This window comes from Rhodococcus sp. NPDC057297, assembly GCF_042667435.1.
In the GTDB taxonomy this organism is placed as follows: Bacteria; Actinomycetota; Actinomycetes; order Mycobacteriales; family Mycobacteriaceae; genus Rhodococcoides.
Genome location: NZ_JBHUZE010000011.1, coordinates 1 through 56,683, shown reverse-complemented (window position 1 = coordinate 56,683; position 56,683 = coordinate 1). Strand labels below are relative to the sequence as shown.

Sequence of the window (56,683 nt, the reverse complement as noted above, 5' to 3'; positions counted from 1 at the left end):
CGTCGAGACCCGCGTGTAGTTCGACGAACGCGACCCCGAGCTTCGAGAGTTCACGTGCCCGCTCGACGCGGTCCACGACACCGATCAGGTCGGCGGCAACCTTCTTGCCGTGCTTGGTGCCGGCTTCGACTGCGCCCTTAACTGTTGCGTCACCTGCAGATCCGAGCACTGTGACGATGTCTGCTCCTGCTGCGAATGCGATGTCTGCTTCCAAAAAGCCCGCATCGGCGGTCTTGAGGTCGGCAAAAACTTCCTTGTCCGGGTGTGCAGCCTTGATGGCGCTGATGACGCGCAGACCTTCACTCTTGATGAGCGGGGTGCCGAGTTCGATGATATCGACGTACGGTGCCACTTTGTTGGTCAGCGAGAGTGCGTCAGCGGTGGTGAGTAGATCCAACGCAACCTGAAGCTTTGTCATGATGATTCCTTCTGAGAGAGTTGATATTCGGGTTTCGAGCACTTCATCCGATGGTCGCGTGGCGAGCCCACAATGTTTCCGCGGTTTGCCCGCTCTCGACCCACATGGAATGGAAGAGTGCATCGAATGCGAGGAGCACGGATTGTTCGAACAGGCTGCCCGCGTACTGAGTCGTGACAGTGCCACTTCGGTCCAGTTTGTCGGCGGCTTCGATGGTCAGTACGAGGGTGGATGTGTCTGCCAGGAGGGAATCGGCTGCCGTGGTCACAGCGATCACAGATGCACCGACGTCGAGTGCGGTGCGAGCCGCGGCGACAACCGTCGTCGTCGTACCCGAGCCGGATACCGCAATGACCACGTCACCCTGCGCGACGGCAGGTGCAGTGGACTCTCCGGCAACATGGACAGTCAGCCCGAGGTGCATGAGTCTCATGGCGGCCATCTCCGAGGCCAACCTGCTTCGTCCGTTTCCGATGACGAAAACTGCTGTGGCATCACCGATGATTCGAGCAGCACTGCGCCAGGCGGCGTCATCGAGTTGGGCCAGTACTCGGGCGTTCTCGTCGAGTACACGTGTACGCGCCGCCAAGAACGTCTGTGCGAATTCGCTTGTCGTCGATCCCATCGAGAACCTTTCCGTGTGTGTACGACTCCAGGTTGCCCCTACGCACCGTCGGAAGAACTCCGCATTATGGCCAGACCTCACTGGTCGAATGGCCAGTACTCGGCCAGTGGCCTAGTACTAAGCTCGTGTCATGGCAACACCCTCGACGCCGATCGACTCCGCTGCGACGGAGTTGTTCAGAACCGTTCGCGACGTCGTGTCCGGACCCCTGGTCGAGATCGCCTCACGGTTTTCCGCATGGGTGGGCACCGACTACCCTCATTCGGCCCTGATCATCTTCACCAGGGAATGCACCGGGCGACCCCGGAAAGTCAGTGGCGATCCGACCATCGTCGACAGCACCACGATTGCCGAACTCGATGCGATCAAAGAGTCGCTTTCACCGGAGCAGCCTTCGATGGACAACAGCGCTGCACTGGGAGGCGAGCTGCGCCGGATCGCCGCGCTGCTCGACGACGCGACCGGAACATTGCTGGTACTGGTTCCGAGACCGTCTGCACAGAGATTCGACATCCATTCGCGAACCGGCGCCGCGTTCGGCTTGGTGGCTACAGCGATCCAACAGCAAGTGATCCAAGCGTCGCCCGCCTATCTTGCTGAATCACTGGCGGCGTCCAGCGAACGTGCACGAGCGATTTCCGAAATGGTCGATGTGCAGGCGGGGACATTGACATCACTGCTGGCAACCCTGCGATCTAACGATCTCGACGATCGACGGGCCAGGGAGACAGCAAGTCTCACAGCGTCGGCTGCTCTGATCGGACTCCGGTCGACGGAGGAGTCCAATCGAGAACTCGCCCAGGAAGCTGTGACCACGGCGTTCGCGCGGCTGCGTGGCGAGCTAGGTCCACTGCTCGATCAGCAGTCCATAGCCGTCGAGTACGTCGATCCTCCCGCCGACGGTCGGCCGGTGCCTGGGGAGGTCGCGCGCGCCGCACGCGCCGCGGTGAGAACTGTCGCGCTGGCCTACGCCGCACAGCCGGACATACGCCGAATCCGCATTGCCTGGGACTGCGACGGCACAAATCTCCTTCTCGAATTACGCGACGACGGAGGCGGTTCGGTCGATCTCGACGCCCTGTCGTTACAGCTCACGGGCAGGGTACAGACGCTGCGCGGAGAGATCTCGTTCGAATCGACCCCCGGGTGGGGTTCGCGCGTGAAAATCACCTTGCCCCTGGACCCGCCGGCGTCGTTACCGGACGAACAGCTGTTGGCGAATCTGAACGCGCGCGAACTCCAGGTGCTCGGCCATCTGGCAATCGGTAGGCGCAACAAGGCCATCGCGGCTGAGTTGGCACTGAGCGAAAGCACCGTGAAGTTCTACGTCGCAAGCATTTTGAAGAAGCTCGACGTGAGTACCCGCGGTGAGGCCGGTGCCCTGGGGTTGGAGGCTGGTGTCAAAGCTGATCTTCGATGACCGGTGTGCTCGCTAGGTAGCGAAATCCAATGAACCGAGGGTATCGACGCGAAGCGAATACGTGTGACCGGTGCGTAGGGTGACAGCGTCGGTCATCGCACCGGCGAGCACCAACGATCCTGCCGCAAGCACATTGCCGCACGCTGCCACGTGCTCTGCGAGTAGCACCAAGGACCGCAGCGGATCGCCCAGAACGGCTGACCCCGCAGCCTCGTGCACGACCGCTCCGTCCACTTCCACGGCACAGCTGAGCGACGCAAGTGCACCGATGCGGTCGAGTCGGTGCGGTGGGCCGAGGAGCACTCCAGCAGCACTCGTGTTGTCGGCAATCACGTCACCGAGACCGAACCGATAATCGGTGAAGCGGGAGTCGAGAATCTCGGCCCCGACAGTCACTGAGTCCACGAGCATCGCGGCCTCGTCCAGGGTGATCGGCGCCGAGATGTCCTGGGCGGTCACGAATACGATCTCCGGCTCGATGCGCGGCTGCACCCAACGGTGCAGTTCGCGTGTCACTCGAGCTGCCTCGAACAGCATCGCGTCTGTCAGGAACCCGACGATCGGCGTGTCCACGCCCATTCTTCGTTGCTTCGCTCGGCTGGTCAATCCGAGCTTCGCGCCGATCGTTCGCTCGCCGTCTGCCACTCGGCTCCGGTGATCCTCGTCTTGTACTGCGTAGCCCCAATCCTCGGTCAGGCCGGACTCTGTATCGCTGAACGGTTCTACGGTGTGGCCGGACAACCGTGCAGCCGCGAGAATTCGAGCGGCGTTCGCTGCCGCAATCACGCGTCGGCCCCGGCTGCATTGAATGCGAGTCCACTGGATGCAGCACCGTTCGTTGCAAAGACGTAGCTGGCCTCGACGATCTGACCGATCAGCTGAACCTCGTCCTCGTCACGGGGTCCGTAGACCATCACGAAACCGACAGCGAGACGTGTCCCGGCCCACGGATGCATCCGTCCACGTCCGTGAGCGACCAGATCCGCGGCCTGGTCGGCAGGAAGTACGAGATGCAACGAGCCGTCGTACGACGGATGCAGATGCGCGAACTCGCGCGCGGAGGGCACCAGAAAGTTCTCACTGACTGCTGCCCCATCTGCAATCGTCAGCGCGCGGGCTCCCGGTACCGAGATGTGCGAGGGACCCACTGCCACACCAGGGAGCACCGCGATGTCGTGCAACAGTCTCTCCTGTAGCGCTGCCGGTGGTGTTTCGGAGAGCTGCTGCTGCGGAATCGACCACGACACGCGTGGATGGCCGCCGCGACGCGCAGACAGTCGTCCACCCGTCACCGTCGGCCAGTCGACATCACTTCGCGGTCCCGGTGTCGGCACCGGTCGACTCGCGATGAAGTGCACTCTGGATGCGATCCATTCCCCCAACGCCGACACGATCGGGGCGCTCAGTCCATGACCACCCGGGTCGCGATGAGCATCGGCGGGGGCACCCGATTCACTGGTCACGTACTCCCACGTTCGCGAGAGCAACTCAGCCGGAATGACACGATCGCCGTCGCCCTGTGCGATGAAGATCGGGAGGTGTGCCAGGCGACCCGCGTCGACCGGGACACCCGCGTCGAACGGGAGCGTGCCGTAGAGGATTGCCGCGCCGGCGTAGCGGGCAGGGTCATCCAGAGCAAGTCCACCCGCGAACGCCGCACCGCCGCTGAAGCCGACAAGTATCACCGGTCGGCCGGCGGACGAAACGGAGTCCAACCAGCTCCGAAACCAAGCCATCGTCGATTCGAGGGAACTGGCGATCGGTCGCCCGATTCCGCGGTTGGCGAACCACGCGAACCCACCCCCTTCGGCGATCGGTGCTCGAACTGCCACATATCGTGGGCCTATCGGCAAGTGCGGGGCGATCGAGATGATGTCTTCATCGTTGGATCCGCGGCCGTGCAGCAGAACTACGAGTGGAGCGTTGTCGTCGGTCGAACCGTAGGTCGAGGTGACGGGATCGGTGTGCTCGTTCATGGGGGTGTCGCTCTCGTCAGTAGGTTTCGGTCACGCAGTGAGGCCGAAGCCGCCTGTCCACGAGATTTTCTCGCGTGCAGCCAGTGTCATCTGCAGAAACCCGACGCTCTCGAGCTCACGCGCACGAGCGAGTGAACCGGCGTCGACGGCCACGAGGCCTGCAGATTCGACGACCTGCGCCAGCGCCGACTTGGCGTCCTCGTTGTCGCCTGCAATCAACACAGACGTCGGCGCTTGCCCCAGAGTTCCGTCGACGAGGGTGCTTGCGAAGTTCGTGTTGAAAGCCTTGACCACATGGGCGTTCGGGAGCGCTCCAGCGATCTTCGCCGTCGCGGAACTATCAGCCGGAACGGTCAAGGAGTCGAAAGTCTCGAAGTTCACCGGGTTCGTGATGTCGACGACGACTCGGCCCGCGAGCGAGTCGCCACGCTCGGCGATGACGTCATCGAGCGCCGAAAACGGCAGTGCTAATACGACGATGTCTCCGGACACCGGCGTTGCCGCGTCTGTGCGCGTCAGCTCCTGAACCGAGTGACCGCCCTTGGCCGCCAGCTCTCCGATTGCCTTGCCCATGTTGCCGGTTCCGATGATGGACACAGTTGCCATGACGAACTCCTGAGAAACGATTCGGTTGGTTGATGCTTCAACCTTGCGCCTTTTTTGTTGTAGCGTCAAGTAAAAGAGGTACGGTGTGACCATGGACACCAACTGGCTGAACGAGATGGAGCGTGCAGCGTGGTTGCGACTCCTCGCTGTCGTGGAGTTGCTACCCGGGGTTCTGGAACAGCAGTTGCGTCGAGACGCGGGGCTGTCCCACTTCGAGTACTTCGTCCTCACGCGGTTGTCCGAGGCAGACGACCGTACGTTGCGCATGAATGTTCTCGCCCGGCGGACGAATTCGACCTTGGCGCGCCTGTCGCACGTGGTACGACGGCTGGAGACGCACGATCTGATACAACGACGCCCGTGCCCTACCGACGGGCGCGCCACGAACGCCACTCTGACCGAGAAAGGTTGGCACGCAGTCGAGTCGGCCGCACCGGACCACCTCGCTGCAGTCCGCCGCAACGTCGTCGACGCCCTCACCGCAGAACAGCTCCTGCAGCTCCGAGACATCTGCGATGTCCTGCTACCGCATCTGGACCGATCCGGCAGCTTGACCGACCTGTACGACGACCCGCACTAAGCCGACAATTCTCTGCGGCGCATACGCCACCGCGTCCATTTCATCGACAGCACCATCAACCGAGGAACGACGAAGTACGCCGACGTGGGAACCACGATGGCCGTCAAGAGAAGGGCTCTGAACCAGGTGGGCCACGCCCCTGTGATCGGACCGAGAAATGCCATGCCGGACATACCAAGGGTGACGAGGGGGAAGATCGAAATCCAGGTCAGCAGAACCCTGACATGAATCGACGGGGCTCCGGTCGACGCGATCGTCGCCTGTCGGGCGTCACCGACCGGACGCCGTTGTGCTCTCGGCTGAGCGAGATGTTCCAAAACTGCGGAGGCAACCGCGAGCGACTCCATGCAACCGACCTTCCATCTCCAACTGAACAGTTGGAGATGAGCGTATGCCCGGTCGCGTCGAATCTCCAACCGAACAGTTGGAGATGGACTAGAGTGAGCCCGTGGCGTGGGACATCGAAGGTACGAAGCGTTCGTTGCTCGAGGCCGGCACCGGAGAGTTTGCAACACACGGCCTTGCCGGTGCTCGCGTGGATCGCATCGCCTCCGCGGCCGGAATCAGCAAGGAACGCATCTACCAATACTTCGGTAACAAGCAAGCACTCTTCAGCGCCGTACTGAACAAGGAGCTGTCGACGTCGCTCACCGCGGTTGCAATCACCGGACACGGCCCCTCAGCCCTGGCCGATTACGCACGCAGGCGATTCGATTACCAGCGCGCAAATCCATCTTTGACGAGACTGCTGTTCTGGGAAGGTTTGGAACGAGAGCCCTTCCACGCGGACGAATCTCGCCGTGAACACGCCCGAAACCTCGTCGGTGAGGCTCGCGCGGCAGTCCCCGAACTGTCGGAAGCCGACGCCCAAGAGATCCTGATCACCATCATCACCCTGGTCGACGGCTGGGTAGCTCTGCAGGCCACGGACCGGCAGATCGCCGGCCTCCCTTCGGACGAGAACGCACGAGCAGAACGCCGACGCGAGTTCATCGTGGAGGCCGTTCGATCGGTCACATCGACACTTGTGGGCCGGAAACCGCGGTAGTGCACAGACGCGCGCCGGGCACGTTGCGTCCCTGTGTTCGTCTCAGCCGCGTCGAGCCAGAATTCGCTGCGCGACGGTGCAATCCGCCGATCGAGACGTTCGGGGCACATGGCTGCGCGCTCCGAGCAAGCCCTGAGCGATGTCTTCGCGGACTATACTCGGGCAGTGCGAAAGGTCATCGGTGTCTCGAACCTGGATCTCAACCTGCTGGTCTCGCTCGACGCGCTCCTCCAGCACAAGAGTGTGACCAAGGCGGCTGGGCAGCTCGGCTCGAGTCAACCCACGCTGTCGGCGGCACTGGCACGCCTGCGTAGGCATTTCAACGACGAGCTGTTGTACCGCGTCGGAAACGAGTACCACCTCACGCCACTGGCGGCCGAGCTACGCCAACGTGCCAGGCTGGCTCTCGACGGTGTCGAACGTGTGTTTTCAGCTCAGCCGGAATTCGATCCGGCCGAGTCGCTACGCGAGTTCGATGTCCTGGTAAGCGATTACGGCATAACGGTTCTCGGAGACACTCTTGCGAGACTGTTCACCGAGGCTGCACCGCACGCCCGCCTACGCTTTCGACCCACCAGTCCGGATTCGGTCGCGCGCGCCGATCAAACGCTCGTCGGAACCGACCTCATGCTCGTACCGCACGGATTCGTCACCGATCTACCCCACCAGGATCTGTATCGGGACCGCTGGGTCATGGTGGTCTCGTCGGACAACGACACCATCGGGGCCGAGGCCACCGTGGAGGACTTGAAGACATCACCCTGGGTCGTGGTTTTTCATGGAAACTCCGCCGCCACCCCGGCCGACCGCCAGCTACGGATGCTAGGAATCGAACCGCAGGTACAGATCGTCACCGAGAGCTTCCTCACCGTCCCCAACCTCGTTGCAGGCAGCAATCGCATAGCGTTACTTCAGGAGCAATTGGTCAAACTGCTCCCCCTCAATTCAGGTCTACGGACGATGCAGTGCCCGGTCGAGGTCGGAGAGCTGGTCGAAGCCATGTGGTGGCACCCCGTCTACAACCGCGACCCGGAGCACATCTTTCTCCGTGAGATCGTTCTTCGGGCCGCGGAACTGGCCACTCGTGAACTGAAATGACGGTACGAAAGCCTACTTCACCGCGATCGGATTGACCGGTGCTCCGACGGCGCCGGTCACCGGGATGGGAGCAGCGGTGAGGAAGAACTCGAACACACCGTCGGTAGCGCAATCGGCACTCAACTCGTCGAGATCCCACATCTCACCGAGAAACAAGCCGATGTTGGGAATCGCAACCTGATGCAACGGCTGAAACGCCACATCGAACTCGTTGGGTCGAACCTCGAAGCCCCACGTGTCGGTCGCCACAGCCGCGATCTCACTGTCGTGCAGCCAGTCGGCTGTGGTGAAGGACAGGCCGGGAGCTGCCCCGCCCGCATACTCTCCCCAGCCCTCGCGGCGTACACGACTGAGTTGTCCGGTACGCACCAACACGAGGTCGCCGCGCCTTACTTCAGCGGTGACACCCTGCGCCGAGATGGTGGACTTCAGATGTTCCGTCGTGATGGCGAAGCCATCCGGCAACTCACCGTCCTCACCGAATTGCCTACCCACATCGAGAAGAACACCACGTCCGACTATTCCGTTCGCCACGGTCTCTATGCCGGTAACTCCATCTCCCAGGCTGGTTACGACTGAATCCGCGGGTCGTCCGTTCCACGCAATTCCGTGGTCGAAAATGTGTCCGAGCCCGTCCCATTGCGTCGAACACTGAAGCGGCATGGACACTACATCGTCCGCGCCACCGAGACCGTGTGGAAACCCCTGGATACCCGCGACTGCATCGGTGCCGGTGTCGAGCATCGTATGAACTGGATTCGTTCGCCGTCGCCAACCCTTCTGCGGACCGTCCATATCGAAACTCTGCGACAGCGAGAACGAGACACCCCGCTTGATCAGAGAGCCTGCTGCAGCGCGTAGTTCGTCGGTGATGTAGTTCATGGTGCCGCGAACGTCATCTTCACCCCACTTCCCCCAATTTCGATTGCGCTCAGCAGCTTTCGCAATCTCACCCTCGGGGTCACTACGATCCAGAACGAAAACGCGGTCGGTGCTGGTCATTCGGTGATCCTCTCGGAACGAACTCGTGCGTGGTCGACGATCCGGGCGGGAGGCACAACTGGAACTCGTCGGCTCTCACCGACAGTGTTGGTCAACGTTCCGATACCTTCGACGGTCATCGTCACGATGTCTCCGTGGTGCAGGGGCGGAGGAGATTTCTCTCCACGTCGACCCCACAGCTCGGCAAGACAACCCCCGTTGCCCATGGTTCCGCTGCCCAGTACATCGCCGGGGTGGACCCAGGAGTCGCGCGACGCGTAAGCAACGAGCGAGTCGAAACTCCAACCCATGTTGGCCAACGAATCGTGTCCCGCGCGCTCACCGTTCACGTCTACCGAGCACGAAAGCTCGAGAAACCCGTCTCGATCTCGTCGGTCGGTGAACTCGTCCGCAGTCACGATCCAAGGGCCGAGCGTACTGGCGAAGTCCTTGCCCTTCGCCGGTCCGAGGCCTACTTGCATCTCTCGTCTCTGCACGTCCCTCGCAGACCAATCGTTGAAGATGGTGTAGCCGAATATATGGTTGCCTGCCTCCTCGACCGACACGCTCGACCCGGATCTACCTATCACGGCAGCCACCTCCAACTCGAAGTCCAGTTCTCGACATGCGGCTGGAGGGCTGATCGTCGAGCCCGAACCGGTCACCGTGTATGGGTTGGTGAAATAGAACCGAGGTGCCTCGTACCACGCCTCGCCGACACCACCCCCGCCGACACCGCCCTCGCCGGACATGCTGCGTCGTACGCCCTCGACGTGCTCTTCGAATGCGACGAAGTCGCGGATCGTCCTCGGCTGCAACGGCGCTCGAAGACTGACCTCGCTCAGGTCCGTCGACGGGCCACCGAGTGCGCGCGAACCGATCTCGAGCGCACGATCCAGACCTCCGTCCAGAAGCGACTGGACGGATTCGTCGATCTGATGCACGCGGTCTGCGTGCACCACGCCGGTCGCTATCCGGCCTCCGAGTTCGTACGTTGCGAACCTCATACCGGCGGCGCCACGAACAGACCCTTGTCCGGGTCGTTGAAGGATCTCTGTGCCACGAACTCGTTCATGGCGTTGGCGGTACCCCACTGATCGGACACCTCGGGAGCCGAGAAATCGAGAAGATGAGGATGCCAGGTGTCTTCGTCGAGGACTTCCAGTTCGGTGGTGTATTCCATCGTGTTGCCATTGGGGTCCAGGAAATACGAGAAGGTGTTGTTTCCGGCTTTGTGGCGCCCCGGACCCCAGATCTTCTCGACGCCGGCCCGCAGCATTCGACCGGTCCCACGCATGTACTCGTCGATACCCCTCAGCTCGAACGACGCATGATGCAACGAGACGTGCGGTCCGCGCGCGATCGCCATGCTGTGGTGCTGCGCGTTGGTGCGCAGGAACCACATCATTTCGCCCATTCGCGGGTGCATGAGGGTATCCGACAATTTGAACCCGAACCACTTGTCGTAGAACGCAACCGTCGCCTCGGGGTTCGGAGAATTGAGCACGACATGCGAAAGCTTGACGGGGATCGACTCACCCTCCTCGACCTTCCGGTGCTGTCGCACAGCCACATCGGCAGATACCTCCACCGTGCGACCGTCGATGTCGAAAAATCTGAATCCGTATCCACCGCCCATCGTGTGCAGTGTTCCCGGTTCGTCGACCAGCTGAACACCACCGACCGCCAACTTTTCGGCCAGACTGTCCACCGCAACGGCGTCGGCGACACCGTAGGACACCAGATCCAGTCGCTTCTCGGCACTGTTTCGGATGCGAACTACGTACTGCTCCGGCGATCCCTCTGCTGCGAGATAGGTGATGTCTCCGTCGGTTCCGACATTCGTCAATCCCCACTGGTTGGTGTAGAACTCCAGCTGCTGCTGGTAATCGGGCACCGCGAGATCCACATGCCGTAGGTGCGTGAACGCGTAGTCGTTCATGAGTCAGCTCCTCTCGAGATCGGTGACAGCCCGAGGCGAGCGGCATTGTCACCGAGAACGGATAGTGTTGTGCGCTCCGACAAGGCTGCCGCGCGTACTTCGGCGACTGGATCCACGGTGCCCATGTCGAACGGATAGTCGGAACCGAGCACGACCGAGTCTGGTCCGACCGCGTCGATCAGAGTTCGAAGTGCGGCGGGGCCGTGCACCAACGAATCGAATGTGATTCGCGGCAGATAGCTGCTGGGTCGGTCGACGCAACGGCGCGCTTCCGGACGCACTGCCCACGCGTGGTCCGAACGACCGACGTACGTGGGTAGATACCCGCCACCGTGCGCAGCGATCAACTTCAACGTTGGATGACGATCGAGTACACCGGCGAAGATGATGTGTGACAACGCTACGGCGTTCTCTACTGGTTGCCCCACCGTGTTGGACAGATAGAAACGATCGAGCCTCTCGTCGAGCGAGCACCCGAAGGGATGAAGAAACACCACCGCGCCCAGCTCGGCTGCTCGCGCCCAGAACGGTTCGAGTCGGACATCCGACAGCTCTACCCCGGGCGCGAAGGACGAGATCTCCACGCCGGCCAATCCGCACGTGACGACGGCGTCGTTCAAAGCCCTCACCATGTCCTCCGGATGCTGCAGGGCGACCAAGCCGAGCCCGACAAGCCGACTGGGCTCCTCGGCGACCAATGCTGCGATTCCCCGGTTGGCGCTCGCCGTCACGATTTCGGCCAGCGTGCGCTCAGCCCAGTAGTGGTATTGCGAGGGTGACGGGGACACGACCTGAACGTCGATACCGGCTCGGTCCATGTCGGTCAGCCGTCGATCGAGATCGGTCAGTTGAGCGGCACGACGCGCGACCATGTCTCGGGACACGGCCAGTGACTCCGCCCCGTTTCGTACTCGGTCGAGTGCTCGGTGCGCGTCGAGCCCTGGTTGTCCTGCGACCGCGGCCTCCACCTCGGGCACGATTGCATGGGCGTGAACGTCGATTGTTTCGATACTCACGGTGCCTCGCTTACGAGGGCAGCGACACGCCCCATCAGGCCGGGAATATCGGCATCGGCATCGTGCTCCAACATCCAGGTGCCGATCTGGACCGAGGCTTCGACCACGGCACGAGCCCTCGGCAGCCTCCGAGCGGTGAACGCCTCGAGCACCGTTTCACTTATTTCGTCCGTCGCGAGCACCATCTCGGCGAGAACGAGTGAATCCTCCAGCGCCTGCGCTCCCCCCTGCGCCACTGTGGGCGGACAACAATGTGCTGCGTCACCGATCAGTACGACGCGACCGCGATGCCACGGGCCGTCCAGCACGTGAGTTTCGAACCAGGTGTAATTGACAGTCGCTGGATCATCGATGTGGTTCTTGATGTCGTCCCACGGGCCGTGGTAATTCTGGGCAAGGCCTCGCAACACTTCCAGGCGTTGTTCGGGGCTGGAGCCGGTTCGATCCCGAGCGTCCTCGACGATGTACGCGTACATCGAATTCGGGCCTGTGGGGCAATATCCCGCAATATATCCCGCGCCGCCGTAGATGATGTCGGTACGCGTGACACTGTTCGGGCGTGGTCCGACGAGCCGCCAAATACCCATCCCCGTTGGCTTCGGCATCAGATCGATTCCCACAGCTTTGCGCGTCCACGACCGAACGCCGTCGGCTCCGATCACCAAGTCGTATCGACCCAGTGTTCCATCGGAGAACGTCACATCCACCGCAGATCCGTCCTGAGCCAGGGAATGAGCTGCGGTGCCGAACCGCATGCGCGCGCCGGCCCGTTCGGCTCCGGCATGCAGGATCGACGCCAGCACCGGCCGCTCCATCCCCATACTCGCGGGCAAATCGGATCCACCGGTACGTGCGTCCTTCATTTCGAACAGCAGCGTCCCCGTCGGGTCGGGTGCCCTGAAGCCGAGGGTGTCGAATCCATACCCGTGTTCACGCACCTCGTCCCATACTCCCAGCTCTCTCAGGACGCGGAGTGCATTGCCTTGCAGCGTTATTCCAGATCCGAGCGCGAGATCGCGCGGGCTCGACTCGACGACGTCGACCGACGCGCCTCCCCGCGCGAATGCGATCGCGGCCGCGGATCCGGCAAGTCCAGCCCCAACGACGAGTACGGATGTCATGACGCGTCCACCACCGGCGTCTGCTGGAATCCGAGCCCGGTGATCGTCGACGTCATGACGTCTCCGTCCTGCAACAGGCGCCCCCAGTGCATACCGTTTCCTGCCGGACTTCCGGTCAGCACGAGGTCGCCGGGAAGCAGTCGAACCGTGCGGGATACAGCCGACACCAGTGCCGCGACGTCGAACAGCATGTCGTTGGTCGATTCGTCCTGCATCACCTGTCCGCCGACCTCGAGCGTCAGGCGCATCGCCGACACCTCGCCCGCGTCACTGCGGGGCACGATCCACGGTCCGAGCGGAAGAAATCCTGGCGCGTTCTTGGCGCGTAACCAGTCCGTCCCGATCTCCGGCATGTCTCGGCGGAACACCAGCTCTCGGGTGGTCAGATCGTTCGCGATCGTGAAACCTGCGACTGCTTCCAACGCTTCGTCAGGAGACAGCTGGTACGAGGAGCGTCCGATCACCGCGGCCAACTCGAGTTCCCAATCGTTCTTCTCGGTGCCGGGCGGCAAAGTGACAGCGTCGTAGGGTCCGGTGACAGCAGACGGTAGGCCCACGAAGAAATAGGGTTCACCCTCGGCTTTCCGCTTGTCCATCATCGCTGCGGTCTCCGCTCGAACCTGCTCTTCGGTTCGTCCGTTCGCGATGTCCGCGTGCTTGACAGCAAGATCGATGACGTGCGTACGGTAATTGGCGCCGGCCTGGAGAATCTGACGCGGTTCGATCGGCGCCAGCACTGTCGCATCGTTCAGATCGGTCCAAGCACCCGAGCTCGATCTCGCCGCCTCTCGCAGCAGCGGCAATACCCGGTCCCACTCTTCCAGGACCAGCCGCGTGTGGACGGGAGCGTCGAGTCCGAGCCTCTCTGCGACGGAATCGAGGTCCAGAAGTTTGCCGGACGACAGCGCTACCGCGTGCGGCCCGTCCGCGAGCAAGGCCGTACCGAGCGCGAACGACGGGAGAGGTAAAGAAGCAGTATCCACGAAAGATGCCTTCGGTCGAAACAGATGGGGTTGCCCACAACTCTCGTATGCGGTGGCGGCATCGGTCAAAGAGATAATCCAGATACCCGCTATCAGCGAAACCGATAAGCGACGGCAGACGGAGCCTCGAATACTTGACTCTCCCCCGCAGGGAGGATCGACGGTAGAACGATGAACGAGAAAACTTCTCCGGACTCTCGAATCGACTACCCGACCAGCCTGTCGCTGATCGGCCGAAGAGCAGTTGTCGTCGGCGGGACCCGAGGCCTCGGGGCAGCTGTCGTCGATCGCCTCGCAGATGCCGGGGCACTTGTGCTGTCGGTTGGCCGTACAGCTGCACCCGAAACCAGAGCGGCAGGCACGATCCAGGTCGACGTCACAGATCCGACATCGGCGGCCGAGATTGCTCGAGCAGCGAAGCAAGCGGGCGGAGTCGACATCGTGGTGCACGTTGCCGGCGGGTCCTCCTCGCCGGGCGGTGGTCACGCGACGATGACCGATGCTCACTGGGACGACGAACTCGCGCTCAACCTGCTGGCAGCAGTCCGCATCGACAGAGCGTTGGTGCCGCTTCTGTTCGCGAACGGAGCGGGTGCGATCGTGCACGTCGGATCGATACAAGGCAGGATGCCGTTGTACGACGGGACGCTGGGTTATGCCGCTGCCAAAGCAGCGTTGCGCACGTACAGCAAAGGGCTCGCGAACGAGCTCGCTCCTCGTGGAATCCGCGTCAACACGGTCTCACCCGGCGGGATTCAGAGCGACGGCGCACTCGATCTGGCCCGGCGGATAGCCGCGGCTCGCGGTGTGAACGAGCAAGAGGGCATGACTGTTCTCATGGACTCGCTCGGTGGGATTCCGGCCGGTCGATTGGCGCCGGCCTCCGAGATAGCCGACGTTATCGGATTCGTCGTGTCCGACGCGGCTGCATCGATGACGGGACACGACGTGATCGTGGATGGGGGCACCGTGAAGACGACGTGACCGCCGCACCCACGACGAGTCGACAGGTGCTCAGCGCGAGTGCGCAGTGACCTGTGCCGACCGCGGTCGGCTCAGGCTGCGTGGCCCGGCAGCAGCGGTACGGATGTTCGGGTACGACGGCTTCGGCGTGGAGGGCGCGGTCGTCGGCTCGGTGCGTCGTTCGCCCACACGAACCGACTCTGGACCGGCGCTCGGGTAAAGGACGCCGTCGATCCGCAATGAGACCTCGTAGTCGCCTTCCACCAGCGCGAAGGTCGACATCGTGACGCCCGTGTGACCCTCGGGAACCACCACGCGGTGACTCAGTGCGAACACACCCGCGTGCAACACCTCGCAGACCTGACCTGCGCGAACGTTGTCGGCTCGGACTGCGATCACGTTGGCTGCATCGCTTCGTGTGACCGACGCGGACACCTCGGGTGCATCTTCGACGAGCCTGAGATGGTTCCTGTCGCCCCGCATGAACTCACTCCTCCAGTCAGCAGGCCCCGACGTCGACGTCGAATGCCTCTCGATGGGTATTCGGATTCCGTGGCTGCAGGTATTGGTTTGTCGGCAGATCGGGCTTCAGCGGTGACGCACTCGACCGAGGCCCGCAGTCGATGATTCTGCGGTGCGCGTCAAACACAACGCTGTCAACAACGCGATTCCCCACAGCGCGAACAGCGGATCCCACACGATCGCGTGTCCGATCATCGTCGTCTCGTTGAATCCACCGCTCGGTGTGAACAGTCCAGCCAGCACCGCGCCCGCCGCGATGGTCGACATGCCGCCCCACCCGACCAGAACGAATCCGCCCGCCCAACCGACCGCCCGCAACGGGCGGTGGAAGCGCCCCTGATGACGCTCGTCGACCCACGGCACGACCGCCGCAACCAGCTTGACGACAGCGATCGTCCCCAGCGCCAGCCCGGTCTGCAGCGGGTGTTCAGCCGAAAGCTGGACGGCCCACTCCCCGACCGATTCGAGCTGCCATCGCCCGCCGAGCGCCCAGTACATGCTTGCCAACCCGTGAACCACCCCGGCCCCGGCGGCAACCGCGAACGCTGCAGTCGAAGCCTTCGTTCGCTCGGTGCTGCCTCGTGTTCGCATGGAACAACGGTACGAATTGCCCAAGGGCAGCACATCCAGGATTACCCGGAGTGCTGCCCTGACCGCACCCGGATACCGGCACCCAGTTTCCGGTGCCGCACAACGGGAGCGAATCGCTTGCACGGTGACTGTTGTCGTGGGGTTCGAGCATCATGCTGGGGCTACCAGTGCGCGATGGGAACTGCATCTCGATCCACTCCATGCGCCAGCATGAAGTACGGAGGTTGGCATCCTCACTCCGAATCGACTGTGCTCGTGGTCGATTCCGGCGCGGACGGCACCCAAGGCTTCAGCGGTTGCACCACATCACGGTAGAACGCATCTATCCCATCGGTGACACTGCCGATGAAGCTCGCAGCAGTTCCCGACCGCTTGCTGCCCATCTTCGAGGGTGACGTGAGGGTGAACCGTCGCAGTTCACTGACCCGCCCGGAAGTCAGTGATTTCGTGTCAGCGCGGACGGTCGCCAGGTTTTCGCACGATACCTCGCTGACATCGGCGAACACCACCTCGACGAGCACGTCCGCCGGCGCATCCTTCAATTGTTGCGCTACCCGCCCCAACGCTTCAATTCGTCGGGCGCGAAGTACATCTGTTGAGTAGCACCGAAACGAACCAGGATCTGGTTCTTCTCCTCGTAGAACCAGACCACAGTGCCATAGACACCGCTCATGGGCCCACCCGTCGCTGTTACCCCGTCACCAACCTCGAAAGCCGCCATTCCCACAGATTACCTACCGCCCAGATGCGAGGACGTGTGCAGAAGTAGTGAATCGACGCATTGTCACTCGCCCACTGCACCTTTGGGACTGCACGAGCTCACAGTTGTCCGACGATGGTCGAAACGAATCCGAGCAAACGAGCGCTGACCGTCAAGGAAGGCTGTATCCGGCGGCTCGGAAGAGTCGGTACCACTCTTCCCGGCTCAGACTGATACCGCTGCCGGCCACGGCTTCAGCTACTCGACTCGGCGTGGTCGTCCCCAGGACAACTTGGATCTTTGCCGGATGACGCGTGAGCCATGCCGTCGCAATGGAAGTGGGAGTCACACCGTGATCGCGGGCGAGATCGTCGAGAGCGTCGTTCAGTTCTGGGTAGTTTTCGCGATCACCGATGAAAACCTTTCCTGTGTAGCCGCTCTGGAAGGGCGACCAAGCTTGCAAGGCTATGTCGTTGATGCGCGCGTAATCCAGAAGGCCGTTGCTCAGGTCGATCGATTGGTCGAGACCACCGATGTTCGACGCCAAACCCGCAGCGATCAACGGCGCATGGGTGAGGCTCAATTGCACCTGATCGATGATCAGCGGCTGCGTCACCTCGGTGGCAAGCAACTGAATTTGACCGGGTGTGTGGTTGGAGACGCCGAAACTGCGCACCTTTCCGGCCGAGTGCAGAGCATCGAATGCAGCGGCGACCTCGCTGGGCTCGACCAGACTGTCCGGCCTGTGCAACAGCAGCACGTCGAGATGATCCATGCGCAGCGCGGAGAGCGATTTCTCGACGGTGTCGAGGATGTGCGCCTTGGAGAAGTCGTAGAACCCGTCCCGGATCCCTACCTTGCTTTGAATGACGACCTGCTCGCGTTCGGAGGGCAGGAATGTCACTGCGTCTCCGAATCGACGCTCGCATCCGTGTCGACTTGTGCCGTAGATATCAGCGTGGTCGAACACCGAAACACCCGCATCGCGAGCGGTCCCGACGAGCTTGGCGATACTCGCATCGTCGAGCGCTTCGATGCGCATCAGGCCGAGAACGATGCTCGACGCGTGCGGGCCGCCAGCGAACATCTCGTAATACTTCACGCACACCCTCGATCACCGTTCGTGCCTGCACCGTCCAGAGGCCGCCACCCTACCCTCCTCCAGCGCGCCAGTTTCTACATTTCGACGGTGTCGTTCGTGCCGACGTCCGGCTTGTCACCCGTGATCCTGGACTTGGCGTACGCGAGCAGGGTCGATACCTTGGACCCCGGCGCTGACCAGTATTCCGCGCCCTCCGCTTCGACAGAGATCAAAACGACCTCGGGAGACTCAGGGCCGTCGTCGAACCATGCCGCCGCCGCCTGATTCCATAGTTCCTTCTTCTTCGCCTCGTCGAGAACGATCTCTGCTCGTCCGGACACGGAAACCCAGGCTGTCCCCGACTGGAACGACACATTCACCGAACTGTCAGCGCGAACGTCGCCGACCTTGCGGGAATCGTTGCGCGCGAAGAACCACAACGAACCGTCGAAGTCGTGCTCCTGCAGTGCCATTGGACGGGACAGCAGGTGTCCGTCACGGCCGTGCGTGGTGAACATGCACAGCTTCGAATCCCTCAGGAGCTCGGTCACCTTGGAGATACCGGCCGTACGGTCGTCGTCGATTGTCATTTCAGGGTTGTACCCACAGTGAGCCCCCGCAAACGACAAGGGACTTGGACCCGACCGTTATCGCACCCGTCCGGATGGAACCCTCAACTGGGTTCGGTGGTGACCGCGGTGCCGTAGGCGCACACCTCGACTCCTCCGGTGTCGCCGTAATCGTTGGTTTCGAATCGAAACGCGACCACGGCATTGCCACCCTTCGCCGTGGCTTCCGCCGACAATCGGGACAGCGCTTCGGTGCGAGTTTCCTGCAAGAGCGTGGTGATGCCCTTCAGTTCCCCGCCCGCGAGCGCTTTGAACGAGGCACCGATATTCGATCCGATGTGGCGCGAGCGCACGGTCAAACCGAACACCTCACCGTGTACCGCTGTGATGCGATGGCCAGGAATCTCGTTCGTAGTCACGATGATCATGCACAGCACGATAGGCGGTGATCCACGACTGCGACAACGTATTCGACTGGATTCACTTGCCCGCCCGCAGTCGCCGGAGCACCGACGACTACTCCGGAGTAGGTTCCGAGCCGTACTCGAATGTCGAATCGAGGGCGCATTTCAGGGAGCCTCCCCGTTTTTCCAAACGCGCAACCCGATGCTCGTTCTGCGAACAGCGCCGCAGAGTCTCGAACTCACGCCGGGGGTGAGGAACACCTGAACCACGCCAACCCATTCTCACGCAGCCTTCGGAGTTCAGCCCCAGGGTGCAACGACGTCGATGATCCAGGTGACCCCGAAACGGTCGGTGAGCCGAACGGAACGTCAATCGTGATGCGCTCGGACTCGACCCGAATTCAACTGACCTAGGTCATGAGTCTTCGACAGGGCTGGCAGTGATCATGTGCGCAGAGGCGTCGCAGCCGCTGCACCCAAGGACGCCAAGGTTCGGTCGGCCACCCGCTCGAGCTGCGCACGCGTGGCGCCGTCGCGGGCTCGTTGCGACATGCCCTGGATGATCACGCCGATGTATTCGGAGATCTCGACAGGATCCCAGGATGTCGGGAGGACGCCGTCGGCAATGCCGACGGTGATGCGCTCCGACAGAAGCGCCACGTTGGCATTGCGCATGTCGCGCAATCGATCTGCGACACCCTGGTTGGCATCGGTGACGCTGACGGCAGAGCTGATGATGAGACACCCACCCGGACACGACTCGTCGGTGTAGTGCGACGCGGCGTCATACAACAGCCGGGAGATCAGCTTGACCGCATGGGGTTCCTCCGAGAAGGCGCGGTCCATGAAGTCACCGCGTGTGGCGAGGTAATGCTCCACGGCAGCGAAGAAAACGCCTTCTTTACCACCGAATGCGCTGTAGAGGCTCGGCGGGTTGATGTGCATCGCGGAGGTCAGCTTGGAGACGGATGTGCCCTCGTAGCCATGCTCCCAGAAGGCAAACATCGCCTGTTCCAGCGCGGTGCCCACGTCGAACTTCCGCCCCTGCCCCGGTACGCCTGCCATAGGACCTCCTGGTCTCGCTCCGAATTGTGATCCAGTCTACTCCTGTAGCGATCACTACGCGAATCCCTTACCCTCGGGTACGAACTTTGGTTCGCCGAAGCACCGCAAAGGAACCGTCACAGCCCGAGCTTGCAGTTCATCGTCCAGGGGGATCGAAATGCGTAGTGCCGCTTCATTCAAACTGAGACTCAGCCACACGACGGACGCCGACTCCGCATGGAAGGTCGAGGCCGTCAAGCAAGTCGAATACCATGTCATCGCCGCGCGAGACCTGTTCGCGCTGAAAAGTACGCAGCTACTCGACAGTTGCAGCGCGGCACCCTTGACCCGCGGCGACCGTCGTCTGATCATCATCGATGCCAATGTCGACCGCATCCACGGCGACCGTATCCGCAGGTACTTCGAACACCACGGCGTCGACGCACACTTCGTGCCCATGCGAGCCGACGAGACAGTCAAGGAGTGGAGCTCGGTAATCCGGGTGGTCGACGCCATGAACGGCTTCGGCATCGACCGGCGCCGCGAGCCGGTCATCGCCATCGGTGGTGGCGTACTGCTCGACGTCGTCGGATTCGCCGCCAGCGTGTACCGCCGTGGAACCCCCTACATCCGCATCCCGACCACGCTCATCGGCCTGGTCGACGCCGGTGTCGGCGTCAAGACCGGCGTCAACTACGCCATGGGCAAGAACCGTCTCGGAACGTACGCGCCGGCGATCGCCACCTACGTCGACCGCGCGTTTCTCCGCACCCTCGACGACCGGCACCTGTCCAACGGTCTCGCGGAGATTCTGAAGATGGCGCTGATCAAGTCGGTCGACCTGTTCGAGTTGCTCGAAACGTACGGTCCGCGTCTGATCGCCGACAACTTACAGGGGACGTCAGGCGAACTCGACACTGCCGCAACGCAGGTCATCGCGGAGTCCATCCATCTGATGCTGGAGGAACTGCAACCGAATCTGTGGGAGTCCTGCCTCGAACGGTGCGTCGACTACGGGCACACGTTCTCCCCCACTCTGGAGATGGAAGCGCTGCCCGCGTTGCTACACGGTGAAGCCGTCGGCATCGACATGGCCCTGACGTCGGCACTGGGTTTCCTGCGCGGCAGCCTCGGCAGCGCCGACCTCGACCGGATACTGACGGTCATGAAGCAGCTCGGGCTGCCGGTCTGGAACGACGTGTTGGACAAGACAGGACTGCTCGACGCCGCACTCGCCGACACCGTCCGTCACCGTGACGGTCGGCAGCGATTGCCGCTCCCCGTCGGCATCGGCGGTCACCACTTCGCGAACGACGTCACGCCCGGCGAAATCGCCTCCGCGCTGAAATTGCTGAGCCGAAAGAACGCCGAACTCGGAGAACCGACGGTCTCGAGGGTCGCGTCATGAAGTGGGACAGCCTCTACATCGAGGGCTTCGGTTCGTATCTGCCGGATGCGCGAGTGCAGGCTGCCGACATGGTCGCCGCAGGCCGCTTCGAGGAGGTCGAGCATCAGAAGACCGGGCAGACGTCGGCGGCAGTGTCCAACCCCGACCTCGGCGAGTCCGCTCCGGACATGGCCGTTCTCGCGGGCCGAGCTGCGTTGGAAGACAGCGGAATCAGCACCGAGGACGTCGACCTCCTCGTCCACGCCGTTGTCCTGCACAACGGGCTCGAGGCGTGGAACTGCGGCGCATACATCCAGAACGAACTCGGTATCGAGGAATGTTTGCCGATCGAGATCCGGACCGCCTGCGCCGGCGCGATCGTCGGGATGGAGATGATCGGACGCTGGTTCGACAGTCGCGGCAAGGGCCTGGTCACCGCATCCGACGCGTGGCGTGAGCCCCTGTTCGATCGGTGGAACTCCGACAGCGGACTGGTCTACGGCGACGGCGCGGGGGCCGCCGTCATCGGTCCGGATCCCGGCCCGTTCCGCCTGCTGTCCACCTCCGTGGTGAGCGACGCGCACCTCGAGCAGATGCACCGCGGCCACGACAGTCTCGCCATGCAGGTCTATAGCACCGACGGTCCGCTCGACCTGCGGAAGCGGGTAGCCGGATTCACCGAAACGCATTCCATCGACGAATTCTGGTCCCGCAACTCGGCAGCCCTGTCGCGTTGCGCCGAAACAGCATTGGGTGATGCCGCCACGCACCACGGTGAGATCACCCGGTGGATCGTCCCGAACTTCGGCAATGTGCTGCTCCGCAAGCAATGCTTCGAGCCGCTGAAGATCCGCCCCGATCAGACACTTGTCGAACTCGGCCGCGAGATCGGCCACACCGGTGCCGCCGATCCTCTGCTCGGTCTCGATCTGCTCCGCCGTACCGAGGCGCTGGAGCCGGGTGACCGAATCATGCTCACCGGCATCGGCGTCGGATTCACCTGGGGATGTGCAGTCGTCGAATACACCGGCCACGACAACTCAACGAAGGGATAGACCATGGTCACCGAGACACGTCTGAGCGAGCCCGCAGCCACGCGTCATACCAACGCGAACGTCGCCATCCTCTGGATGCTCCTCGCCGTATTCGGCGTCGGCACCGTCGAATATCTCGTCGCGGGTGTCCTCCCGGACATCTCGTCCGACGTCGCCGTGAGCAATTCGACGGCCGGCCTGCTCGTCACGATCTACGCCGTCACCGTCGTGATCGGCGGCCCGCTGCTCACCATCGTCACCACCCGGGTCCCGCGAACACCGCTCATCGCAGCGCTGATGGCCCTGTTCATCGTCGGCAACATCGGCACCGCATTGGCGCCGAACTTCGCCACCCTGGTCGTCTTCCGGGTCATCACCGCGCTTCCGCACGCGACGTTCTTCGCGCTGTGCCTCGTGCTGGCCACCTCCCTGGTGGCCCCCGAGTTCCAGGGCCGCGTCATCGCCCGCGTCACGCTCGGCCTCAACCTCGCTACGGTTCTCGGTGTTCCGCTGGGCACGTTGATCGGCACCCAACTCGGCTGGCGCTGGTCGTTCGCCATCATCGCGATCTTCCAGCTCGTCGTCACCGCAGCCCTCATCGTCTCGACCCGACGCGCAGCGCCGTCTCATCAGACCGGCAGCGTCACCTCGGAACTGGGCGTGTTCACCCGCCGCCCGGTGCTCTGGGCCATCGGCCTCACCGCGTTGAGCCAGGCCGCGCTGTTCGTCGTGTTCACCTACATCGCGCCGTACCTCACCGACCACGCCGGGATCTCGGCGTCCACCGTCACCATCGTGCTGTTCGTGTTCGGGGTCGGCTCGGTGGTCGGCAACCAACTCGGCGGCCACTTCGCCGACAAGGCCCTGGACAAGACGCTCTACGTCGCGCTCACCGCACTCGCCGCGGCACTGCTGGTGCTGTTCCTGTTCGGCGGCACCCCGTGGTTCGCGTTCGCGTGGATGTTCGTCCTGGGCGCCGCAGGCTTCTCCATCATTCCGCCGTTGGCCTCCAAACTGATCGGCGCGGCCAGTGAAGCGCCGCACCTCGCCGCGACGGTCAACATCGCCGGTTTCCAGCTCGCGAACGCCGCGGGCGCGTGGATCGGGTCCATTGCGTTGTCCGGCGGCAACAGCGTCGGGATTCTGCCCGCCATCGGGGCTGTTCTCGCCGTCGCCGCCGTCGGATTGCTGTTCCTCAGTCGCCGTACCGCCCGGGTGGCCGCGTGAGAGCGGCCGTGATCGACGCACCTCACTCGGTGTCGGTCGTCGAACTCGACGCGCCTGAATGCGGTCCTGACGACGTCGTCGTCGCGGTGAAGTACGTCGGCCTGTGCGGTACGGATCTCGAACTACTGCACGGCACGTCGTCGTATCTGGTGGACGGGAAGACGTCGTATCCGCATCACTTCGGACACGAGTGGGTGGGCATCGTGCAGGAATCCGGCGCTCACGTCCATGACCTCGCCGCCGGCGATGCCGTCACCGGCAGCACGATGCTCTTCTGCCAGTCGTGCACGGCCTGCGGATCGGGTCGACGCAATCAATGTTCCGACCTCCGTGAGGTCGGCCTCTACGAGCACGGCGGCGCCGCAGCCGAATTCCTCGTCATGCCGCGTCGCGCCCTGGTGTCCCTGGGCCGCGCTCCGGCCGAACCGGAACATGTTCTCATCGAACCCCTGGTCACCGTGCTCGAAGCCGTCGACTTGGCGTCGGTCTCCCCAGGCGATCGCGTCCTCGTCATCGGAGCGGGGACCATCGGCAGCCTCGCTATCGCCATGCTGTCGCAGTACCCCGTCACCGTCGACGTGCTCGAACCACGACCCATCGCCCACCTCGGTCCCGGCTCCGCCGCACACAGCTTCACCAGTACCGAGGCCCTGGCAGGACCCTACGACATCGTCGTGGAAGCCTCGGGTGGCGACGGCGCGCTGGGAACGGGAATCGGCGTACTCCGACCGGGCGGAAAGTGCATACTCGTCGGGGTCGCCGCGCAGTCGGAGTCCATCGACCCCGGAGCGGTTGCGCTGGCCGGAATCTCGATCATCGGGGTGCGCCATGGCGTCGATCACTATCGGCGTGCAGCGGGCCTGTTCCCCCTCATCCGGCCCGCCCTGGCGTCGCTCATCGACAGCGTCGTGCCCCTCTCGGACGCGAAATCCGCCTTCGATCGACTCGAAAGCCACCGAACCCGGCCGAAGGTGGTGATCTCCATTGACTAGACCCGGCTACACGGTCGTCACCGGCGCGAGCAGCGGCATCGGCCGCGCCATCGCGCTTGCGCTCGCCACGGAAGGGCACAACCTCATCCTCGGCTACGGCAACGGAATCGAGCGAATCGACGTCCTGGTCAACGATATTCGTGCGAGTCATCCCGTCGATGTCGTCCCGCTTCGGCTGTATCTGCGCGACGCCCATGCCGCCGTCGAGACCGTTCTCGACGCAGCAGATCGCCTGGGCGAGATCCGATGCCTGGTCAACAACGCCGGTGTCAACGACCGTTCTCCGGCCGATGCGCTCGACGTCGGCCGCATCGAGGATGTGCTGGCGATCAACACGGTCACGCCGTTGGCGTTGGCGTCGGCGGTGGGTCGCCGCATGATCGCCGACGATATCGCCGGATCCATCGTCAACGTCACCTCGGTTCACGACTCGGTGCCCATCACCGGGGGATCGATCTACTGCGCGAGCAAGGCGGCGCTGGCGGCGTCGAGCAAGGTGCTCGCCCTCGAATTCGCGCAGCACGGTATCCGTGTCAATTGCGTCGCACCGGGCGAAACGGCGACCGCGATGAACGGCGTCGACGACGAGTCCTCCTACGCCGCCATCGACCGGCCCGCGATCCCGCTCGGTCGTCCGGCGGGTGTGCACGAAGTAGCCACTGCCGCGGTGTTTCTCGCGAGCTCCGCGTCGAGCTATGTCACCGGAACCACCATCACGGTCGACGGCGGACTCGTACTCACCGCCGCCGAGGAGAACGCACGCTATGCCGGCGAACTGCACACGGCCGATACATCGAAGGCCGCCACATCGAAGGGAGCTGCATGAGAGCCATCATCGTTCACGGCAAGGGGGAACCCGACGTCCTCACCGTCGGCGAGATCGAGGAGCCCACCGCCGGGCCCGGCGATATCACCCTGTCGGTGGCCGCCGCGGCCGTCAACCCGGTAGACCTCAAGACCCGGTCCGGCTTCCTGCCCATCGAACTGACGTATCCCGCGGTGCTGGGATGGGACGTGTCGGGCACGGTCGAAGCAGTCGGCTCGTCCGTCACTCGATTCACCCCCGGCGACACCGTCATCGGGATGATCGCGCAGCCGGCGCACCGTTTCGGTACGTACGCCGAGCGCGTCGTCGCCGACGAATCGCTGTTCGCCCACGCCCCCACCGGCGTCGGCCTCGAGCATGCGGCCGCGATCCCGTTGGCGGCGCTCACCGCCGTGCAACAGCTCGACAAGATCACGCTTCCGGCAGGCGCCACCGTCGTGGTGACCGGTGCTGCGGGCGCGGTGGGGCGCATAGCGTCGGCGATCCTGTTGTCGCGCGGCCACCGGGTCGACGCGCTGGCGCGGGAGACGGACACCGACGACCTTCTCACGCTCGGCGTGGGGACGGTGTTGGCCAAGCCCGTCGATCTCGAGCCACGGAAGTACGACGCGGTGGTCGACACCGCCGGAGTGGTCGAGGCCATCGACGGTGTGCGTGACGGCGGATCGTTCGTCTCCATCGAAGACGGCGACCAACCCGAACCACAGCGGGGCATCACCCCGGGTAAGAGCTACGTGAACGAGGACGGGCCCGGCCTGGCGGAGTTCGCCTCACTCGTCTCCTCGGGGGAGATCACCGTGCCGATCGCTCGCACATTCGGATTCGACGAAGCCCCGCAGGCTCACGCCCTGCTCGCTGCCGGTGGAACACGAGGAAAGGTGCTGTTGATCCCATGACCGTCACCACGAATGACCGAACATCGCTCAGCACGATCGGAATCACTGTTCCCGACGCGCACGAGGCAGCCGATTTCGTCGCGTCTCTGCTCGGCGTCGAGAGTGGAAACGGCGCGACGGTTCCGGTCGGCTCCACATCGATCGAATTCACGTCCTCGCACAGCCCGAATCAGGCCCCGCCGCGCCTGGTCGACATCGGCACCAATCACCTCTGCTTCACCGTCGGCGACATCGATCGCGCTGCCGATCACCTTGCCGGGCTGGACGGTGTGTCCGTTCTCGGCGAGGTGATCACCGTGCCGGAAGGCCCGATTGCCGGCAACAGATGGGTCTACTTCCGTTCACCGTGGGGGACATTGTTCGAACTGCAGAACTGGCCCGAGGTGCCGGGCTATTACGGCGACACAGGCGCCCGGCTGCATCACCGACGCGAGGACCTACCGTCGGCCACTCTGCCCACGTGCCGCGGACTGGACCACTCGGGGTACAGCGTCGCCGATCTGGACGCGGCCATCGACCGCCTCGTGAATCACCATGCAGCGACGGAAGTTCTGCGGACCGACATCGAGGCCGACCGCGGCTTCATGACCGCGCAGTTCGACCTCGACGTGGAAGGTACGTCGCGGATGGCAATGGTGTCGGTGGGAGAGCTGAACATCGAGCTGTTCGAACACCACATCGGCCGTCGATACGCCGCACGCCCACTCACCGCGAACGGCAGCAACTTCCTGACGCTTCCTGCTGAGGGTCGGCGCGACGGCGTTCGACTGTTTCCGGGTGCGCTGTGAGGTACGGACTCAACCTCCCGAACTTCGGGCCGCAGATCGATCCCGACGGAATCCTCGCGTGGGCCACCACCGCCGAAGCCGCCGGCTTCGACAACGTGCTGCTGTCGGATCACGTGGTGCTGACCGACGACGCCCATCGCCGCTCGCCTGCGCCGTTCTACGAGTGCCTGGCGACGCTGTCGTGGTTGGCGGGTCAGACCCACACCATTCGTCTGGGTAGCGGCGTGCTCATCGGCAGCCACCGCCATCCGGCGCACCTCGCGCACGCGACGGCCACCATCGACACACTCAGCGGTGGGCGGTTGATCGTCGGCGTGGGTGTCGGGTGGACGTCTCAGGCGTTCGACGTGCTGGGTGTCCCCTATCACCAACGCGGGCGGCTGACCGATGACACCCTCGATACGCTGGTGGCGGCATGGTCGTCGGAGACCTACGGGGCCCTCGGCGCCAGTGGCACCCCGCGCCGCGTGCACGGTGGGCCGCTGCCCGCCCAGACGCCGCACCCGCCGCTGTGGATCGGCGGCAACGGCCCCGCTGCGATCGCGCGGACGAACCGCGTGGGCACTGGGTGGCATCCGCTGCACCCGTCGAGGCAGCTGTGCGCGGCCGGCGCCGACGCCCTCGACGACGGCAAGGACTTCGTCCCACGTATCTACTTCCTGCCCACCGAGACTCCGGTCCAGTCGCCGAACCGTCCCCTCGGGTACGGCAGCGTCGAGCAGATCCACTCGGACATCGATTTTCTCGAGGGGCTCGGCGCCGGCACCGTGGTTCTGGATACCGATCCGGGCGATCAACGGTTGCGGCGATCCACCGAGCACGATCTCGAACTCGTCCGCTTCGCCGGAGAAAACCTGGGGATGGGGGTCACGGTATGAGTCTGCAGTCCAGTCCGATTCGGCAGTCCATCACTGCGGGCGCGTTCCTGTTCGACATGGACGGCACCCTCGTCGACTCGCACGCATCCATCGAGGCGGTCTGGTTCGAGTTCGCCCAGCGACACGACGTCGACAGATCGATTGTTGCCGAGGCACTTCCGGGCCGACTCGCCGCCGATATCGTTCTGCGCGTCCTCGGACCCGCAGCCGACGTACGATCCGAGCTGCAGTGGATACGGGAGCGCGAGCGCCGGAGCGTGGTGCCGGTTCAGCCGATTGCCGGCGCCGCGAGATTCCTTGCGTCGGTGCCGCCCGAGCGGTGGGCGGTGGTCACGTCGGCGACGCGATCGATGATGGTCCGACGCCTCACCGCCGCCGGGCTCCCGACGCCGCGGATCGCCGTCGCCGCGGAGGACGTGACCGTCGGCAAGCCGGCCCCGGAAGGGTTCCTCTCTGCGGCAGCGCAACTGGGCGCATCCATCGAGTCGTGCATCGTGTTCGAGGACTCGTCGGCCGGAATGGCTGCCGCGGCGAATGCCGGTGTGCGGTGCATCACCATCGGCGACGAGCCCGGCCAGAACATCGCGCGCGTCGACAACTTCGACTCCCTGCGGGTCGAGATGCGCGACCGGTCGCTGGTCATCGACCTGCACCCGGCGAAAGACGTGCATCCGGTGATCGACGCGGTTCCCGTGCGATGACCGATACTGTCTCCGCCGATCTGGGTGGTACGTGGCTGCGCATTCGTGTAGGGAGCGCGATCGAACGGTTCCCGGCGCCCAGTGTGCTGCAACAGCCTGGCCTGTCCGTGGACAGGTTGCTGCAACAGTTGGTGGATACGCTCGACGTCCACGTGCCGCACGGTGCGAGGGTGAACATGTCCTGCGGCGCGGCGCTCGACGAGCAGAAGGGCGTGGCACTCGGTTCCGGGCCACTGTGGGGCGACGCGCCCTCGGGCGAGATTCCGCTACTGCACATGCTGTCGTCTCGACGCCCCGATGTGCGCTGGACCCTGGTCAACGACGTGACGGCAGGATTGGCGTCGTACGCTCGAGGGTTCGCGCGCCCCACCGATCGGCACCTGGCGTATATCACGATCAGCAGCGGCATCGCGGTGCGCACGGCCTACCTGGCCGAGAAGGTTGTTCCGGTCGATCACCGCGGATTGCAAGGCGAGGTCGGGCACGTGCGCGCCGTCAGTTCCGCGCCTCCGGCCGTGCTGCGGTTGCCGTGCGCGTGCGGTGGCGTCGGGCACATTTCGTCGATGTCGTCCGGTCCCGGAGTGGCGGCGGTCGCGCAAGTCCTCGGAATCGACTACGAGGAGCGGATTTTCGCTTCTTCGCTGGCGGAGGGTACCGATGACCTCGCTCGATTGCTGACCGTTGTAGTCGAACCCATTGCCGAGTTGATCCGCACCATGATCACGCTCGATCCGCGACTCGACCGCATCGGGATCGGCGGCGGGGTAGCGGAGGGACTGGTCGAGTTCTACGAGCGCGAACTCATTGCGCAGCTTGCCGGCTCGCGTTCGTATGCCGACTCGCTCACGTCGGATCGGGTTCGCGAGATCATCCACGTGTGCGCGCCCGGCGACATCGACACACTCTCCGGAGCGGACGCAATCGCCGACGGTTACCTTCGTGTGACAAAGATTTGAAAGAGGAACGATGACAATCGAACTCACCCACCGCGCCATCGTCCGGCACGGTAGCCACTCGTCCGTCGAGATTCGCCCGACGCCCTCCCCTGGGCCCGGCGAGCTGCTGCTCGCGCCGGAAGCGGTGTCGCTGTGTGGAACCGACATTCAGATCGTGCGGGGAGACCGGAACGATCCGTCCCCGATCGTCGGGCACGAGGGTGCTGCGCGAGTCGTCGAGCTGGGCGAAGGAGTGTCGGAATTCGCAGTGGGTGACCGCGTGGTGGTCAACCCGACCCATCCCCACGATTCGACCTTCCTACTCGGCCACAATGTGGAAGGTCTGTTTCAGGAACGCGTCGTGATCGGAGCGTCCGCAGTCAGCAGCGGTCTGGTGTCGTTGCTGCCGGACGACTTGTCGAGTGTCCGAGCGACCCTTGTGGAACCGTATGCCGTGGTTCGCTATGCACTGTCGTGTCTCGCGCGCGAGACCCCGCAAACGCTTCTCATCTTCGGGGACGGTCTGATCGGCAACCTCGCGGCCACGCTTGCACCCTCGGTGATGTTCCCGACCGTCGAGGTGGCGATGGTGCACCGTACGGAGCTGGGTGCGAAGTGGACCGCCAACTACCTGCCCTCGGTGCAGAACTTCTCCTCCGGCGACGACTGGGAACGTCACATCACCGGGTCCGTTGCGGTGCTCGGCGCGACCCACCGCGCGGGAACTGTCGCCTCGATCGACGAGGCGATACGGCGTCTCGGGGATCGGGTAGTGGCCGTGCACCCTATCGGCGGGGTGCCGGCCAAGGCGACGTCGGGCCTGCTACCAGGTGTGGACATCGCCGGGGTGAGGCAAGCCAACACCGGTGGCCCGACGCCTCCCGCGGTCACCACGTTCAGCCGCGGTGCGCAGCGAGTGGCATTCACTGGTAATCGAGGCGTCACCAACGACCAACTCACCGCGGCGGCTACGGCACTGACCGCAGCCGACGACGCGATCGACGGACTACTGACCCACCGGCGCGACATCGTGGAGGGCACGGCGTTGATGAACACCATCTGCGAACAACGGACCCGGGTGGTGGACGGTGAACTCGTGATGCGGTTGGTGGTGGGGTTGGGGGCGTGAGGTGGGCCCGCCGCGCGCACTTCGATAAGTGCCTCGAGGTCACGCACCAACCGAACTTAGTTCCAGCATCGATACTTCCGGCTCGGCACCTACGCGCACGGGCGGTCCCCACGTACCGGCGCCGCGCGTATGCCCGCGACGGTGACGAGCCCTTCGATCGAGGGTCGTTGCAAGGGAACGAGATACCGCAGAGGCCATAACTGACCTGCGTGAGTGTGTCCGGAGAGCTGGAGATCGATTCCGGCACCGACCTTGCGCAAGTCGTTTCGAGCGAAGAACCACAAGGTGCCGTCGAAATCATGCTCTTGCAATGCCATTGGACGAGAGAACAGGTGTCCGTCGCGGCCGTGCGAGGTGAACATGCACAGCTGTGACCCCTCAGCAGCTTGGTTACCTTGGCGATTCCGGCCGAGCGGTCGTCGTTGGATGTTGTCCCTGTGCTGTACCCAGTGCGCCCGCGGGCAAACGACAGCGGGTCCTTCAACGCCTTTCTCGGCCTACTGTGCCTCTTTTCGTTGGACCGACGCGACGAGGAAGGGATAACGGCCAGGCAACAGTCGTACGAGGAGATCGATCATCCGGGTGTCGCGGCCGACGAGGATCCGACCCTTGCCTTTCACGACGCCGTCGACGATTGTCTTCGCTGCTTCCGCGGGGAGCATCTTCAAGTATTTGGCCTCGTATGCCTTCGCGCGGCGATCCTTCTCTGGCGTCCAGTTGCCCGCTTCCTTCGACGCCTCGACCGCGTCGGCGCTGATGTTCGTTCGTACGCCACCCGGGTGAACGACGGTAACGCGGACGGGGCGTTTCTCGGTGAGCATCTCCACGCGGAGCGCCTCGGTGAAACCGCGTACGGCGTATTTCGACGTGCAGTAAGCCGTCAATCCGGAATATCCCAGCAGACCGTTGAGGCTGGAGATGTTCACGACGTGACCGTCGCCCGACGCGACCAGGTGAGGGAGGAAGGCACGGGTCCCCCTCACCACACCCCACATAATGATGTCGATGATTCGCTCGAACGATCCGTCGTCTTCGCGAGAAAACGGATGATTTCCCGCGATCCCGGCGTTGTTGTACAACTGATGCACCACTCCGAAATGCTCGAACACGTTGTTCGCGAACTGCTTCCATGCGTCGTTGTCTCGGACGTCGAGAGCTTCGGTGTATACATTCACACCGAGCGCTGTCAATTCGTCGGACACGTCGGCCAATCGCTGTTCGTGTACGTCTGCGATCGCGATCGACGCACCGCGATTCGCGAGATCGAGGGCCAGGGCGCGTCCGATACCGGATCCGGCGCCGGTGACGACGGCAACCTTGCCCCGCACGGACTTGGCTGTGCTCATCAGGAAAACTCCTTCGATAGTTCGATTGGGACCGCACCCTTTTCGGTCGGATTCACGACGACACACCCACCGTGCTTCGGATGTCCGATACCGATGCGGGCGGCTTCGCAACCGGTCGCAGCGAAGCGGACAACCTGGTTCTGCGCAGGCTCAGTGCATCGAGCACGTAGTTCTGACGCATACGCCACGGGTGGCGCTTGCCCTGTCCCGGAAATGCGTCGATCGAGCGCTGAACGTATCCCGACGCGAGGTCGAGCAACGGCTGTCGAGCCACGTCGTCGCCGGTGTGCGGCGCAACAGCACGCACGCCGGTTCGATCCATGTAGCGCAGTACTTTGCAGACCATCTTCGACGTCAACTCGGCTCGCAAAGTCCACGACGCGTTGGTGTAACCGATGCAGATGGCGAAGTTGGGAACCCCGGTCATCATCGTTCCCTGCCACACGACTTGGTGCGACAGCGCTACGGGTTCCCCGTCGACGATCAACGACATCCCACCGAACGCGCGCAGTTGCAAACCGGTTGCCGTGACCACGATGTCGGCGTCGATCGTCGTACCTGATTCGAGTGAAACACCGCCCGGTACGAATGTGTCGATTCGATCGGTGATCACCGACGCATCACCCTTTTCGATGGACTTGAACAGGTCTGCGTTCGGCACGGCGCACAACCGTTGATCCCATGGGTTGTACGACGGCGTGAAGTGCTCGGCGACAATCTTCTCGTCACCCAGGATCCGGGTGCTCAGATCGGTCAACAGCTTCCGCGCGGCGGCGGGTCGTCTTCGGCAGAACTGGTAGAACCCGATCCCGAACAGGATGTTCTTGGTTCGAATCAGACGGTGGGCCGGCCCGGCCGGGAGGACCGCGCGAACACGATCGGCGAACTTGTCGCGAGAGGGAACCGGACTTATCCAGGTGGGCGACCGTTGCAGCATCGTCACTCGAGCTGCGTCCTTCGCCAAGGAGGGAACCAAGGTCACTGCGGTCGCACCCGAGCCCACGATAACGATCTTCTTGTTCGTGTAATTGAGATCCTGCGGCCAGAACTGGGGGTGTACGACAGTCCCCTCGAAGTTTTCCAGGCCTGGCAACTCGGCGTTGTACGGGTTGTCGTAGTCGTAGTATCCAGCGCACGAGTAAAGGAAATTGCATCGGAGTGTCTCGGAGCGAGTGCCGGTATCGTCGCTCTTCTCGATGATCAAGGTCCACATCTGTTCGACACTGGACCACCGAGCTTCCACCACCTTGGTGCGGAAACGGATGTTCTGGTCGATTCCGTGGATTCGAGCGGTATCTGTGATGTAGTGCAGTATCGACGCACCATCAGCGATCGATTTTCCCTCGGTCCACGGTTGAAATTCGTACCCGAGTGTGAACATGTCCGAATCCGATCGGACCCCTGGATAGCGGAACAGATCCCATGTTCCGCCGATGGACTCACGAGCCTCGAGGATCGCATAGGTCTTGTCCGGACATTCGGTCTGCACTCGATAGCCTGCGCCGATACCCGACAAACCTGCACCCACGATCACCACGTCGACGTACGACTCGACCGTCCTCGCATCGCTCTTTCCCATCACTCCAGTCTGGCGCGTACCAGGTCGGTTGACTTGACACCACACGACAACTATTTGACTCTGTACGACATGGCGTTGATCAGATCGGCCGGTTTGCGTGGCTTTCGGTCCACGGTCGCCGAGCTAGGCGGTGACGCAGATCGCTACGCCGCGGCACTCGATGTTCCGGCTGCAGCACTCGACACCGACGACCTTCTGGTGTCGGACTGGTCGGTAGCAGCGCTGCTGGAACGAGCTGCCACCGACCTGCATTGCTCCGACCTCGGCCTTCGAATAGCGCGCCGTCAGGACCTGGGAATGCTCGGCCCTCTTGCGCTGGTCATTCAGAACTCCCCCACCATCGCTGACGCACTCGAGTGCACCTCTCGCTACTTGTTCGTACACGGCGAATCGCTGAGTGTGAGCCTCGAGGAAGATCCGCTCGGAGTAAGGGGCGTCAGTGCACTCCGCTATGGGTCTACCGAAGGTCTGCCCGCTCCGGTGCAGGGAACGGACCTCGGCCTCGGTTTCATCCACCGCGCGATCGTGTCGTTGACGGGCGGACCCTATGGTCTCCGTAGTGTCGAATTGCCGTACGTACCTGCGGCGTCGCTTGAAGTGTACGAGGCCTATTTCGGGGCACCCGTGAACACAGGTGGTGCCGCTGCGCGTCTTCGGCTACCGACGAGTCTGCTCCGAACGTCGCTGGACGGCGCGGACCCTCATCTACGGCAGCTGGTGTTGGCCTTCATGCTTCAGCAGGCAACGAATTCGGAGTCGGACGACGTAGCACCTCGAGTACGCTCCACCGTCACCTGTTCACTGGGGACGACAGTCCCCGACGTCAGTTCCGTCGCTCACGTGTTGGCGTTGCATCCGCGGACACTTCAACGCCGGTTGGCCGCGGAGGGAACGTCGTTCGGGTCGATACTCGACGAGTGCCGCCGCAGTGCAGCCCGCCGCTACCTGGCCGGTACCGACCTCCCTTTCGGGCAAGTTGCCTCGCTGCTCGGCCTTTCCGAGCAGTCTGCTCTCACGCGCTGCTGCCGACGCTGGTGGGGACTCACTCCAACAGCTGTTCGCCGGGGACGCGCCACGAAGGAAGCCGCGTTCTAGCCGACTGCGAAGACACTGTGCAGCAGGCCTGCAGGATCAAAGGAATTACATTCGTTCGGACAACTGATCCGATAGACGGGGGTTGCCCCCCCTGTCGAACCGAACCCCTCACAGTGGACGGCTGCGATGCGCTGTCCGGCAGCCTCTTTCGTAGTCGCCATAATAACGCGGTACACGATAGTCGGTAATTCGATTCTGCAACAACGCATTCGACAGGATGCGATCACTCTGCGCACACACGGTCACCCAAGCGCCGGTGACACCTCCGAAACTCTTCGAACAACGGTTTTCCGATCGCAGGCGTTGCCACCCCAGCGTGACGACCATATTCTGGCGACGTTGTAGCTGACGATGTTGTGGCTGACGATGTCGTGAGGACCGACCCCACGCCGTCTGTGCACGCGAAGGGATTTGCTCATGATGTCGGTAACTCACAGCCGGGATCGGTGCCCACACCCGAGGGCGCCGCGGCGATACGACGAGATCATCGCGTGCCGATTGCGACCCATCCCATACACGCCACACCTGATTGGTGACTTGACGGAAACCTGGTCTGGACCTCGTTCCTTCATGTAAGGATCCCTTACATGAAACGGTCCCGATACCAATCCGACACGATTCGACTCGTGGTGTCCACCGCCGCGACGATGACCCTGATCGCGTCGCTGAGCATCGTCACAGGGTCCACCGCTGCCGCTGACCCCGCACGGACCGAGACCCCGTGGACGTCGAGCTCCCCGGTCGACGGTGTCGTCAGCACCGAGATCACGTTGCGCGTTCCGCTGCCCGCCGAGGTGGCCCCGCACCCAGATCGCTGTGACACCCTGTCCTACCTTCGGTGGCGCTCGTCCTCGGGACCGGAGGACTCCGCAGCAGCAGATCGCATTCTCGTCGCACAGCCGGGTGTCTTCGAAGGTGCGGGCGCATTCGACAGCGTCGCGCGCAACACCGTGGCAGCCGCGGCAGCCGAAGGCAACTCGGTCGAGTTCTGGGCGCTGGACCGTCGATCGAATTGTTTGGAAGATCACCACGGAGTTCAAGCCGCTCTCGAGACCGGTGATTTCGACACGGCCGCGAACTACTACTTCAGCGGTCAGGAAGTCGACGGCAGAACGTTCGCCGGATACGCCGATGGAGCGGACACGCAATGGCTCGAAAGCCAGGGGCTCGAACAAACATTGAGGGACCAGTTCGACATCCTCAGGCTCGAGTTACCGGATCCCACGACGCGGAAAGACAAGGTGCTCTGCGGCGGGCACTCGCTCGGCGGATTCCTCACCGGATACTTTGCGGAGTGGGACTTCGACGGTAATGCCGCCACCACCGACGATGCCGGGTACAACCAGTGCGGCGGATATTTCGCCCTCGACACCGTCATCAAGGCCGGAATGCCCGCGGTGGGCGGACCGGATCTCGGTGAAATACCCCCCTTCTTGGCGGGGCCGCTCGAGCAGGCGTCACTTGCACTCGACTCGGCCTACCCGGTGCTCCGCCTCCCGGCCGTCATCAATCCGGAAACTACGAACCTCCTTGCGCTGGCAGGCCTGGCTGCGACATTGGATCCGGATGGGGTCAACGCCCTGCTCGACCGGGCGCCGAACAACACCAACATCGATCTGACTCGTCGCACGCTGCTGTCGCAGGACGCCGCGATGGCAATCACAGGTACTCCAGATGTACGAGACCTCGAGGTCACCAACGAAGCCACAGTCGGGGCCCTGCTCGACGACAATTCGCAGCCCCTCGGATTCCTGCAATCCAGCATGGGATTCCTTACCGGAGGACCGGTGGTCGACAAGTCGTTCCCGCTGCCGTCCTCGATAGCACTCGGCGACAGCGGAAGTGGCGCTTTCGGCGACGCGCACAAAGCATCACCGTCGGTTTTCGGCGACCCGGACATCACCTATCGGTGGCTGGACTACGACGAAGTCGGCACCGAAGCATCGCTTCCGAACGAAGGCGATTACACAAACCGAGCGAGCGAGGTCTCGTCGATCGCCGAGGTCGCACGCAGCCTCAGCGAACCACCCCTCGATTTCACCGAGTGGTACTTCCCCTCACGATTGAACTTCGACCTAGGCCAGACGGCCGCCCCGTCCATCGCCGCGCACCACCTCCACCCGGATGGCGTCAGCCGGAATCCGATCGTCACCTTCCACGGTGGCGGCGGTATCTCGTTGCCCGAGTCGAACAACCCGACAGACATTCCCATCGTCCTGCCCGGGTACAACCACATCGACGTTCTGACGGCCGCGCCGGTCCAGAACAACGGCCGACCAGAGGTTGTCTCCACGACACTCGCCCGGTTCGCAGCCAACCCCTCTGCCGGTGGTCGCTAGTTCAGGAACCGTCGAGCGGGACACCGAGCGCACGACGGCATTCGGTCAGAGCATCGCGCAGCCCGTTACGCTTCTCGTCGGACAAATCCGACAGCATGTGTTGCTCCAGCGCTCTGACTCCACCGTCGCATCGTTCCAGGAGTAATCGACCGGCGTCGGTCAGATCGACGAACATTCGACGCCGGTTCGATTCATCTGCGCGCCGCGAGACCAACCCCTTGGACTCCAGAGTGGTGACCATCTCGCCCATCGTCTGCGCTGTGACGAAAGAGTTTCTTGCCAGTTCGGCCGACGACACACCGTCGCGGCGAGCCAGTACGGTCAATGCCGTGTACTGCAGCACGGTGACCTCCATCGGCCTCAGCAACTCGTCCAGGCGAGCACGCACAGCCAACTCGAGCTGCTTGACGACGTAGAACATCGTCGGTGGTTCGGTGTCGACCACGACCGCGCCGGCTTGCTTTACCGACTTCCGGTTCTTGTTCACCATCGGCACGATACCGTCGACGTCCGAAACTCCAGGAGACCGATGAGCACACGCCCCCCTCTTCTACTGCTGCACGGAGTCACCATGTCCGCTGCAGCCTGGGACACCGTCGCGCCGTTACTGGACGACAGATTCGATCTGATCGTTCCCACGGCACTCGGGCATCGCGGCGGCCCGCCGGTGCAAGGACGAGCAAGCATCGGCGCCTTGACCGACGCAATCGAATCTTTGCTCGACGAGCTAGGACTCACCAAGGTCCACATCGCTGGAAACTCGATGGGTGGGTGGATGGCCATCGAGCTGGCACGGCGCGGTCGCGCGAGCTCGGTATGCGCTCTCTCCCCCGCCGGAATCTGGGAACCGACCGCGAAGCCGGGTCGTAGCCGAGTCACATTGATGCGAACGAAGAAGATGGCCGACGCCACACGTCTGCTCACCCCCTCGCTCATGCGTTCCGGGCTGCTTCGTCGAATAATCCTCGGAAACATTGCGCTGCACGGTAACCGGCTCACTGCGAAACAAGCGAGGACCTCTTTCTACGACCTGGTGGCGTGTACAGCGGCCGAGGACCTCTTGACCACAAGCGAATACATGCAGCCATTCGTCGATCTCCCATGTCCTGTCACGGTCGCATGGTCGGAGGGCGACCGCATCTTTCCGCCCCACGAGTTCGTCCCCACCGCGCGCAGGCGCCTACCGGCCGCACACTTCTCGATCCTGCCCGGCGTCGGCCACGTTCCGATGATCGACAACCCTGAGTCCGTCGCCCAGGCAATCGTCGACTCCATCGATGGACCGGTCACCTGACATCACCGCCTGGTCCTACCTTGACCCACGTCGCGCACCTCGAGGTGACGGTTGCAGCCACCGTCGAGGTGGGATGGATACCGAACCGAGTGTTTTCTACTTGTATCCGTCACCGATACGCGCGGAGTATCTCTCAATTCCCCGAACTCGTCACAGATGACATTCACGGCATACGACGGCGCACCAACGAACGCAGGCGGCATCGACGATTGGTGACGTCCCCGCAGCCCACACACGAAAAAGCGGCCCCGGATTTTTCCGGAACCGCTTCTGAACTTCACTTCTGTGTCGGGCTGACAGGATTTGAACCTGCGACCACTTGACCCCCAGTCAAGTGCGCTACCAAGCTGCGCCACAGCCCGCCGCGCCGGTTAAGGCGCTCGATGAGATTACCCCAGCCCCACCCCTGACACGAAATCGCCTGGTCAGGGGTGGGCGGAGAGTCTATCGGCGGTTGTTGCCCTTGCCCGGCCGTTCGCGCTTTTCGCGGATACGGACCGAGACACGGACGGGGCTGCCGTCGAAGCCGAACTCTTCACGCAGACGCCGCTCGATGAACCGGCGGTAGCCGGCCTCGAGGAAGCCTGTGGTGAACAGAACGAATGTCGGCGGACGGGTGGTCGCCTGGGTGGCGAACATGATTCTCGGCAGACGCCCACCACGCATCGGCGGGGGCGTCGCGGCGACGACCTCCTTGAGCCAGTTGTTGAGCCTGCCGGTGGGGATTCGCTTGTCCCAGGACTCGAGAGCCGTCTCGAGGGCAGGAACAAGCTTCTGCACGGCCCTGCCGGTGTGCGCGGAGATGTTGACACGCTGCGCCCACGGCACCCGAGCGAGATCGCGATCGATCTCCTTCTCCAACTGCAGTCGACGGTCCTCGTCCACGAGGTCCCACTTGTTGAACGCCAGCACGAGCGCACGGCCCGCGTCGGCGACCATCGACAGAACACGCAGATCCTGCTCCGAGATGACCTGTGACGAGTCGATGAGCAGGATTGCGACCTCGGCGGCCTCGATGGCCGATTTCGTCCGCAGCGACGCATAGAACTCGGCGCCGCTGGCATGGCTGACTCGCTTACGCAGACCGGCCGTGTCGACGAAACGCCATGTCTTACCACCCAATTCGACGAGCGAGTCGACGGGGTCGACGGTGGTGCCTGCAACGTCGTGTACTACGGATCGCTCGTCGCCGGACAGCTTGTTGATCAGCGACGACTTGCCGACGTTGGGTTTACCGACCAAGGCAACTCGTCTCGGACCGCCGCCGGGAATACCTTCGCGGGGCGTCTCCGGGAGCGCTTCGAGAACGCGATCGAGCAGATCGCCGGTGCCGCGGCCGTGCGTCGCCGACACCGCATTCGGTTCGCCGAGGCCGAGCGACCACAGCGACGCGACCTCGGACTCGGTGCGTCCGTCGTCGACCTTGTTGGCCACCAGCAGCACCGGAGTCTTCGAGCGGCGCAGCACACGCGCAACCGCTTCGTCGGTCGTCGTCGACCCGACGCGTGCGTCGACGACGAGCAAAATCGCGTCAGCGGTGTTCATCGCCAACTCGGCCTGGCGCGCAACGGACTGTTGCAGTCCCTTGGCGTCGGGCTCCCACCCGCCGGTGTCCTGCACCAGGAACCGACGTCCGGCCCAGTTGGCCTCGTAGGATACTCGGTCTCGCGTGACGCCGGGGATGTCCTCGACAACTGCTTCGCGTCGGCCGATGATGCGGTTGACCAGCGTCGATTTTCCGACGTTCGGTCGCCCGACCACTGCCAGGGTCGGCACGGCAACGGCTTCTTCGCCCTCGGCGAACTCGTCACCGTCGAGGAACTCCCACTCCCCCTCGTCACTCCAGGTGCCGTCGCCTGCAGCCTCGGCTGCGTACAAATCCTCGGTCACTGCTTCACTCCAGTTCTGTCGTGCACAACCTGGAGCAACGCGTCGATGACGCCGTCCATGCCCAGATCGCTGGTATCCACGATCACGGAATCCTCGGCAGGCCGCAACGGAGATACGGCGCGAGTGGAATCCGCGTGATCGCGGCGTTGGACGTCGGCGAGCACGGCCTCGTAGTCGTCGACTCGTCCCTGAGAGATGTTCTGTTTGTTGCGCCGATCCGCCCGTGCTTCCGGCGACGCCGTCAGGAAGACCTTGACGTCGGCGTCGGTCAACACGACGGTCCCGATGTCGCGACCCTCCACAACGATCCGCGGAAACGACGCCGAGATGTCGCGCTGCTTCTGCACCAGGAGCTCACGCACCCGAGGAACGGCCGACACGGCCGAGACCGCCTTGGTGACGGCCTCGCCTCGGATCTCCTCCGAGACGTCCTCACCTGCAAGAGTCACTGCCTCCGCCGCGGGGTCGGTGCCGATGTCCAGAGGAAGCGTCGCGACGACGTCGGCCACCTTCTCCGAATCCGTCGGATCGATTCCGGCGCGCAGCACCCACACCGTCGCCACGCGGTACATCGCACCGGTGTCGAGGTACCGAGCGTCGAGTTCCGTGGCGAGCTTGCGCGAGACCGTCGACTTACCGGTTCCCGACGGCCCGTCCATGGCAATGACCAGGCCGTCGATGCCGAGATCGTCCATCACAGACCGACCGACTCGTAGAGCTTGCCGACCTCGCCGCGTCCCAGCACACGCAACGTGCCGGGACGCTGGTCGCCGAGAGCAACGTTGCCGACGTCGGTGCGCACGAGGCGACCGACCGGGAATCCGACCGAGTCGAACAGGCGCCTGACGATGTGCTTGCGGCCCTCGTGCAGGGTGACGCGCACGAGTGACAGGCCGTTGGAGATGTCGAGGAGCGCGAACCCGTCGACCTTCACCGGACCGTCGTCGAGGGTGACACCGGCTTTGAGCTTCTTGCCCAGATCTCGCGGGATCGCGCCGAACAACGTTGCCAGGTAGGTCTTCGACACCTCGTACGACGGATGCATCAGGCGGTGAGCAAGATCACCGTCGTTGGTGAAGAGCAGAAGCCCCTCGGTATCGGCATCGAGACGTCCGACGTGGAACAGTCGCTGCCCTGCCTGCACCCGCTCGGAGACGATGTCGCCGACGCACGGGCGTCCCAGATCGTCGGACATGGTGCACTGCCATCCACGCGGTTTGTTCATCGCGAGGTGAACGAGTTCTTCCTTCACCACAATGCGTGTGCCGTCGACGCGGACGATCGCGACGTCCGGATCGATCCGGATTCCCTGCTCGGTGACGATGCGGCCGTCGACCTCGACGCGACCGTCGGCGATCAGTTCTTCGGCAGCCCGGCGCGATGCGACACCGGCCTGAGCGAGCACCTTCTGCAGACGCACACCCTCACCGCGCGGGACGTGACGCCGCTTGGCGTCGGGTTCGATGTACTGGTGCTTCGCGGGCTTCGCGTTGGAAATGGTGGTCGACGGAGCCTGCTTCTTCTGCGGCTTCGGTGGCTTGGGCCGAGAGGGCTTCTTGCGCGGCACGGCGTCGTTGCTGCGATCGTTGATGCCGTTGTCGACCGGCTTGTTCTCGAAGGGTTTGCGCTGGTCGACGCCTTTGCGCGGGACTGCCTTGCGGGGCCCTCCGGCGCGGGGTGCATCCTCCCTGCGTCGGTTCTCGCGCGGATCCTCCGACCGTCCGGTCGTCGGCTTCCTACGCGGAGCCTGTCGTTTGTTCCTGTCCGGTGTGCCATCACGGCGAGCGGGCTTGTTCACTTCTTTACCTATCAGTCGTCCGAGTCGAGCTCGGCTACCGGATCGGGTTTCGATCCGCGGTTCTTGGTGGAGCGGGTAACTCTCGGGTCGGTATCCATGCTGTCACTGATCTCGTCGATCAGGTCCACTCCCGGCAACAACGGCGCCAGCGGTGGCAGATCCGTGAGCGAAGCCAGACCGAGCCGTTCGAGGAACAACTCGGTTGTGGAGTACATGGTTGCGTTCGATTCCGGATCCACTCCAGCTTCCGAAATCAGTCCGCGAGCGAGCAACGTGCGCATCACTCCGTCGACGTTGACCCCTCGCACGGCGCTGACTCGCGCGCGGGTCAACGGTTGACGATATGCGATAACGGCGAGAGTCTCCAATGCCGCGCGTGTGAGCTTGGACCGAGCGCCGTCGAGAAGCAGCCTCTCCACGTACGGCGCGTACACCGTGCGCGTGTAGAAACGCCAGCCGTCACCGGCGTATCGGAGATCGATTCCGCTGCGTCGTTCGGTCAGATCCGCGGACATCCTCTGCAGAATCGGCTTCACGCGTCCGACATCGCTCCCGACGGCCGACGCCAACTGCTCGTTCGATGCAGGCGAATCCACCACCAGCAGGACGGCCTCCAGAGCCGAGACGAGCGTGGCGTCGTCCAGCTCGTCCGTCTCCTCCGCAGACTCCACGTCGAGCGGCTGTTGCTCATCCATAATCCACCGCCGAGACCAGAACCTGCCCCGACTTCTCCTTACCCGTCCACGTCACCAACAGCTCACCCAACGGTTCGGGCTGCTCGAACGCCAGAACCTGCTCGCGAAACAACTCGAGCAGCGCGAGGAACCGCGCGACGATCTCCACGGTGTGTTCGCACCCCTCGGTCAGCTCCGAGAACGGCGTCCATGCGCCCTCGCCTTTGCTCTCCAGCCGTTCCATGACCCACTTCGCCTGCTCGGGAACCGACACCGAGTGCTGGTGAATGTGATCGAGACCGACCTTCGGGATCGGCTTCGGACGGAAGGCAGCCGCCGCGATGTCCGCGAATCGAGCTGCATCGACGCCCAACAGCACCTCGGGGATCAAGTCTGTGTAGCGGTCCTCCACGGACACCGACCGCGGATACCGGCGCAGGGCTGCTGCCTCGAGCTCGCCGAAGAGCTGGGCAACCTGCTTGTACGCCCGATACTGCAACAACCGCGCGAACAGAAGATCGCGCACTTCGAGAAGAGCAAGATCCTCGGCGTCCTCGACGTCACCCGACGGCAGCAGCCTCGCCGCCTTTAGATCCAGCAGAGTCGCCGCGACGACCAGAAACTCAGTCGTCTGATCGAGGCCCATCTCCTTGCCCAGGCTCTTGGTGAAGGAGATGAAATCGTCGGTGACGGTGTGCAGCGCGACTTCGGTGACGTCCAGGCGATGCTGACTGATCAGCGTGAGCAGGAGATCGAACGGCCCCTCGAAGTTGAGCAGCCGAACACGAAAACGCGACGGGTCCTCGTTCTCGGGTACTTCGATCGGCGTGGTCTCGGTGGCGGTGTCGGTCATCGGTTACGGACCGGAACGGTAGATGACCTCACGGGCCAACGACCGATAGGCTTGTGCACCAGATGATTTGGGCGCCCACGTAGTGATCGGCTCGCCGGCGACGGACGTCTCGGGGAACCGGACCGTCCGAGTGATCACCGTGTCGTAGACAACGTCGCCGAACACCTCGACGACACGAGTCATGACCTCACGCGAATGCAGCGTCCTCGCGTCGAACATCGTCACCACGATGCCGGCGAGCTTCAGCCGCGGATTCAGCCTGTCGCGCACCTTCTCGACGGTGTCGTTGAGCAGCGCGAGACCGCGCAGGCTGAAGTACTCGCACTCCATCGGAATCAGCACCTCGTCGGCGCACGTCAATGCGTTGACGGTGAGCAGACCCAGCGACGGCTGGCAGTCGATGAGCACGTAGTCGTATCGATCGAGCACCGGGTGCAGAACGCGACCGAGCGTCTGCTCGCGGCCCACCTCGGTAACCAATTGAATTTCCGCGGCGGACAGGTCGATGTTGCTCGGCAGAAGATCCAGATTCTCCACCCGCGTACGCATCAGGACGTCGTCCGCGGAGATCTTCGGCTCGACGAGCAGGTTGTACACAGTGAGATCCAACTCGTGGTGCGCGACGCCGAGGCCGGCCGACAATGCACCCTGCGGGTCGAGATCGACGAGCAGGACACGCCTGCCGTAGGCGGCGAGCGACGCACCCAGGTTGATCGTCGACGTCGTCTTGCCGACGCCGCCCTTTTGATTGCACATCGCGATGATCTTCGCGGGACCGTGCTTCGCCAAGGGCTGGGGATCGGGAACTTCCCTGGTCTTACGACCGGTGGGGCCTAATTCGGTTGCCGCAGGAATGGTTTCTCTCGTCTCACGGCTGGTGTCGGGCTGACGCGTATGGAACAACGCGCCGTCGTTGTGCGGATGCTGGGGCGTGAGGCCGTCGGGAGTGGCCTCGTAGCTTCGATACGACGAGTCACTCGCCGGAGCCGAGTGTGTGGCCGGTGCCGGCGGAGCTGGAGGCGTAGGGGTCGCCTCTTCCCAGGTCGTCTCCGAGCCAGACTCCGCCGCTGGCGGCCACGGTGTCGACACGTCTCCAGCGCTCCCCTGTCCGTTCGTACTTTTCGATTCTTCCTTCGCGACTGCTGTCCAACGCTACCGCGTGCTCGGTCGACACCTCCGCCGGACACGCGCAAAGCACGTCACCGGGAGCGTGGATGCGCCTCCGCCCACACTTCACGAAGCGTGTTGACGGTGACCAGGGTGTAGATCTGCGTCGTCGTCACCGATGAGTGCCCGAGAAGCTCCTGAACGACGCGCACATCCGCACCGCCGTCCAGCAGGTGCGTCGCGAACGAATGCCGCAATGTGTGCGGGGAGACCGCGGTGGCGATACCCGCCCGTTCCGCCGCCGTGTGCAGCACCTGCCATGCACTCTGCCGTGACAACCGACCGCTCCGAGCATTGAGAAACAGCGCAGGAGTCGCCTTCTTCGCCAGCGCCGGGCGACCCCGCACGAGATACGCGTCGACGGCGTCGACCGCCGGACGGCCGATCGGTACGACGCGCTGCTTGTCGCCCTTGCCGCGCAGAAGTACCGCACGGTTGTCGGTGTCGATGTCGTCGACGTCGAGACCCACGGCTTCCGAGATACGAGCGCCCGTCGAGTAGAGCAACTCCAGGAGTGCCTTGTCCCGCAGCCCTCTCGGAGCGTCAGGACCGCCCGTCGTCGCAGCGTCGAGAATCGCGATGACCTGATCCAGCGGAAGCGACTTGGGGAGACGACGACTGGGCGTCGGCGGCTTGACCGCGCTCGCCACGTCGACGCGGGTGAAGCCTTCGAGTGCCGCGAACTTGTGCAGCCCGCGGACCGCGATGAGGGTGCGCGCGGCCGAACTCGCAGCGAGAGGTGGAAACTCGTCTCCCCCACGTCGGAGCTCGATGACGAACGCTGTGACGTCGTGTTCGCCGACGGCTCCGAGATCCTCGATGTGATGCCCGGACAGGAAGGCCTCGTACCGCCGAAGATCCCTGCGGTACGAGGACAGAGTGTTCTTCGCAGCGCCGCGCTCGACCTCGAGGTGATCGAGATACGCGGATATCTGCTTCGCCAGCACCCCTGACCTATCCGTGAGAACGCTTCCGCAGCTCGAAGGTCGTCGGAAGATCCGGCCACGGGGCATCGGCGGGCCGCAGCGGCGTCGACCCAGCCCTGGACGCTGCCAAGGCGAGGATCCCCGATACCGCGGAGGCGTTGATGAACTCGCCGGACAGGGCGCGTTGGACGGCTTCGGTCAGCGGGACGAATTGCAATACCAGGTCGGCTTCTTCGTCCCGTGCTTCCGGACGGTCCACCTCGGACAGATCCTCCGCGAGGAAGATCCGCACACACTCGTCGGTGAAGCCCGGCGACGCCGTCACGTCGACGAGCACCGACCACGTGTCCGCGGCAAGACCGGTCTCCTCGGCCAGTTCGCGCTTGGCAGCGTCGACAGGTGGCTCGTCGAGCTCGTCGAGCAGACCGGCAGGCAGCTCCCACAGGCGCCGACCGATCGGGTGACGGTACTGCTCGATCATCGCCACGCGGCCGGACGAGTCGAGTGCCACGATCGCCACAGCGCCGTGATGCTCGACGACCTCGCGCTCGGCCACACGTCCGCCCGGCATCTCGACCTGGTCGAGCCGAAGCGCCAGAATTGCACCCTCGTACACGGTTTTGGTTGCGACGGTGGTGAACTCGTGGCGCCCCTGCGGACCCGAGCCGGATTCCGAAGTGGTCATCCGACGCTTTCGGTAGTGGCACCGGACACCGGGAACTCGGAATCCTTGGTGGCCTCTTCACCGTGCACATCCACCGGAAGGCGCTCGGCGGCCTTGTACTTCAACGCCGCATTGATCAGCGCCGCGAAAAGCGGATGCGGACGCGTCGGGCGGCTCTTGAGCTCGGGGTGAGCCTGCGTACCGACGAAGAACGGATGCACCGACGCGGGCAGCTCGACGAACTCCACGAGGTGGCCGTCGGGCGAAGTCCCACTGAAGACCAAGCCGCTCTTGGAGATTCGGTCACGGTAGGTGTTGTTGACCTCGTAGCGATGACGGTGACGCTCGGACACCTCCGTCGAACCGTACGCACCGGCCACGACAGATCCCTTGTTCAACTTCGCCGGGTAGGCACCCAGACGCATCGTGCCACCGAGATCGGCCTCACCGGCGACAGCATCCTCCTGGTCCGCCATCGTCGAGATGACGGCGTACTTCGTGTCCGGCTCGAACTCGGCCGAATTGGCGTCGGTCAAGCCCACCGATCGAGCCGCCTCGATGACCATGCACTGCAACCCGAGGCACAACCCCAACAGCGGAACCTTGCGGGTCCGCGCGAACTCGATGGCTCCGAGCTTTCCTTCGATACCGCGAATACCGAACCCACCGGGAATCAGCACCGCATCGACGTCACCCAACGCAGCCTGCGCACCGGCCGGCGTCGAGCATTCGTCGGACGGCACCCACTTGATCTCGACCTTCGACCGATGCGCGAAACCACCGGCGCGAAGCGCCTCGGTGACCGACAGATAAGCGTCGGGAAGATCGACGTACTTTCCGACGAGGCCGACGCGCACCGTCTCGCGGGGCTCGTGAACACGCTCGAGGAGCCCGCCCCACACCGTCCAATCGACGTCGCGGAACGGAAGCCCGAGTTTACGGACCACGTACGCGTCCAGACCCTCTTTGTGCAGGACCTTGGGAATGTCGTAGATCGACGGAGCGTCGGGAGTGGAGATGCAGCCGTCGACATCGACGTCGCACATCAGCGCGATCTTGTTCTTGAGGCCCGGAGGGACCTCGCGATCGCACCGCAGGATCAACGCATCCGGCTGAATACCGATGCTGCGCAGCGCTGCGACCGAGTGCTGCGTCGGCTTCGTCTTCAGCTCACCCGACGGGGCAAGAAACGGAACCAGCGAGACATGCAGAAAGAAGACGTTCTCGCGACCGACGTCGTGACGGACCTGGCGAGCGGCTTCGAGGAATGGCTGAGACTCGATATCGCCGACGGTGCCGCCGATCTCGGTGATGACCACGTCGGGCTGATGCCCCTGCAGATCCGGGCCGTTCATCGCGAGGATGCGGCTCTTGATCTCGTCGGTGATGTGCGGGATGACCTGAACCGTGTCGCCCAGGTACTCACCGCGACGTTCCTTGGCGATGACCGCCGAATAGACCTGACCGGTGGTGACGTTTGCGAACCCCGAAAGATCGCGATCGAGGAACCGCTCGTAGTGGCCGACGTCGAGGTCCGTCTCCGCGCCGTCCTCGGTCACGAAGACCTCGCCGTGCTGGAACGGATTCATGGTGCCCGGATCCACGTTGAGGTAGGGATCGAGCTTCTGCATGGTGACGCGAAGGCCACGTGCGGTCAGTAGCTGCCCGAGGCTCGACGCCGTGAGGCCCTTGCCGAGCGAAGACGCGACGCCTCCGCTGACGAAGATGTGCTTGGTGTCAGATCGCGACTGAAGGCGTGACAATGATGCTCCCGTGACCAATCTGCAGGGCTTGCTCCTGCCAGAGAGCTGGCAAGAGAGGTACTACGTCCATAATGGGCCTGCTACCCACGGGTCTTCACGGTAACACCACTACGGCCGTTCACGCGAACGACGCGCCACTTCTGTGCTGCGAGTTACCGCGCTGGAGCGCCCACCGTCACTGCCGTCGAATTGGCCCCGGTGCCGTACCGCCCCGCCGCACCGTCAAGTTGTTCCTGCAACGCGAGGGTTGTCGTGATGCGCCCTGCCTCTCGGTCGACGTTGTCGACCGTGCTCACACCCGTGGACAACGCCGAGTCGGCGCGCACGACCGCAACGGGCCCGTTCCCGTTCGCTGCTCCGGTGCGACCCGCCAGAACCGTGCCTGCTCCCCTGGCGTCGAGCCCGCCGGCGAACCTGGCGACGATCGCACCACGATTGCCGTCGCCGTCCTCGGAGCTACCTCCGGTGACGACGACAGCGAGCTGAGCCGGTGCAACGGCACCGTTGTCGTACGCGATGAACCCGCCACTGCGCAGCGTCTCCAGAGCCAGCGCCAACTCCTCGGGGGTGGACTGGGGCTCGGCGGTCTGCGCGTTCAGCAGTAACACCGAACCGAGCAGATCACCCGCCATGCTGCCCTGATCCACTGCACCCGTGCGCAATTGAATTCCTGCAGGCACCACGTTGGTCAGCCGCGTCCGTAGATCGTCACCGCTCGCAGCGGAGACGAACGAATCGGTGAGCGACACCCGGCCCGTCACCGCGGCGCCGGACGCCTCGATGGACCGCGTCACGCCGTCGACGTCACCCGGGTCCGCGTCGGGAGTGGTGATGACGACGACGCTCCTGTCGAGCAACGCGTCGCGCACCACGCGACCGGACACCGCAGCATCGAAACCGTCCGCGGAGTTGAGCTGCTCACCGAGCTGATTGTTGGTGTCCTGCAGCGTACCGACCTCGTTCTCGAGGTCGGTCTTGTCATCGCGTAGACCCGAGACGAGGCCGCTCGACAGCAACCCGGAACCGAGAACCACTCCGATCGCGAGAGCAACGAAGATCGCCGCGATCGAAATGGCATGTTGACGCATCGAAATCACGCGAGCAGCCCCTGAACCCACGTCGCGAACTGATTCCAGAGGTTCACAGCCCAATCGAGCACGTCGCCGCCCATGTTGGACACCACCAAAGCGACGATCACCGCAACCAGAGCCGCAAGAATCAGCAGAGCGATGGCCCCGCCGGAGACGCGACTGCGATACAGAGTCGCAACGGCTTTGGCGTCCACCAACTTCGCGCCCACCTTCAGTCGGGTCATGAAGGCCGCGGGATTGGTGTTGCGACGACCGCGGTCGAAGAACTCGTCCAGACTTGCCGGGCTACCGACGGTGACGATCAACGACGCCCCGTGGTGGTCGGCCAGCAGCAGTGCCAGATCGGCAGGCGCGCCCGTCGCCGGGAACGTCATCGCGCCGATGCCCAGATCCTGGATACGCTCGAGACCGTTGGCATGACCGTCCGAATCGGCAGGAAGGACCACCTCTGCGCCGGACTTCAGCGTCTGCGCGGTGATCTCCTCCGGATCGCCGACGATCAAATCCGGGCGGTGTCCCGCCTTCATCGCGGTGTCCGCGCCGGCTCCGACGCCGATGATGATCGGCTGATACTCCTTGATGAACGGCTTGAGATTCTTCAAATCCTCGGCGTGGCCTGGACCGTCGGCCACCACGACGACATGGCGATCTTGCAACACGATGTCGATGTCCGGCACACCGACACCGTCGATCAGCAGCGGACTCTCGGTGCGGATGAACTCGATCGTGTTGCCCGAGAACGCCTCGAGATGGTCGACCAGTCCGGTCTTGGCCTCGATCATCCGATCGGAGATCTCGGCTTCGCTCTGCTCCTCACCTTTGGCGAGGCGGCGGTCGCCGGTGTAGACGCCACCATCGTTCAAGCGGATCTTCGACCCGTCCTTGATCTTCTTGAACACCTCGGCGCCGGCCGAGTCGATCAGGGTGATGCCGTTCGCGACGATCACCTCGGGGCCGAGATTGGGATACCTACCCGAGATCGACGGGGAGGCGTTGACGACCGCCAGCACACCCGCCGAGACGAGCGAATCCGCCGTCAACCTGTCCAGGTCGAGCTCGTCGAGCACGACGATGTCCCCTGGACCGACGCGTTTCAGCAGCTTGGCAGTGTTGCGATCGACCCGGGCGATACCACTGATTCCGGGCAGCGAATCCTGATTGCGTGACAGCAGAGCCGGCATCTTCATGGGATCCATGATGACGCCGACCACACGCCCGACGGTGGAGGCGCGCCGAACCAATTACCACACTGGTCACATCTGCACCAGCAGGAGTGGAGCCTGCAGGAATGACCGGGAGGCAGGAGTGGAGCCTGCAGGAATGACCCGGAGGCAGGAGTGGAGCCTGCAGGAATGACCGGGACCGGGCTTGCGGCGGTTATTTTTCTCGGTCGGCGCGGGCGGTGGCGAGCAACTCTTCTGCATGAGCGCGACCGGTTTCGGTGTCGTCCAGACCGGCCAGCATTCTGGCCAGCTCGACGACCCTTTCCGACGAGGACAGCGTTTTCACGCCGCTGTTGGCGGCGCCCTTCTTCGAGTCCGCTTTGTCCACCACCAGATGTGTGTCGGCGAAGGCGGCTACCTGAGGCAGGTGGGTGACGACGATGACCTGGTGTGTCCTCGCCAGGCGAGCCAGCCGCCGTCCGACCTCGACCGCTGCCCGACCGCCGACACCGGCATCGACTTCGTCGAAGACCATGGTGGCGCCCTTGTCGGACCCCGCCAACACGACCTCGAGCGCCAACATCACGCGGGACAGTTCGCCGCCCGAGGCACTCTTGCTGATCGGCAGCGCCTGAGCACCGTCGTGCGCGGACAGTTTGAATTCGACCTCGTCGACACCGCTTGCACCGGCATGGAGCTCGGTACCGTCGACCGACAGCGGCGCGGTGTCCTGGGGGCCGGCGGGGATCGTGCGCAGATCGAGCTGCAATTTGGCCTTGCCCATCGCCAGGCCCGCCAGCTCCACACTGACTGCTTTGGCCAGCTTGGAGGCTGCCTTTGCTCGCGCAGCCGTCAGTTTGCTCGCCGCCGCGGACACATCTACCGCAGCGGAATCGACCTTCGCGGACAACTCGGACAGAGCGTCGGCCGACACATCGATCTTGGACAGACGATCACGCGCCTCGTCGGCCCACGCGATGACACCGTCGACATCCGCTGCGTACTTCCGAGTCAACGACTTCAGCTCGGACTGACGGTTGAGCATCGTCTCGAGCGCGGACGGATCGGACGGTAGGTCGGAAAGGTAGCTCGTGATGTCCGCGCCGATATCGGTGACCAACGCCAACGCGTCGTTCACTCGCGGCAGCAGATCGGTCAACGTGGTGTCGTCCGTCTGTTCCAGCCTTGTTCTGGCCTCGCCCAGCAGATGAAGAGCCGAGATGCCGTCGCCGACGTCGTCCGCGGCCCCCACCAACGCTGCGCCGGCGCCTTCAGCGGCTTCGCGCAGCGAATCCAGGTCGCCGAGCCTTCGCACGTCGGAGGCAATGGTGACGTCCTCGCCCATCTCAGGCGCGATGGCATCGATCTCCTGCAGGCCGAACTGCAACCGGTCGGCTTCCTGTGCCAGCTCGCGGCTGCGCTCGGTGCGGTCGATCAGTTCGGTTCTGGCAGCGAGCCACTCGGTACGTGCGGTGCGATATTTCTTCAGCGGCGTGGCGACCGAGTCACCTGCGAACCGGTCGAGCGCATCGAGCTGACGGTCTGCTCGGAGCAGCCGCAACTGATCGTTCTGGCCGTGGACGGTCAGCAACGAATCGGTGAAGCCGGACAGGATTGCTGCCGGGACACTTCTGCCGCCGAGGTGGGCACGCGAGCGTCCGTCCGCGTTGACGGTCCGCAGCGCGATGATGGAGTCGTCTTCATCGCGCTGCGCCCCGGCCGATTCGAGCACACGCTCGACCTCGTCGACGACCTGTGCCGACGCGGTTTCGGTGCTGAACCTGCCCTCGACGACAGCACGATCGGCGCCGAGACGCACCCTGCCTGCGTCGGCGCGGGCACCGGACAACAAGTGCAGGCTCGTGACGACCATTGTCTTGCCCGCACCCGTTTCACCGGTCAGGACAGTGAGGCCTTCGTGGAACTGTGCGCTTGCAGTTGAAATGACTCCGAGGCTGTCGATTCGAATCTCTTCGAGCATGCTTACCTCGCTCTCCCCCGCCATCCTGATGTAGGTAGCGCGAACTTGGTGACCATCCGATCGGCGAACGGCGCCGAGTCCAGGCGAACCCATCGAATCGGCGTGCCCCCACGGATGACTTCGACGCGGCCGCCGGCAGGCAACTTCATAGTTCTGCGTCCATCACAGAACACCAGCGCGTCGTGCCCGGCGGCATCCGTTTCCACCGCGATGAACGACTCCGGACTGGTCACCAGAGGACGCGCGAACAACGCGTGCGCATTGCTGGGAATGACCAGAATCGCCTCCAACTCGGGCCACACCACCGGGCCGCCCGCCGAGAACGCGTAGGCCGTCGACCCCGTGGGCGTCGCGATCAGCACGCCGTCGCAGCCGAACGCGGAGACGGGACGGTCGTCGACCTCCAACACGACCTCGAGCACACCGAGGCGTGAACCGTTCTCGATACTGGCCTCGTTCAACGCCCAGCCGCGCTCGACCACCTGGTCGCCGACGCGTATCGCGATGTCCAGCGTCATACGCGGCTCGACGCGGTACTCCCGACTCACCACTCGTGTGAGTACCTCTTCGAGATTGTCGGCCTCCGCTTCGGCAAGGAATCCGATACGTCCGAGATTGATCCCCAACACCGGAATGTCCGCGCTGCGCGCCAGTTCCGCAGCGCGCAGGAACGTGCCGTCTCCGCCCAGCACAAGCACCAGCTCGCAGCCCGCGGCGGCGTCGGGACCGAACTCGACGACCGAGAGTTCGAGGTCTGCACCGAGTGTCACGTCGGTACCGGTGGGACCGACTGCCTCGATGCGCGACGAATCAACCTCGTCCAACAACACGCGCAGGCGAATGCCCGCTTCACCCAGTACCTTCGCGACCCGCCTGGCGGTGTCCGCGATCTCGCGACGACCCGGATGAGCGACCAGCAAGACCTCGCGCACCGGAGTAGTCGCCGGAACGAAAGTCATTGTGGGCCCTCCTCGACCGCGCGTTCTACCAAGGCCTGCACATCAGCATCCGCAGCAGGTTTCTGCACGGACGAGTGCGATCGTAGCCACAAAAAATACTCGACGTTGCCCGAGGGACCGGGAAGCGGACTCGCCGTCACGTCCCGTAGCGACAAGTTCAGCTCGGCAGCTGCTCGCGCCACGTCGACGACCGTCTCGATGCGCAGCTGCGGATCACGAACGACACCGCCGGATCCGACGCGGTCCTTGCCGACCTCGAACTGCGGCTTCACCATCAGCGCCAGGTCCGCGTCGGGCGCAGTGCACGCCACGAACGCAGGCAACACAAGTTTGAGCGAGATGAACGACAGATCCGCAACCACGACCTCGACACGACCGTCGATGGTGTCCGCATCGATGGAACGCACGTTGGTTCTATCGACGACGTGAACCCGCTCGTCGGACTGCAGGCGCCACACGAGTTGGCCGTATCCGACGTCGACCGCGACCACTTCCTTCGCGTTCTTGCTCAGCAGCACATCGGTGAACCCGCCCGTCGATGCCCCTGCATCGAGGCACCGTTTGCCCGCGACCGAGAAGCCACCTCGTTCGAACACCTCCAGCGCCCCGAGCAGCTTGTGCGCGCCTCGGGACGCCCACTGAGTTTCGTTGTCGGTTTCGGACACCAGCAGCGGCGTTCCGGCCTCCACAGCAGTAGCGGGCTTCGTCGCGACCGTCCCTGCGATCTTCACTCGCCCGCCGGCAATCAGCTCCACCGCGTGTTCTCGCGAACGCGCCAAGCCTCGACGAACGAGCTCGGCGTCGACGCGTGCGCGCCGTGCCACGTCAGCTCTTGTCCACGGAGGAGAGCGCATGCACGAGAACATCGTGCGCACGTCCGAGGATCTGCGCCTGCACGTTCAGATCCATCGGGGCGTCACCCTCGTCCGGAAGCCGGTCCAGCAAAGCGTCGACTTCAGACACGACCTCGCTCGGGTCGACATCGGGGGTCGCTGAGTCCTGCGGGCGGTGCTGCCCTGGAAGTGGAATCGACGTGCTCATCGACGCTAACGCTATCGGATAGGTCCGACGTGTGTCCGAGCGCCCGACGCCGGATCGGTTACGTCAGCAGTCGAGCAAGCGCGTCTGTCCCGGCCCCGTCGACCTTTACGGTGGTCCACGCTCGGTCCGAGCGATACGCCGCATCAGCAGCAGTCAGGAGTCCGTCCAGAGGGTCCGGCGCGCCGGCTCCCACATACGTCACGACGAGCAGGCCGTCTTCGACGCCAGCAGACCATCCGTCCTTCGTTCCGACCCGAGACCTTTCGGAGGAGACATTCAGGACGTCCAGATCGAAGCCGATGTGAGTCGGCCTCTGCGACGGTTCAGCACGCACCGCATCCAACGCGCTGCTGACACCGGTCAGGACCAGTAGTGACGGAATGCCTATCGTGCACGCCCCGGCGATGTCGGTGTCCAGCCTGTCACCGACGACAAGCGGGCTCGTAGCCTCACTCAAACGAATGGCGTCCTGCATGATGGGCGCCGCCGGCTTACCCGCTACCAACGGTTCACTACCGGTCGCAGTACGAACGGCAGCCACCATCGAACCGTTGCCGGGCGCAAGGCCTCGCTCCGTCGGCAGGGTCGCGTCGGTGTTGGTGGCCACCCATACGGCACCTCCACGAATGGCGAACGCGGCTTCGGCAAGCATGCCCCAATCCGTTGCCGGATTGTGCCCCTGGACAACGGCAGCAGGCTCACCCTCTGATCGGCGAACAGGACTCAGACCGACCAGCGAAATCTCCGCCGACAAGGCGTCCGTGCCGACCACGACAACGGTCGAACCGGCAGGGACACGCTCCGCCAGCATCCGAGCAGCGACCTGCGCACTCGTCACCACGAACTCTTCGGACGTGTCGAACCCGAGCTCCACCAGATGATGCGCGACGTCCGCCGGCGACCTGCTCGCATTGTTGGTCACGAAGTACTGCTTCTCGCCGCTCCCTGAGTGCTCCGAGGCACCGCGGAGGTACTCGACCGCTCCAGAAATTGGATCGTTGCCCTGATAGACGGTGCCGTCCAGATCGAGCAACAGAACGTCGTGCTGAGACCTCAGAACCGAATCGGTGGTCACTGCCCGGACAACTCCTCGACACGCTCCTCGGCGTCTGTTTCTCCATCGACGTCGGCAGCAGCGGCATTGAGGAACCACTTGACGCCCTCGTCGACGCGTCCAGCTGCAACCAAAGCATCGGCGTACACGTAGAACAAGCGAGCAGCTGCGGTACCCGACCGCGATGCATCCAGATCAGGAGTCTGCAATGTCACGACGGCCTGGTCGAACTGACTCAGATCCATACGCGCACCGGCCACGACGATGCGGAGTTCCGACGCCGCCTCACCGGTCAGCTCCCGTGCTTCATCGCTTCGACCGAGTTCGATAGCGCGCTCAGGGCGACCCAGCCCTCGCTCACAATCCGCCATCACGGCGAGATGCCCCGGCCCTCCAGCCATACGCCGAGCGGCACGCAGCTCGGACAGAGCCTCGGCCCACTCACCCGCGTGGTACGCCGTCACACCCGCGGTCTCGCGGACCACGGCGATTCGTCCTGCTCGCTGACGGGCAGCACGAGCGTGCTGTAGCGCAAGCTGCGGATCATCGTCGAGCAGCCGACTCGCCATCACGAGGTGCCGTGCAACGGCAGTCGCATTGTTCTTGTCGAGACTCAGCAGATCACGACGGATCGCCGGCTCGAGCTGACCCGCCTCGACCTCGTCGGGCAGATCCGGCTCCTCCGGACGCGGCGGACGCCTGTCCGCGGGTCCGCTTGCCCTGCGATCACCCGAGAATCCGCCTTCACCGCCCCGACGACGAGGAGGCCCGTCGGACCTACCTCCGCCGCCCTCGCCTCGACGAGGATTGCCTGAACGGCCTGCGCCACCACCGGAACGGCCCCGCGAGTCGTTCGAGCGAGGGTTTCCGTCACCACGGAAGGAGCGGCGGTCGTTGCTGTCTTCCGGCACAACGGGTCCTTTCGATAAAGAGTTCAAGCTCTGCGTCGGTGAACCGACTCTGTCATCCAAACAGAGAGTCGGCTCAAAACTGAAAAAAGCAGACCCCAGGTGTGGGTTACGCAACTGAATACGCCCGCCGACCAGAACCAATGAGCATCCGCCCACAGTGCTTCGGACCTCTGGTTTCGTACTGGGCTTCCGGGTTCAAGGGCTCGATTCACCCTCGTGTTGTGTCCATATTCGGGGGGTGGGGTGTCGGTGATGGACGCTCGCCGTTGTGTCGGGTGCACGGCCAAGTGCTAGCACCTGGGTGAACGTCTGGCACGTGGGTGTGCGTCTGTGTCTCTGACTGGCGGAGGGGTGGTGGATTCACCCTCCTGTTGTGCGTGTGGGGGTGGTGTCAGCGCACATTCGGGGGGTGTTTTCGTGGAGGGTCGGGGTTCGGTGCGGATGCTCGCCGTTGTGTCAGGTGCTCGCCGTTGTGTCAGGTGCACGGCCAGGTGCTAGCACCTGGGTGAGCGTCCGGCACGTGGGTGTGCGTCTGTGTCTCTGCCCGGCGGAGATGGGTGGATTCACCCTCCTGTTGTGCGTGTGGAGGGGGTGTCAGCGCACATTCGGGGGGT

The 56,683-nt window shown here is 63.8% G+C and carries 59 protein-coding genes, 1 tRNA gene and 1 pseudogene (1 of these 61 cut by a window edge); 19 read left to right on the top strand and 42 right to left on the bottom strand.

The features are described from left to right. Positions 1-418, bottom strand: partial view of a 3-hexulose-6-phosphate synthase gene (hxlA, locus tag ACFULT_RS24735; RefSeq protein ID WP_037112944.1) — the 5' portion only. It extends 212 nt beyond the left edge of the window; the window shows 418 of its 630 coding nt (coding positions 1-418); it begins with the start codon at positions 416-418; the stop codon falls past the left edge of the window. Positions 419-461: 43 nt separating this feature from the next. Next, on the bottom strand, positions 462-1,043 hold the full coding sequence (gene hxlB / locus ACFULT_RS24730) for a 6-phospho-3-hexuloisomerase (protein WP_378482802.1): 582 nt from the start codon (positions 1,041-1,043) through the stop codon (positions 462-464). A 130-nt stretch (positions 1,044-1,173) separates the two neighbouring features. Here hxlB and ACFULT_RS24725 point away from each other — a divergent pair, with 130 nt between their 5' ends. Continuing rightward, positions 1,174-2,463: a LuxR C-terminal-related transcriptional regulator gene (locus tag ACFULT_RS24725; RefSeq protein WP_094721572.1), complete on the top strand. Its 1,290-nt coding sequence runs from the start codon at positions 1,174-1,176 to the stop codon at positions 2,461-2,463. Between the two features lie 12 nt (positions 2,464-2,475). Here ACFULT_RS24725 and ACFULT_RS24720 read toward each other — a convergent pair whose 3' ends face one another. From ACFULT_RS24720 to ACFULT_RS24710, 3 genes are read right to left on the bottom strand one after another with little or no spacing between them, the layout of a single operon-like run. Next, positions 2,476-3,249 (bottom strand): 2-keto-4-pentenoate hydratase, encoded by a 774-nt coding sequence (locus ACFULT_RS24720; RefSeq protein ID WP_217900782.1) that lies wholly within the window; start codon positions 3,247-3,249, stop codon positions 2,476-2,478. Further along, on the bottom strand, positions 3,246-4,439 hold the full coding sequence (locus ACFULT_RS24715; protein ID WP_378482801.1) for a luciferase family protein: 1,194 nt from the start codon (positions 4,437-4,439) through the stop codon (positions 3,246-3,248). The genes ACFULT_RS24720 and ACFULT_RS24715 overlap by 4 nt, the downstream gene beginning before the upstream one ends. Positions 4,440-4,469: 30 nt before the next feature. Continuing rightward, the gene (locus ACFULT_RS24710; protein WP_094721570.1) at positions 4,470-5,045 is read right to left on the bottom strand and encodes an NADPH-dependent F420 reductase; all 576 of its coding nucleotides are present in this window, start codon (positions 5,043-5,045) and stop codon (positions 4,470-4,472) included. A gap of 91 nt (positions 5,046-5,136) precedes the next feature. Between ACFULT_RS24710 and ACFULT_RS24705 the strand changes: the two genes are divergently transcribed. Next, positions 5,137-5,625: a MarR family winged helix-turn-helix transcriptional regulator gene (locus ACFULT_RS24705; RefSeq protein WP_037112933.1), complete on the top strand. Its 489-nt coding sequence runs from the start codon at positions 5,137-5,139 to the stop codon at positions 5,623-5,625. On the opposite strand, the gene ACFULT_RS24700 is transcribed toward ACFULT_RS24705, so the two are convergent. Beyond that, positions 5,622-5,972: a hypothetical protein gene (locus tag ACFULT_RS24700; protein ID WP_037112931.1), complete on the bottom strand. Its 351-nt coding sequence runs from the start codon at positions 5,970-5,972 to the stop codon at positions 5,622-5,624. The two genes, ACFULT_RS24705 and ACFULT_RS24700, sit on opposite strands and share 4 nt — an antisense overlap. A 101-nt stretch (positions 5,973-6,073) precedes the next feature. Between ACFULT_RS24700 and ACFULT_RS24695 the strand changes: the two genes are divergently transcribed. Continuing rightward, positions 6,074-6,673: a TetR/AcrR family transcriptional regulator gene (locus tag ACFULT_RS24695; protein WP_037112930.1), complete on the top strand. Its 600-nt coding sequence runs from the start codon at positions 6,074-6,076 to the stop codon at positions 6,671-6,673. 165 nt (positions 6,674-6,838) lie between these two features. After that, positions 6,839-7,771, top strand: a complete 933-nt coding sequence (locus ACFULT_RS24690) for a LysR family transcriptional regulator (RefSeq protein WP_241483912.1) — start codon at positions 6,839-6,841, stop codon at positions 7,769-7,771. A gap of 12 nt (positions 7,772-7,783) precedes the next feature. On the opposite strand, the gene ACFULT_RS24685 is transcribed toward ACFULT_RS24690, so the two are convergent. The 6 genes from ACFULT_RS24685 to ACFULT_RS24660 are packed head-to-tail and all read right to left on the bottom strand — an operon-like array spanning position 7,784 to position 13,814. Continuing rightward, complete coding sequence (locus ACFULT_RS24685) at positions 7,784-8,773, bottom strand: cyclase family protein (RefSeq protein ID WP_170945329.1); 990 nt, start codon at positions 8,771-8,773, stop codon at positions 7,784-7,786. Continuing rightward, positions 8,770-9,759, bottom strand: coding sequence for a fumarylacetoacetate hydrolase family protein (locus tag ACFULT_RS24680; RefSeq protein WP_378482800.1), 990 nt, complete (start codon positions 9,757-9,759; stop codon positions 8,770-8,772). The genes ACFULT_RS24685 and ACFULT_RS24680 overlap by 4 nt, the downstream gene beginning before the upstream one ends. Continuing rightward, positions 9,756-10,694, bottom strand: a complete 939-nt coding sequence (locus tag ACFULT_RS24675) for a VOC family protein (protein WP_037112928.1) — start codon at positions 10,692-10,694, stop codon at positions 9,756-9,758. The genes ACFULT_RS24680 and ACFULT_RS24675 overlap by 4 nt, the downstream gene beginning before the upstream one ends. Beyond that, positions 10,691-11,710, bottom strand: a complete 1,020-nt coding sequence (locus ACFULT_RS24670; protein WP_378482799.1) for an amidohydrolase family protein — start codon at positions 11,708-11,710, stop codon at positions 10,691-10,693. Before ACFULT_RS24670 ends, ACFULT_RS24675 begins: the two co-directional genes overlap by 4 nt. Next, on the bottom strand, positions 11,707-12,831 hold the full coding sequence (locus ACFULT_RS24665; protein ID WP_378482798.1) for an FAD-dependent monooxygenase: 1,125 nt from the start codon (positions 12,829-12,831) through the stop codon (positions 11,707-11,709). The genes ACFULT_RS24670 and ACFULT_RS24665 overlap by 4 nt, the downstream gene beginning before the upstream one ends. Next, complete coding sequence (locus ACFULT_RS24660) at positions 12,828-13,814, bottom strand: fumarylacetoacetate hydrolase family protein (protein ID WP_378482797.1); 987 nt, start codon at positions 13,812-13,814, stop codon at positions 12,828-12,830. Before ACFULT_RS24660 ends, ACFULT_RS24665 begins: the two co-directional genes overlap by 4 nt. 171 nt (positions 13,815-13,985) lie before the next feature. Here ACFULT_RS24660 and ACFULT_RS24655 point away from each other — a divergent pair, with 171 nt between their 5' ends. After that, positions 13,986-14,798, top strand: a complete 813-nt coding sequence (locus tag ACFULT_RS24655) for an oxidoreductase (protein ID WP_378482796.1) — start codon at positions 13,986-13,988, stop codon at positions 14,796-14,798. Between the two features lie 30 nt (positions 14,799-14,828). Here the strand turns inward: ACFULT_RS24655 and ACFULT_RS24650 are convergent, their stop codons facing one another. The 8 genes from ACFULT_RS24650 to ACFULT_RS24615 all read right to left on the bottom strand — a co-directional run bounded on the left by ACFULT_RS24650 (position 14,829) and on the right by ACFULT_RS24615 (position 19,709). After that, entirely contained in the window at positions 14,829-15,260 is a 432-nt protein-coding gene (locus tag ACFULT_RS24650; protein ID WP_037112918.1) for a hypothetical protein, read from the bottom strand. A 105-nt stretch (positions 15,261-15,365) separates the two neighbouring features. Next, positions 15,366-15,890, bottom strand: a complete 525-nt coding sequence (locus ACFULT_RS24645) for a DUF3995 domain-containing protein (RefSeq protein WP_378482795.1) — start codon at positions 15,888-15,890, stop codon at positions 15,366-15,368. Between the two features lie 233 nt (positions 15,891-16,123). Then, a complete protein-coding gene (locus tag ACFULT_RS24640) occupies positions 16,124-16,411 on the bottom strand; it encodes a hypothetical protein (RefSeq protein ID WP_378482794.1) in 288 nt (95 codons plus the stop codon). 29 nt (positions 16,412-16,440) lie between these two features. Beyond that, complete coding sequence (locus ACFULT_RS24635; RefSeq protein ID WP_020113261.1) at positions 16,441-16,563, bottom strand: hypothetical protein; 123 nt, start codon at positions 16,561-16,563, stop codon at positions 16,441-16,443. Positions 16,564-16,762: 199 nt separating this feature from the next. Continuing rightward, positions 16,763-17,692 (bottom strand): aldo/keto reductase family oxidoreductase, encoded by a 930-nt coding sequence (locus ACFULT_RS24630; RefSeq protein ID WP_037112912.1) that lies wholly within the window; start codon positions 17,690-17,692, stop codon positions 16,763-16,765. Positions 17,693-17,766: 74 nt separating this feature from the next. Then, on the bottom strand, positions 17,767-18,261 hold the full coding sequence (locus ACFULT_RS24625; RefSeq protein WP_094721566.1) for a pyridoxamine 5'-phosphate oxidase family protein: 495 nt from the start codon (positions 18,259-18,261) through the stop codon (positions 17,767-17,769). A gap of 83 nt (positions 18,262-18,344) precedes the next feature. Then, positions 18,345-18,668 (bottom strand): YbjQ family protein, encoded by a 324-nt coding sequence (locus ACFULT_RS24620; protein WP_026348243.1) that lies wholly within the window; start codon positions 18,666-18,668, stop codon positions 18,345-18,347. 420 nt (positions 18,669-19,088) lie between these two features. Further along, on the bottom strand, positions 19,089-19,709 hold the full coding sequence (locus ACFULT_RS24615) for a TetR/AcrR family transcriptional regulator (RefSeq protein ID WP_037112910.1): 621 nt from the start codon (positions 19,707-19,709) through the stop codon (positions 19,089-19,091). 157 nt (positions 19,710-19,866) lie between these two features. On the opposite strand from ACFULT_RS24615, the gene ACFULT_RS24610 reads away from it, so the two are divergent. Genes ACFULT_RS24610 through ACFULT_RS24560 form a run of 11 tightly spaced genes read left to right on the top strand, consistent with a single transcriptional unit; the run spans position 19,867 to position 30,481 of the window. Then, complete coding sequence (locus ACFULT_RS24610; protein ID WP_378482793.1) at positions 19,867-21,096, top strand: sedoheptulose 7-phosphate cyclase; 1,230 nt, start codon at positions 19,867-19,869, stop codon at positions 21,094-21,096. Beyond that, complete coding sequence (locus ACFULT_RS24605) at positions 21,093-22,130, top strand: 3-oxoacyl-ACP synthase III family protein (protein WP_378482792.1); 1,038 nt, start codon at positions 21,093-21,095, stop codon at positions 22,128-22,130. The genes ACFULT_RS24610 and ACFULT_RS24605 overlap by 4 nt, the downstream gene beginning before the upstream one ends. A gap of 3 nt (positions 22,131-22,133) precedes the next feature. Further along, complete coding sequence (locus tag ACFULT_RS24600; RefSeq protein ID WP_378482791.1) at positions 22,134-23,336, top strand: MFS transporter; 1,203 nt, start codon at positions 22,134-22,136, stop codon at positions 23,334-23,336. Further along, positions 23,333-24,328 carry a zinc-binding dehydrogenase gene (locus tag ACFULT_RS24595; protein ID WP_378482790.1) on the top strand — a complete coding sequence of 332 codons (996 nt, stop codon included), beginning with the start codon at positions 23,333-23,335 and terminating at the stop codon, positions 24,326-24,328. The genes ACFULT_RS24600 and ACFULT_RS24595 overlap by 4 nt, the downstream gene beginning before the upstream one ends. Then, positions 24,321-25,154 (top strand): SDR family oxidoreductase, encoded by an 834-nt coding sequence (locus ACFULT_RS24590; protein ID WP_094721559.1) that lies wholly within the window; start codon positions 24,321-24,323, stop codon positions 25,152-25,154. The genes ACFULT_RS24595 and ACFULT_RS24590 overlap by 8 nt, the downstream gene beginning before the upstream one ends. Continuing rightward, entirely contained in the window at positions 25,151-26,050 is a 900-nt protein-coding gene (locus tag ACFULT_RS24585; protein WP_037139239.1) for an NADP-dependent oxidoreductase, read from the top strand. Before ACFULT_RS24590 ends, ACFULT_RS24585 begins: the two co-directional genes overlap by 4 nt. After that, positions 26,047-26,838, top strand: a complete 792-nt coding sequence (locus tag ACFULT_RS24580) for a VOC family protein (RefSeq protein WP_378482789.1) — start codon at positions 26,047-26,049, stop codon at positions 26,836-26,838. Before ACFULT_RS24585 ends, ACFULT_RS24580 begins: the two co-directional genes overlap by 4 nt. Next, positions 26,835-27,716 carry a TIGR03619 family F420-dependent LLM class oxidoreductase gene (locus ACFULT_RS24575; protein ID WP_037139184.1) on the top strand — a complete coding sequence of 294 codons (882 nt, stop codon included), beginning with the start codon at positions 26,835-26,837 and terminating at the stop codon, positions 27,714-27,716. Before ACFULT_RS24580 ends, ACFULT_RS24575 begins: the two co-directional genes overlap by 4 nt. After that, entirely contained in the window at positions 27,713-28,417 is a 705-nt protein-coding gene (locus ACFULT_RS24570) for an HAD-IA family hydrolase (protein ID WP_037139187.1), read from the top strand. Before ACFULT_RS24575 ends, ACFULT_RS24570 begins: the two co-directional genes overlap by 4 nt. After that, positions 28,414-29,373, top strand: a complete 960-nt coding sequence (locus tag ACFULT_RS24565) for an ROK family protein (RefSeq protein WP_378482788.1) — start codon at positions 28,414-28,416, stop codon at positions 29,371-29,373. Before ACFULT_RS24570 ends, ACFULT_RS24565 begins: the two co-directional genes overlap by 4 nt. A 10-nt stretch (positions 29,374-29,383) precedes the next feature. Then, complete coding sequence (locus tag ACFULT_RS24560; protein ID WP_378482787.1) at positions 29,384-30,481, top strand: alcohol dehydrogenase catalytic domain-containing protein; 1,098 nt, start codon at positions 29,384-29,386, stop codon at positions 30,479-30,481. Between the two features lie 39 nt (positions 30,482-30,520). On the opposite strand, the pseudogene ACFULT_RS24555 reads toward ACFULT_RS24560, so the two are convergent. The 3 genes and pseudogenes from ACFULT_RS24555 to ACFULT_RS24545 form a co-directional block, all read right to left on the bottom strand. Next, positions 30,521-30,822, bottom strand: a pseudogene (locus tag ACFULT_RS24555) (pyridoxamine 5'-phosphate oxidase family protein); the annotation flags it as partial. A gap of 156 nt (positions 30,823-30,978) precedes the next feature. Next, complete coding sequence (locus ACFULT_RS24550) at positions 30,979-31,827, bottom strand: SDR family NAD(P)-dependent oxidoreductase (protein WP_378482786.1); 849 nt, start codon at positions 31,825-31,827, stop codon at positions 30,979-30,981. A gap of 52 nt (positions 31,828-31,879) precedes the next feature. Further along, positions 31,880-33,406, bottom strand: a complete 1,527-nt coding sequence (locus ACFULT_RS24545) for a flavin-containing monooxygenase (protein ID WP_378482785.1) — start codon at positions 33,404-33,406, stop codon at positions 31,880-31,882. A gap of 69 nt (positions 33,407-33,475) precedes the next feature. On the opposite strand from ACFULT_RS24545, the gene ACFULT_RS24540 reads away from it, so the two are divergent. Together ACFULT_RS24540 and ACFULT_RS24535 are read left to right on the top strand one after the other, a co-directional pair. Next, a complete protein-coding gene (locus ACFULT_RS24540) occupies positions 33,476-34,501 on the top strand; it encodes an AraC family transcriptional regulator (protein WP_037112696.1) in 1,026 nt (341 codons plus the stop codon). 587 nt (positions 34,502-35,088) lie between these two features. Continuing rightward, positions 35,089-36,840, top strand: a complete 1,752-nt coding sequence (locus ACFULT_RS24535) for a hypothetical protein (protein ID WP_378482784.1) — start codon at positions 35,089-35,091, stop codon at positions 36,838-36,840. Position 36,841: 1 nt separating this feature from the next. On the opposite strand, the gene ACFULT_RS24530 is transcribed toward ACFULT_RS24535, so the two are convergent. Further along, the gene (locus ACFULT_RS24530) at positions 36,842-37,327 is read right to left on the bottom strand and encodes a MarR family winged helix-turn-helix transcriptional regulator (protein WP_378482783.1); all 486 of its coding nucleotides are present in this window, start codon (positions 37,325-37,327) and stop codon (positions 36,842-36,844) included. A 42-nt stretch (positions 37,328-37,369) separates the two neighbouring features. Between ACFULT_RS24530 and ACFULT_RS24525 the strand changes: the two genes are divergently transcribed. Then, positions 37,370-38,134: an alpha/beta fold hydrolase gene (locus ACFULT_RS24525; protein WP_378482782.1), complete on the top strand. Its 765-nt coding sequence runs from the start codon at positions 37,370-37,372 to the stop codon at positions 38,132-38,134. A gap of 288 nt (positions 38,135-38,422) precedes the next feature. Here the strand turns inward: ACFULT_RS24525 and ACFULT_RS24520 are convergent. The 18 genes from ACFULT_RS24520 to ACFULT_RS24435 form a co-directional block, all read right to left on the bottom strand. Beyond that, a tRNA-Pro gene (locus tag ACFULT_RS24520) sits at positions 38,423-38,496 on the bottom strand. 82 nt (positions 38,497-38,578) lie between these two features. Next, positions 38,579-40,024 carry a ribosome biogenesis GTPase Der gene (gene der / locus ACFULT_RS24515; protein WP_037112674.1) on the bottom strand — a complete coding sequence of 482 codons (1,446 nt, stop codon included), beginning with the start codon at positions 40,022-40,024 and terminating at the stop codon, positions 38,579-38,581. Next, positions 40,021-40,719, bottom strand: a complete 699-nt coding sequence (gene cmk, locus ACFULT_RS24510; protein ID WP_094721540.1) for a (d)CMP kinase — start codon at positions 40,717-40,719, stop codon at positions 40,021-40,023. Before cmk ends, der begins: the two co-directional genes overlap by 4 nt. Next, positions 40,719-41,822, bottom strand: coding sequence for a pseudouridine synthase (locus tag ACFULT_RS24505; RefSeq protein ID WP_080733069.1), 1,104 nt, complete (start codon positions 41,820-41,822; stop codon positions 40,719-40,721). The genes cmk and ACFULT_RS24505 overlap by 1 nt, the downstream gene beginning before the upstream one ends. Positions 41,823-41,833: 11 nt before the next feature. Further along, positions 41,834-42,517, bottom strand: a complete 684-nt coding sequence (gene scpB / locus ACFULT_RS24500; protein ID WP_019667871.1) for an SMC-Scp complex subunit ScpB — start codon at positions 42,515-42,517, stop codon at positions 41,834-41,836. Continuing rightward, positions 42,510-43,349 carry a ScpA family protein gene (locus ACFULT_RS24495; RefSeq protein WP_019667872.1) on the bottom strand — a complete coding sequence of 280 codons (840 nt, stop codon included), beginning with the start codon at positions 43,347-43,349 and terminating at the stop codon, positions 42,510-42,512. The genes scpB and ACFULT_RS24495 overlap by 8 nt, the downstream gene beginning before the upstream one ends. Before the next feature lie 3 nt (positions 43,350-43,352). Next, positions 43,353-44,252, bottom strand: a complete 900-nt coding sequence (locus ACFULT_RS24490) for a ParA family protein (RefSeq protein ID WP_026348255.1) — start codon at positions 44,250-44,252, stop codon at positions 43,353-43,355. 296 nt (positions 44,253-44,548) lie between these two features. Beyond that, complete coding sequence (gene xerD, locus ACFULT_RS24485) at positions 44,549-45,463, bottom strand: site-specific tyrosine recombinase XerD (protein ID WP_378482781.1); 915 nt, start codon at positions 45,461-45,463, stop codon at positions 44,549-44,551. Between the two features lie 7 nt (positions 45,464-45,470). Continuing rightward, a complete protein-coding gene (locus tag ACFULT_RS24480; RefSeq protein WP_037112682.1) occupies positions 45,471-46,127 on the bottom strand; it encodes an NUDIX hydrolase in 657 nt (218 codons plus the stop codon). After that, a complete protein-coding gene (locus tag ACFULT_RS24475) occupies positions 46,124-47,869 on the bottom strand; it encodes a CTP synthase (RefSeq protein ID WP_037112683.1) in 1,746 nt (581 codons plus the stop codon). Before ACFULT_RS24475 ends, ACFULT_RS24480 begins: the two co-directional genes overlap by 4 nt. 152 nt (positions 47,870-48,021) lie before the next feature. Further along, positions 48,022-48,966, bottom strand: a complete 945-nt coding sequence (locus ACFULT_RS24470; RefSeq protein ID WP_141216858.1) for a copper transporter — start codon at positions 48,964-48,966, stop codon at positions 48,022-48,024. Next, entirely contained in the window at positions 48,963-50,147 is a 1,185-nt protein-coding gene (gene steA, locus ACFULT_RS24465) for a putative cytokinetic ring protein SteA (protein ID WP_378482780.1), read from the bottom strand. The genes ACFULT_RS24470 and steA overlap by 4 nt, the downstream gene beginning before the upstream one ends. A 190-nt stretch (positions 50,148-50,337) precedes the next feature. Then, positions 50,338-52,104 carry a DNA repair protein RecN gene (gene recN, locus ACFULT_RS24460; protein ID WP_378482779.1) on the bottom strand — a complete coding sequence of 589 codons (1,767 nt, stop codon included), beginning with the start codon at positions 52,102-52,104 and terminating at the stop codon, positions 50,338-50,340. A 2-nt stretch (positions 52,105-52,106) separates the two neighbouring features. Continuing rightward, on the bottom strand, positions 52,107-53,063 hold the full coding sequence (locus ACFULT_RS24455) for an NAD kinase (protein WP_037112688.1): 957 nt from the start codon (positions 53,061-53,063) through the stop codon (positions 52,107-52,109). Continuing rightward, the gene (locus tag ACFULT_RS24450; RefSeq protein ID WP_378482778.1) at positions 53,060-53,887 is read right to left on the bottom strand and encodes a TlyA family RNA methyltransferase; all 828 of its coding nucleotides are present in this window, start codon (positions 53,885-53,887) and stop codon (positions 53,060-53,062) included. The genes ACFULT_RS24455 and ACFULT_RS24450 overlap by 4 nt, the downstream gene beginning before the upstream one ends. A gap of 1 nt (position 53,888) precedes the next feature. Beyond that, complete coding sequence (locus ACFULT_RS24445) at positions 53,889-54,104, bottom strand: hypothetical protein (RefSeq protein WP_037112692.1); 216 nt, start codon at positions 54,102-54,104, stop codon at positions 53,889-53,891. A 58-nt stretch (positions 54,105-54,162) separates the two neighbouring features. Next, positions 54,163-55,179 (bottom strand): HAD-IIA family hydrolase, encoded by a 1,017-nt coding sequence (locus ACFULT_RS24440; RefSeq protein ID WP_378482777.1) that lies wholly within the window; start codon positions 55,177-55,179, stop codon positions 54,163-54,165. Then, the gene (locus tag ACFULT_RS24435) at positions 55,176-56,069 is read right to left on the bottom strand and encodes a hypothetical protein (RefSeq protein WP_080733070.1); all 894 of its coding nucleotides are present in this window, start codon (positions 56,067-56,069) and stop codon (positions 55,176-55,178) included. The genes ACFULT_RS24440 and ACFULT_RS24435 overlap by 4 nt, the downstream gene beginning before the upstream one ends. Positions 56,070-56,683: the final 614 nt, after the last annotated feature.

What these genes read in the sequence shown, in the direction of transcription:
- ACFULT_RS24665 (WP_378482798.1), bottom strand. Translation starts at nt 12,831, where the DNA reads ATGACATCCGTACTCGTCGTTGGGGCTGGACTTGCCGGATCCGCGGCC.
- ACFULT_RS24585 (WP_037139239.1), top strand. Translation starts at nt 25,151, where the DNA reads ATGAGAGCCATCATCGTTCACGGCAAGGGGGAACCCGACGTCCTCACC.
- ACFULT_RS24650 (WP_037112918.1), bottom strand. Translation starts at nt 15,260, where the DNA reads ATGCGGGGCGACAGGAACCATCTCAGGCTCGTCGAAGATGCACCCGAG.
- ACFULT_RS24700 (WP_037112931.1), bottom strand. Translation starts at nt 5,972, where the DNA reads ATGGAGTCGCTCGCGGTTGCCTCCGCAGTTTTGGAACATCTCGCTCAG.
- ACFULT_RS24540 (WP_037112696.1), top strand. Translation starts at nt 33,476, where the DNA reads ATGGCGTTGATCAGATCGGCCGGTTTGCGTGGCTTTCGGTCCACGGTC.
- ACFULT_RS24710 (WP_094721570.1), bottom strand. Translation starts at nt 5,045, where the DNA reads ATGGCAACTGTGTCCATCATCGGAACCGGCAACATGGGCAAGGCAATC.
- ACFULT_RS24625 (WP_094721566.1), bottom strand. Translation starts at nt 18,261, where the DNA reads ATGACAATCGACGACGACCGTACGGCCGGTATCTCCAAGGTGACCGAG.
- ACFULT_RS24725 (WP_094721572.1), top strand. Translation starts at nt 1,174, where the DNA reads ATGGCAACACCCTCGACGCCGATCGACTCCGCTGCGACGGAGTTGTTC.
- ACFULT_RS24600 (WP_378482791.1), top strand. Translation starts at nt 22,134, where the DNA reads ATGGTCACCGAGACACGTCTGAGCGAGCCCGCAGCCACGCGTCATACC.
- ACFULT_RS24615 (WP_037112910.1), bottom strand. Translation starts at nt 19,709, where the DNA reads ATGGCAGGCGTACCGGGGCAGGGGCGGAAGTTCGACGTGGGCACCGCG.
- ACFULT_RS24535 (WP_378482784.1), top strand. Translation starts at nt 35,089, where the DNA reads ATGAAACGGTCCCGATACCAATCCGACACGATTCGACTCGTGGTGTCC.
- ACFULT_RS24605 (WP_378482792.1), top strand. Translation starts at nt 21,093, where the DNA reads ATGAAGTGGGACAGCCTCTACATCGAGGGCTTCGGTTCGTATCTGCCG.
- ACFULT_RS24560 (WP_378482787.1), top strand. Translation starts at nt 29,384, where the DNA reads ATGACAATCGAACTCACCCACCGCGCCATCGTCCGGCACGGTAGCCAC.
- hxlB (WP_378482802.1), bottom strand. Translation starts at nt 1,043, where the DNA reads ATGGGATCGACGACAAGCGAATTCGCACAGACGTTCTTGGCGGCGCGT.
- ACFULT_RS24455 (WP_037112688.1), bottom strand. Translation starts at nt 53,063, where the DNA reads ATGACTTTCGTTCCGGCGACTACTCCGGTGCGCGAGGTCTTGCTGGTC.
- ACFULT_RS24685 (WP_170945329.1), bottom strand. Translation starts at nt 8,773, where the DNA reads ATGACCAGCACCGACCGCGTTTTCGTTCTGGATCGTAGTGACCCCGAG.
- ACFULT_RS24570 (WP_037139187.1), top strand. Translation starts at nt 27,713, where the DNA reads ATGAGTCTGCAGTCCAGTCCGATTCGGCAGTCCATCACTGCGGGCGCG.
- ACFULT_RS24545 (WP_378482785.1), bottom strand. Translation starts at nt 33,406, where the DNA reads ATGGGAAAGAGCGATGCGAGGACGGTCGAGTCGTACGTCGACGTGGTG.
- ACFULT_RS24610 (WP_378482793.1), top strand. Translation starts at nt 19,867, where the DNA reads ATGCGTAGTGCCGCTTCATTCAAACTGAGACTCAGCCACACGACGGAC.
- ACFULT_RS24705 (WP_037112933.1), top strand. Translation starts at nt 5,137, where the DNA reads ATGGACACCAACTGGCTGAACGAGATGGAGCGTGCAGCGTGGTTGCGA.
- ACFULT_RS24675 (WP_037112928.1), bottom strand. Translation starts at nt 10,694, where the DNA reads ATGAACGACTACGCGTTCACGCACCTACGGCATGTGGATCTCGCGGTG.
- ACFULT_RS24495 (WP_019667872.1), bottom strand. Translation starts at nt 43,349, where the DNA reads ATGACCGACACCGCCACCGAGACCACGCCGATCGAAGTACCCGAGAAC.
- recN (WP_378482779.1), bottom strand. Translation starts at nt 52,104, where the DNA reads ATGCTCGAAGAGATTCGAATCGACAGCCTCGGAGTCATTTCAACTGCA.
- ACFULT_RS24635 (WP_020113261.1), bottom strand. Translation starts at nt 16,563, where the DNA reads ATGAGCGGTGTCTATGGCACTGTGGTCTGGTTCTACGAGGAGAAGAAC.
- ACFULT_RS24655 (WP_378482796.1), top strand. Translation starts at nt 13,986, where the DNA reads ATGAACGAGAAAACTTCTCCGGACTCTCGAATCGACTACCCGACCAGC.
- scpB (WP_019667871.1), bottom strand. Translation starts at nt 42,517, where the DNA reads ATGGATGAGCAACAGCCGCTCGACGTGGAGTCTGCGGAGGAGACGGAC.
- ACFULT_RS24550 (WP_378482786.1), bottom strand. Translation starts at nt 31,827, where the DNA reads ATGAGCACAGCCAAGTCCGTGCGGGGCAAGGTTGCCGTCGTCACCGGC.
- ACFULT_RS24480 (WP_037112682.1), bottom strand. Translation starts at nt 46,127, where the DNA reads ATGACCACTTCGGAATCCGGCTCGGGTCCGCAGGGGCGCCACGAGTTC.
- cmk (WP_094721540.1), bottom strand. Translation starts at nt 40,719, where the DNA reads ATGGACGATCTCGGCATCGACGGCCTGGTCATTGCCATGGACGGGCCG.
- ACFULT_RS24620 (WP_026348243.1), bottom strand. Translation starts at nt 18,668, where the DNA reads ATGATCATCGTGACTACGAACGAGATTCCTGGCCATCGCATCACAGCG.
- ACFULT_RS24680 (WP_378482800.1), bottom strand. Translation starts at nt 9,759, where the DNA reads ATGAGGTTCGCAACGTACGAACTCGGAGGCCGGATAGCGACCGGCGTG.
- ACFULT_RS24565 (WP_378482788.1), top strand. Translation starts at nt 28,414, where the DNA reads ATGACCGATACTGTCTCCGCCGATCTGGGTGGTACGTGGCTGCGCATT.
- steA (WP_378482780.1), bottom strand. Translation starts at nt 50,147, where the DNA reads ATGAAGATGCCGGCTCTGCTGTCACGCAATCAGGATTCGCTGCCCGGA.
- ACFULT_RS24445 (WP_037112692.1), bottom strand. Translation starts at nt 54,104, where the DNA reads ATGAGCACGTCGATTCCACTTCCAGGGCAGCACCGCCCGCAGGACTCA.
- ACFULT_RS24645 (WP_378482795.1), bottom strand. Translation starts at nt 15,890, where the DNA reads ATGCGAACACGAGGCAGCACCGAGCGAACGAAGGCTTCGACTGCAGCG.
- ACFULT_RS24715 (WP_378482801.1), bottom strand. Translation starts at nt 4,439, where the DNA reads ATGAACGAGCACACCGATCCCGTCACCTCGACCTACGGTTCGACCGAC.
- ACFULT_RS24525 (WP_378482782.1), top strand. Translation starts at nt 37,370, where the DNA reads ATGAGCACACGCCCCCCTCTTCTACTGCTGCACGGAGTCACCATGTCC.
- ACFULT_RS24580 (WP_378482789.1), top strand. Translation starts at nt 26,047, where the DNA reads ATGACCGTCACCACGAATGACCGAACATCGCTCAGCACGATCGGAATC.